At 53.5% G+C, this 57,273-nt stretch carries 54 protein-coding genes (2 of these 54 running past the window's edge); 21 read left to right on the top strand and 33 right to left on the bottom strand.

Annotation, left to right across the window (positions count from 1 at the left end; all coding sequences use genetic code 11):
- Positions 1-560, top strand: the end of a protein-coding gene (locus ACR0JR_RS19150; protein WP_480457521.1) for a hypothetical protein. It extends 565 nt beyond the left edge of the window; only the last 560 of its 1,125 coding nucleotides appear in the window; the start codon falls outside the window, past its left edge; its stop codon occupies positions 558-560.
- Between the two features lie 82 nt (positions 561-642).
- Here the strand turns inward: ACR0JR_RS19150 and ACR0JR_RS19145 are convergent, their stop codons facing one another.
- Both ACR0JR_RS19145 and ACR0JR_RS19140 read right to left on the bottom strand, forming a co-directional pair.
- Positions 643-822 (bottom strand): hypothetical protein, encoded by a 180-nt coding sequence (locus ACR0JR_RS19145; RefSeq protein ID WP_480457519.1) that lies wholly within the window; start codon positions 820-822, stop codon positions 643-645.
- A gap of 54 nt (positions 823-876) precedes the next feature.
- Positions 877-1,683: a class I SAM-dependent methyltransferase gene (locus ACR0JR_RS19140; protein WP_480457517.1), complete on the bottom strand. Its 807-nt coding sequence runs from the start codon at positions 1,681-1,683 to the stop codon at positions 877-879.
- 142 nt (positions 1,684-1,825) lie between these two features.
- Here ACR0JR_RS19140 and ACR0JR_RS19135 point away from each other — a divergent pair, with 142 nt between their 5' ends.
- The gene (locus ACR0JR_RS19135; protein WP_480457516.1) at positions 1,826-2,533 is read left to right on the top strand and encodes a winged helix-turn-helix transcriptional regulator; all 708 of its coding nucleotides are present in this window, start codon (positions 1,826-1,828) and stop codon (positions 2,531-2,533) included.
- 83 nt (positions 2,534-2,616) lie between these two features.
- On the opposite strand, the gene ACR0JR_RS19130 is transcribed toward ACR0JR_RS19135, so the two are convergent.
- From ACR0JR_RS19130 to ACR0JR_RS19105, 6 genes are all read right to left on the bottom strand, one after another.
- Complete coding sequence (locus tag ACR0JR_RS19130; protein WP_480457515.1) at positions 2,617-3,423, bottom strand: class I SAM-dependent methyltransferase; 807 nt, start codon at positions 3,421-3,423, stop codon at positions 2,617-2,619.
- 333 nt (positions 3,424-3,756) lie between these two features.
- The gene (locus ACR0JR_RS19125) at positions 3,757-4,680 is read right to left on the bottom strand and encodes a LysR substrate-binding domain-containing protein (protein ID WP_480457513.1); all 924 of its coding nucleotides are present in this window, start codon (positions 4,678-4,680) and stop codon (positions 3,757-3,759) included.
- A 218-nt stretch (positions 4,681-4,898) separates the two neighbouring features.
- Positions 4,899-5,153, bottom strand: a complete 255-nt coding sequence (locus ACR0JR_RS19120) for a hypothetical protein (RefSeq protein ID WP_480457512.1) — start codon at positions 5,151-5,153, stop codon at positions 4,899-4,901.
- 182 nt (positions 5,154-5,335) lie between these two features.
- Entirely contained in the window at positions 5,336-5,908 is a 573-nt protein-coding gene (locus ACR0JR_RS19115; protein WP_480457510.1) for a carboxymuconolactone decarboxylase family protein, read from the bottom strand.
- 265 nt (positions 5,909-6,173) lie between these two features.
- Entirely contained in the window at positions 6,174-7,358 is a 1,185-nt protein-coding gene (locus ACR0JR_RS19110; RefSeq protein WP_480457509.1) for an alpha/beta hydrolase, read from the bottom strand.
- A gap of 580 nt (positions 7,359-7,938) precedes the next feature.
- Positions 7,939-9,138: a M20 aminoacylase family protein gene (locus ACR0JR_RS19105; protein ID WP_480457508.1), complete on the bottom strand. Its 1,200-nt coding sequence runs from the start codon at positions 9,136-9,138 to the stop codon at positions 7,939-7,941.
- Between the two features lie 314 nt (positions 9,139-9,452).
- On the opposite strand from ACR0JR_RS19105, the gene ACR0JR_RS19100 reads away from it, so the two are divergent.
- The 4 genes from ACR0JR_RS19100 (at position 9,453) to ACR0JR_RS19085 (ending at position 12,876) form a co-directional block, all read left to right on the top strand.
- Positions 9,453-10,346 (top strand): helix-turn-helix domain-containing GNAT family N-acetyltransferase, encoded by an 894-nt coding sequence (locus tag ACR0JR_RS19100; protein WP_170727899.1) that lies wholly within the window; start codon positions 9,453-9,455, stop codon positions 10,344-10,346.
- A gap of 364 nt (positions 10,347-10,710) precedes the next feature.
- Positions 10,711-11,427: a hypothetical protein gene (locus tag ACR0JR_RS19095; protein ID WP_480457506.1), complete on the top strand. Its 717-nt coding sequence runs from the start codon at positions 10,711-10,713 to the stop codon at positions 11,425-11,427.
- Between the two features lie 31 nt (positions 11,428-11,458).
- The gene (locus ACR0JR_RS19090) at positions 11,459-12,667 is read left to right on the top strand and encodes an XRE family transcriptional regulator (protein WP_480457504.1); all 1,209 of its coding nucleotides are present in this window, start codon (positions 11,459-11,461) and stop codon (positions 12,665-12,667) included.
- Positions 12,668-12,681: 14 nt separating this feature from the next.
- Positions 12,682-12,876, top strand: a complete 195-nt coding sequence (locus ACR0JR_RS19085; RefSeq protein WP_480457502.1) for a hypothetical protein — start codon at positions 12,682-12,684, stop codon at positions 12,874-12,876.
- Between the two features lie 168 nt (positions 12,877-13,044).
- Here ACR0JR_RS19085 and ACR0JR_RS19080 read toward each other — a convergent pair whose 3' ends face one another.
- From ACR0JR_RS19080 to ACR0JR_RS19065, 4 genes are all read right to left on the bottom strand, one after another.
- Positions 13,045-14,544: an anti-phage dCTP deaminase gene (locus ACR0JR_RS19080; RefSeq protein ID WP_480457501.1), complete on the bottom strand. Its 1,500-nt coding sequence runs from the start codon at positions 14,542-14,544 to the stop codon at positions 13,045-13,047.
- Positions 14,545-14,896: 352 nt separating this feature from the next.
- Entirely contained in the window at positions 14,897-15,685 is a 789-nt protein-coding gene (locus ACR0JR_RS19075) for an ImmA/IrrE family metallo-endopeptidase (protein ID WP_480457500.1), read from the bottom strand.
- Complete coding sequence (locus ACR0JR_RS19070; RefSeq protein ID WP_480457498.1) at positions 15,682-16,095, bottom strand: hypothetical protein; 414 nt, start codon at positions 16,093-16,095, stop codon at positions 15,682-15,684. Before ACR0JR_RS19070 ends, ACR0JR_RS19075 begins: the two co-directional genes overlap by 4 nt.
- On the bottom strand, positions 16,082-16,681 hold the full coding sequence (locus ACR0JR_RS19065) for a hypothetical protein (protein WP_480457497.1): 600 nt from the start codon (positions 16,679-16,681) through the stop codon (positions 16,082-16,084). The genes ACR0JR_RS19070 and ACR0JR_RS19065 overlap by 14 nt, the downstream gene beginning before the upstream one ends.
- Here ACR0JR_RS19065 and ACR0JR_RS19060 point away from each other — a divergent pair.
- The 6 genes from ACR0JR_RS19060 to ACR0JR_RS19035 all read left to right on the top strand — a co-directional run bounded on the left by ACR0JR_RS19060 (position 16,680) and on the right by ACR0JR_RS19035 (position 21,561).
- A complete protein-coding gene (locus ACR0JR_RS19060) occupies positions 16,680-17,396 on the top strand; it encodes a multiubiquitin domain-containing protein (protein ID WP_480457495.1) in 717 nt (238 codons plus the stop codon). The genes ACR0JR_RS19065 and ACR0JR_RS19060 overlap by 2 nt on opposite strands.
- A complete protein-coding gene (locus ACR0JR_RS19055; RefSeq protein ID WP_480457493.1) occupies positions 17,393-17,773 on the top strand; it encodes an E2/UBC family protein in 381 nt (126 codons plus the stop codon). The genes ACR0JR_RS19060 and ACR0JR_RS19055 overlap by 4 nt, the downstream gene beginning before the upstream one ends.
- Entirely contained in the window at positions 17,770-19,179 is a 1,410-nt protein-coding gene (locus ACR0JR_RS19050; protein WP_480457492.1) for a ThiF family adenylyltransferase, read from the top strand. The genes ACR0JR_RS19055 and ACR0JR_RS19050 overlap by 4 nt, the downstream gene beginning before the upstream one ends.
- 5 nt (positions 19,180-19,184) lie before the next feature.
- The gene (locus tag ACR0JR_RS19045) at positions 19,185-19,538 is read left to right on the top strand and encodes a ubiquitination-like system serine protease family protein (protein ID WP_480457562.1); all 354 of its coding nucleotides are present in this window, start codon (positions 19,185-19,187) and stop codon (positions 19,536-19,538) included.
- A gap of 282 nt (positions 19,539-19,820) precedes the next feature.
- A complete protein-coding gene (locus tag ACR0JR_RS19040) occupies positions 19,821-20,642 on the top strand; it encodes a type IV toxin-antitoxin system AbiEi family antitoxin domain-containing protein (protein ID WP_480457490.1) in 822 nt (273 codons plus the stop codon).
- Entirely contained in the window at positions 20,632-21,561 is a 930-nt protein-coding gene (locus tag ACR0JR_RS19035; RefSeq protein WP_480457488.1) for a nucleotidyl transferase AbiEii/AbiGii toxin family protein, read from the top strand. Before ACR0JR_RS19040 ends, ACR0JR_RS19035 begins: the two co-directional genes overlap by 11 nt.
- 182 nt (positions 21,562-21,743) lie before the next feature.
- On the opposite strand, the gene ACR0JR_RS19030 is transcribed toward ACR0JR_RS19035, so the two are convergent.
- Positions 21,744-22,694, bottom strand: coding sequence for a RepB family plasmid replication initiator protein (locus ACR0JR_RS19030; protein ID WP_480457487.1), 951 nt, complete (start codon positions 22,692-22,694; stop codon positions 21,744-21,746).
- Between the two features lie 689 nt (positions 22,695-23,383).
- Here ACR0JR_RS19030 and ACR0JR_RS19025 point away from each other — a divergent pair.
- Both ACR0JR_RS19025 and ACR0JR_RS19020 read left to right on the top strand, forming a co-directional pair.
- Entirely contained in the window at positions 23,384-24,586 is a 1,203-nt protein-coding gene (locus ACR0JR_RS19025; protein WP_170637909.1) for an AAA family ATPase, read from the top strand.
- Positions 24,583-25,557: a ParB/RepB/Spo0J family partition protein gene (locus tag ACR0JR_RS19020; protein ID WP_480457485.1), complete on the top strand. Its 975-nt coding sequence runs from the start codon at positions 24,583-24,585 to the stop codon at positions 25,555-25,557. The genes ACR0JR_RS19025 and ACR0JR_RS19020 overlap by 4 nt, the downstream gene beginning before the upstream one ends.
- A gap of 377 nt (positions 25,558-25,934) precedes the next feature.
- Here ACR0JR_RS19020 and ACR0JR_RS19015 read toward each other — a convergent pair whose 3' ends face one another.
- Entirely contained in the window at positions 25,935-26,990 is a 1,056-nt protein-coding gene (locus ACR0JR_RS19015; protein WP_480457483.1) for a tyrosine-type recombinase/integrase, read from the bottom strand.
- A 616-nt stretch (positions 26,991-27,606) separates the two neighbouring features.
- Between ACR0JR_RS19015 and ACR0JR_RS19010 the strand changes: the two genes are divergently transcribed.
- The 3 genes from ACR0JR_RS19010 (at position 27,607) to ACR0JR_RS19000 (ending at position 31,554) form a co-directional block, all read left to right on the top strand.
- Positions 27,607-28,221, top strand: coding sequence for a FecR domain-containing protein (locus tag ACR0JR_RS19010; protein WP_152459962.1), 615 nt, complete (start codon positions 27,607-27,609; stop codon positions 28,219-28,221).
- Positions 28,215-30,071, top strand: a complete 1,857-nt coding sequence (locus tag ACR0JR_RS19005) for a CHASE2 domain-containing protein (protein ID WP_480457481.1) — start codon at positions 28,215-28,217, stop codon at positions 30,069-30,071. The genes ACR0JR_RS19010 and ACR0JR_RS19005 overlap by 7 nt, the downstream gene beginning before the upstream one ends.
- 415 nt (positions 30,072-30,486) lie before the next feature.
- Positions 30,487-31,554 (top strand): LysR family transcriptional regulator, encoded by a 1,068-nt coding sequence (locus tag ACR0JR_RS19000; protein WP_480457479.1) that lies wholly within the window; start codon positions 30,487-30,489, stop codon positions 31,552-31,554.
- A gap of 58 nt (positions 31,555-31,612) precedes the next feature.
- Here the strand turns inward: ACR0JR_RS19000 and ACR0JR_RS18995 are convergent, their stop codons facing one another.
- The 5 genes from ACR0JR_RS18995 to ACR0JR_RS18975 form a co-directional block, all read right to left on the bottom strand.
- A complete protein-coding gene (locus tag ACR0JR_RS18995) occupies positions 31,613-32,080 on the bottom strand; it encodes a RidA family protein (protein ID WP_480457477.1) in 468 nt (155 codons plus the stop codon).
- 20 nt (positions 32,081-32,100) lie between these two features.
- On the bottom strand, positions 32,101-33,330 hold the full coding sequence (locus ACR0JR_RS18990; protein WP_480457475.1) for a MalY/PatB family protein: 1,230 nt from the start codon (positions 33,328-33,330) through the stop codon (positions 32,101-32,103).
- Between the two features lie 46 nt (positions 33,331-33,376).
- Complete coding sequence (locus ACR0JR_RS18985; protein ID WP_480457473.1) at positions 33,377-34,180, bottom strand: amino acid ABC transporter ATP-binding protein; 804 nt, start codon at positions 34,178-34,180, stop codon at positions 33,377-33,379.
- Positions 34,181-34,182: 2 nt separating this feature from the next.
- Positions 34,183-35,103: an amino acid ABC transporter permease gene (locus tag ACR0JR_RS18980; protein ID WP_170425029.1), complete on the bottom strand. Its 921-nt coding sequence runs from the start codon at positions 35,101-35,103 to the stop codon at positions 34,183-34,185.
- A 117-nt stretch (positions 35,104-35,220) separates the two neighbouring features.
- On the bottom strand, positions 35,221-36,069 hold the full coding sequence (locus tag ACR0JR_RS18975; RefSeq protein ID WP_480457472.1) for an ABC transporter substrate-binding protein: 849 nt from the start codon (positions 36,067-36,069) through the stop codon (positions 35,221-35,223).
- An 884-nt stretch (positions 36,070-36,953) separates the two neighbouring features.
- Between ACR0JR_RS18975 and ACR0JR_RS18970 the strand changes: the two genes are divergently transcribed.
- Positions 36,954-37,502 carry a hypothetical protein gene (locus ACR0JR_RS18970; protein WP_170425035.1) on the top strand — a complete coding sequence of 183 codons (549 nt, stop codon included), beginning with the start codon at positions 36,954-36,956 and terminating at the stop codon, positions 37,500-37,502.
- A gap of 147 nt (positions 37,503-37,649) precedes the next feature.
- Here ACR0JR_RS18970 and ACR0JR_RS18965 read toward each other — a convergent pair whose 3' ends face one another.
- The 8 genes from ACR0JR_RS18965 to gntH form a co-directional block, all read right to left on the bottom strand.
- Positions 37,650-38,402, bottom strand: a complete 753-nt coding sequence (locus ACR0JR_RS18965) for a porin family protein (RefSeq protein WP_480457560.1) — start codon at positions 38,400-38,402, stop codon at positions 37,650-37,652.
- Positions 38,403-38,418: 16 nt separating this feature from the next.
- Complete coding sequence (locus tag ACR0JR_RS18960; protein WP_170425038.1) at positions 38,419-39,528, bottom strand: HlyD family secretion protein; 1,110 nt, start codon at positions 39,526-39,528, stop codon at positions 38,419-38,421.
- Positions 39,529-39,569: 41 nt separating this feature from the next.
- On the bottom strand, positions 39,570-40,271 hold the full coding sequence (locus ACR0JR_RS18955; RefSeq protein WP_480457471.1) for a hypothetical protein: 702 nt from the start codon (positions 40,269-40,271) through the stop codon (positions 39,570-39,572).
- A complete protein-coding gene (locus ACR0JR_RS18950; RefSeq protein ID WP_480457469.1) occupies positions 40,268-41,161 on the bottom strand; it encodes a bile acid:sodium symporter family protein in 894 nt (297 codons plus the stop codon). Before ACR0JR_RS18950 ends, ACR0JR_RS18955 begins: the two co-directional genes overlap by 4 nt.
- Positions 41,161-41,586 carry a YidH family protein gene (locus ACR0JR_RS18945; RefSeq protein WP_170425047.1) on the bottom strand — a complete coding sequence of 142 codons (426 nt, stop codon included), beginning with the start codon at positions 41,584-41,586 and terminating at the stop codon, positions 41,161-41,163. Before ACR0JR_RS18945 ends, ACR0JR_RS18950 begins: the two co-directional genes overlap by 1 nt.
- A 20-nt stretch (positions 41,587-41,606) precedes the next feature.
- A complete protein-coding gene (locus ACR0JR_RS18940) occupies positions 41,607-41,954 on the bottom strand; it encodes a DUF1622 domain-containing protein (RefSeq protein WP_170425050.1) in 348 nt (115 codons plus the stop codon).
- A gap of 5 nt (positions 41,955-41,959) precedes the next feature.
- Positions 41,960-42,982, bottom strand: coding sequence for a CobW family GTP-binding protein (locus ACR0JR_RS18935; RefSeq protein WP_480457467.1), 1,023 nt, complete (start codon positions 42,980-42,982; stop codon positions 41,960-41,962).
- 77 nt (positions 42,983-43,059) lie between these two features.
- Positions 43,060-44,355 (bottom strand): guanitoxin biosynthesis MBL fold metallo-hydrolase GntH, encoded by a 1,296-nt coding sequence (gntH, locus tag ACR0JR_RS18930; RefSeq protein ID WP_170425056.1) that lies wholly within the window; start codon positions 44,353-44,355, stop codon positions 43,060-43,062.
- 496 nt (positions 44,356-44,851) lie between these two features.
- Here gntH and ACR0JR_RS18925 point away from each other — a divergent pair, with 496 nt between their 5' ends.
- Complete coding sequence (locus ACR0JR_RS18925) at positions 44,852-46,159, top strand: tetratricopeptide repeat protein (RefSeq protein WP_480457465.1); 1,308 nt, start codon at positions 44,852-44,854, stop codon at positions 46,157-46,159.
- A 109-nt stretch (positions 46,160-46,268) separates the two neighbouring features.
- On the top strand, positions 46,269-47,945 hold the full coding sequence (locus ACR0JR_RS18920) for a phospholipase D family protein (RefSeq protein WP_480457463.1): 1,677 nt from the start codon (positions 46,269-46,271) through the stop codon (positions 47,943-47,945).
- A gap of 223 nt (positions 47,946-48,168) precedes the next feature.
- Here the strand turns inward: ACR0JR_RS18920 and ACR0JR_RS18915 are convergent, their stop codons facing one another.
- The 6 genes from ACR0JR_RS18915 to ACR0JR_RS18890 all read right to left on the bottom strand — a co-directional run bounded on the left by ACR0JR_RS18915 (position 48,169) and on the right by ACR0JR_RS18890 (position 56,675).
- On the bottom strand, positions 48,169-49,377 hold the full coding sequence (locus ACR0JR_RS18915) for an aminopeptidase P family protein (RefSeq protein ID WP_480457461.1): 1,209 nt from the start codon (positions 49,375-49,377) through the stop codon (positions 48,169-48,171).
- 472 nt (positions 49,378-49,849) lie between these two features.
- Entirely contained in the window at positions 49,850-51,286 is a 1,437-nt protein-coding gene (locus ACR0JR_RS18910; protein ID WP_170753556.1) for an ammonium transporter family protein, read from the bottom strand.
- A 184-nt stretch (positions 51,287-51,470) separates the two neighbouring features.
- Positions 51,471-53,837: a xanthine dehydrogenase family protein molybdopterin-binding subunit gene (locus ACR0JR_RS18905; RefSeq protein WP_480457460.1), complete on the bottom strand. Its 2,367-nt coding sequence runs from the start codon at positions 53,835-53,837 to the stop codon at positions 51,471-51,473.
- Positions 53,838-53,901: 64 nt separating this feature from the next.
- Complete coding sequence (locus ACR0JR_RS18900) at positions 53,902-54,378, bottom strand: (2Fe-2S)-binding protein (RefSeq protein WP_480457459.1); 477 nt, start codon at positions 54,376-54,378, stop codon at positions 53,902-53,904.
- Complete coding sequence (locus tag ACR0JR_RS18895) at positions 54,375-55,256, bottom strand: FAD binding domain-containing protein (protein WP_480457457.1); 882 nt, start codon at positions 55,254-55,256, stop codon at positions 54,375-54,377. The genes ACR0JR_RS18900 and ACR0JR_RS18895 overlap by 4 nt, the downstream gene beginning before the upstream one ends.
- A 510-nt stretch (positions 55,257-55,766) precedes the next feature.
- Positions 55,767-56,675, bottom strand: coding sequence for a LysR substrate-binding domain-containing protein (locus ACR0JR_RS18890; protein WP_368040194.1), 909 nt, complete (start codon positions 56,673-56,675; stop codon positions 55,767-55,769).
- A gap of 103 nt (positions 56,676-56,778) precedes the next feature.
- On the opposite strand from ACR0JR_RS18890, the gene ACR0JR_RS18885 reads away from it, so the two are divergent.
- Positions 56,779-57,273 carry the 5' portion of a BtpA/SgcQ family protein gene (locus tag ACR0JR_RS18885; RefSeq protein ID WP_480457456.1) on the top strand. The gene runs 243 nt beyond the window's last position, so only the first 495 of its 738 coding nucleotides appear in the window; its start codon is at positions 56,779-56,781; its stop codon lies beyond the right edge, outside the window.

Here is a 57,273-nt window from a genome sequence, read left to right as displayed (position 1 = left end):
CCCTGATCGAAATTGATCGCGCACCTTACGGCAGTATTCAGATGTTACGCAACACGGTTGCCGCCGACGAGCTATTGCGTGAGTTTGACAGCCGCGCGCGGATAAGCTTCGTGCCGGTTGCGATCCGACTGCTGGGCCTGCAGGACGAGGATGACAAAGCCAGACAAATTGTCCGATCAAGATATCCCAGGTCGGTTCTTCAAAGCTCGGGATATGCGTATGATTGGGCTCTGGCTGGGATTTCTGTCGATGGGCCAGACGCGGTCATAGTTATCGACGCCGCGTTAGGGTCGGCAAACCTCAGAAAGGAACATAAGCGATCCCTCATTCTTGCCCTGGCTGACTCAGGTACGGTGTCGCCTGCACTCAGAGATCAAATCATCAGGATTTTTTGCCGCGAGTTGGAGCACGATAGCTCGTCGGCTTTGAATATTGCGATTGCTATGCGCAATTGGAATGATAGGCGCTTGGACAACCAGCTTGCGAATTTGCTTCAAAACGAACGCTTGGACCCAGTGACGCAGTTTGTCATCCAAACCAAAATCGCTTCAAAAGACTGAAGGGTGCAAAGAAGCTGTATTGAACTCAGTTGCCGCTTAACATTTCGTTTGCATCGAGAATGATTGCCTTCGGCGGCAGACATCAGCTGTTCGTAATTGCTGTAAACGACGGTTTCGCCCATTCCCACGCGTATCGAACGGCCCAAACCTGCCATTGAGCAAAATCCGAGATCGCTGCAATGCGCCCGCCAAAGCCGCCATTCGCCGCAGCTGCAAACATGGGTGTCTGGCGAACCAACGGTCTGCGGGACAAAGCGGTCATTGCTCCGGAGTTCTGCAACGGCCGCTTTTGAGGGTTAGGTTTTTCGCGCCAAGCCTATGCGTTTAGTGACTTGGCCAGAACCACCTTAAAGGTGGCACCGAATTCAATCCGACCATCTGCTTTTCGGAATGGCGCAATAGCCGAACGATGCGCTTCATCCACCGCATCCTTACCCACCAAGCTAATTGCTTTGGCTGCAACGCCAGACGCAGCAAGACCCGCGAGTGCCGCCGGTTCATCGGGATACGACCAGGGGCTGTCGATATCGAATACATCGTGTGCTTCAAACCCACCTTTCTTGACGAACCGACGGAGAACATTGTCATCAGACAAAGCAAATGGGCCTGGTGCGTTGGGTGGCGGCGGCGGCAAGAGCGGCTTCAAAACTGTCACTACCTCAGCTGCTTCCATGCCTTCCGGGTCACCCCAAGTCGCGATGGCTATTGTGCCACCTGGTGCAAGGACGCGTTTCACCTCTGACAAAGCTTCGGCGACATCCCCGGCATATTGGATTGCGTTGAAACTTGTCACCAGATCAAAGCTCCCATCTGGAAATGGGAGCCGCTGCAAATCTCCTACGTTAAAGTCCGCTGCCGGTAACCGAGACTGGGCAATATCGATCAAGGCACTTGATGCATCGAGCCCGGTCACAACCGCGCCCAGTGCGCTTGCCTTTGCTGCCGCCATTCCTGCCCCGCAGCCGATATCAAGATATCTGGTCCCCTCGCTCACGCCAGTTCGCTCAAGAACCGCATCAAATACAGGAGCGATTGAGGCTTCCTGGTACTTTGCCCAATCTTGCGCCCGGTGGCCCCACAACTCTCCGTTTGTGACCCCTGTCATGGTATTGTTCTGTGTCATCGTTTTCTCCTCACCTTGCGATGACCAACACAACCATGGCGCAGTTCTGCTAGCGTAGTGCGTGGAAAGTACTGATGCTGGTACTTCAGACGTACTAGCCCAAGTGCCTTCGTCGGGTATGATGGGTGGTGAGGAGTTTCTTATGAACGTCAAACCATACGGCCTTCTGTGTCCGATTTCCCGTGCCAGCCAATTGCTGGAACCTCGATGGACTATTCCAATTTTGACGGAGATTTGGGCTGGAGCGACCAGATTCAACACATTGCGACGACGCCTCGGCAGCATCTCCCCCGGCGTACTTTCACGGCGACTTTCGGAGATGGAGCACAATGGTCTGGTTGAGCGTGTCGAAGACAAAGCAACGGGTGCCGTGGACTATTTCCGTACGCCGAAGTCCGAAGCGTTGGAACCTGTCATCAAAGCGCTCGGGGTCTGGGCACAGCAGAACATTGAGGCAGAGGTTGCGCTCGCTGGAACACTTGCCTCACCTATGATGTGGAAGTGTCAAAGCGTGCTTCAGGTAGATGCTCTGCCTGACAAGCGATCCGTGATCCGATTTCATTTCAGGGATGAGCCAACGGACTACGACACATTTTGGTTTCTGGCCCAGCGAGGAGCGCCTCCTGAACTTTGCGTTCACGATCCTGATCTGGATGTTGACCTGTATGTGGAAACTACGTTGGTCGCGATGGGCGGCATCATCATGGGGCGAACGACGTTGGCAAAGGAGACGGAACTGGGTTCCTTCTTTCTGAGTGGTGATCCGCGACTGGCGAGGACATTTCAAAACTGGCTGCCCCCCGCACCTTACGCGAAGGTTCCTGACATCCTCCCACTGCGACTGGAGTGAGAAAACCGGACATTCGCTGAGCCCGCCGCACTTGGCAGGTTTGGGCTCATTGCTGCCAATCAAACGAAACCAGTATGTTCCAGCTAAACTGACTTACGAGCAGTCATAATGTAAGCGGTTGTTGGGAATACGGCAGTTCCATTAGGCGTAGCGTATTTTCCTAGTTTAGGTTCGGCCTCAATCAACACTTCCGAAACCTTCTCCTCGCTAAGATGTATATCGAACAGCGGTAACCATCCGCGAAGCTCAACTTCCACCATGGTTCGAGTGCTGGGAAAATTTGCGCATTCGGTTTTTGTTTCAAAATCAATATCTTCAAAGCCGGAAAGTGATAATAGTTCAGCAACCTGATCCGGGTTTCCTAAACAGAACGGCAACCTGACAGCATCCCCTGCTGCAGAAGATACGTGTTCATCCAATACCGAAACAATGTCGCCATACGCGGGGTTCTGATCAATGGAATGCCAGGCCGCTATGGCCAGTCTCCCACCCGGTTTGATCACCCGAAACATTTCATTGGCTGCTTTCTGGCGGTCCTGAAAGAACATGACGCCAAACTGAGAAACAACACACTCGAATGAATCATTATCAAATGGCAGTTCCTCAGCAGTGCCCAAAACCCATTCGATTTTGGATTCAACTTCTCCTGCAGCAGCAATCATTCCGGGAGCTGGATCAAGACCAACCACGCGCCCTTTCTGGCCAGCACGCGCGAGTGCATCTCTTGTAAGCGCACCCGAGCCGCAGGCAATGTCCAAAACATGGTCGCCGTCATTGACACCTACTCCATTTACTAGGTGCTTGGTCCAAGGGGCAAAAAGAGCTGGGACGAAAAGAGTTTCATATCCGCGGCCAGCCTCAAGTTGTTCTTGGGTTGCTTCAACCGCCATTGGTTTGCCTCCATACTAGAGTTTTCCTGCCCTATTATATCACGATGTTTTTCCTGCTTTGATAAATCCTTCGGGTGGACACAAATGATATCCGCTTCGGGCTCCGAGCGGACCTCGGAGCAGACGCTGTATTTGCCCCTTCCCCGCTTGTCACGACCTAACCATCGGCCCTTTCCTGCCGTTCATCGTGTCAGACTACGCCGCAGTGCAGCTTCACCGAACCCAACATTCGCTGCGTCCGCGAAAATGCTGTGTTGCCCGAGGCGAGGAGTGCGGACGAAAGCCGCATTTGAGGGCCATCGGTTAAATGACTGCTTTCGGTTTGCATGAGCACTACCCATGCAAGAATTGTTCAGCAGCAAACCGGTCCGCCTCTGCAATCTCGTAGGCCCATGATCGAAAAGCCTCAACCTTGGGAGAGTGCCATTTGTGACGTCCGGCAAGGAGGCAGATGTCACCGTCAGACGATTTGCACACCATGTCCGGAAACGGGGCAACCAACGTTCCCGATTGCAATTCTTCGCGACACAGTACGAGGTCGGCCATCACAACTCCAACACCCATGACCGCCGCTTTGGTTGCGATGTCAATGTTGGGAAAATCCTGACCTTTAGCCGGGTCTACGCCTACGTCCCGGAAAGCACCGACCCATGTCTTCCAGTCGGAGTGACTTCTTGTTTCGTGCAGCAATTCACAGTCGGCAAGCGCCTCAGGAGATTTCAGCGACTTATTGCGACGATAGTCCGGCGTACAGGCCGGGGTGAGAATGATCGGAAAAAGCGTCTGCACCTCAAGATCATGCGAGCGGTTCGACAAGTTGGATATAGAGAAACCTATATCAGCATTGATTGGGTCGAAGCCGCCATCTGGATAAAAATCCGTTGTCAGACTCACATTGAACTCTGGATGAGCTTCTCTGAAGCCTTCCAATTTTGGCAGCAGCCACCTGATTGACGTCCCCGGCGGGCAAACGATGCGCAACTCATTAGCATCCGCGGAAACTTCTTCCGCTGCGCGCCCGATCATGCCAAAAGCTTCCGATATAGTGGGCAGAAACGCGGTGCCCGCTGGCGTCAACCGGACGCCCTGAGCCAGCCGCTCAAAGAGCTGAACGCCCATATGGTCTTCCAATAGCTTGACGTGCCGACTGATCGCGCCTCGCGTCACATTGAGCTCTTCGCTTGCACCCACAAAACCGCGGTGACGTGCTGCGGCTTCAAAGGCCCTGAGGGCGTTAAGTGGTGGTAGTCTTGTCATCTATAAGGCTCATTTTTTTTAATCCTTTGGATGCAAAAGCTTGGTTTGCTTGAAAGTCTCCACTCGCGGTATCCCTCAGTCAAGCTAGAAAGCATGAGGAAAATTATATGTTAACCGGTCTGCTCGGGAATGGTTCGTCGATTAGGAAAGTCACGGATATTTTGGCTGCGTGCAAAAAATTTATGCCTATGTCACGGGTAGAAACACCTGACGCGCGGCTACAAAAGCAACTGGAGCATCTTGCCCTGAGCGCCCCGCACATGCTGGCGGACATAGGGTTTGAGCGCGACGTCGAAGCGAGTTCCAGCGAAAAGGCAGTGTGGCGCCGGGGCGCTCACAGCGTGATCATCTTTAGCCCCATACATGCCTCCGCCTTCATTTGAAGTCTTTTCAAGCAAACGAACAGAAAGTTTTGCGCCAATGCCATCTCTTGGATGACGTAAAGAACCAGACATTCGAACCGGTTGCAGCATTCAGTAGTTCGGGCTCATCTCGGACCCCGGTGCCGATGCAGCAAAAGCCCCTACTCTGCTACGACTTAACCGAGGGTGCCGACTGGCACCCACCAATTGGTTAACCTCGGGAGGTGAGGACGCTTCTGCCGCGATATCGGACCAGCCTTTCGGAGCGGTTCGAGAGTTCGAACAACATCAATTCAAGGGATGTCGAGGCCATTCTCCCGTCCGAAATCGGTATAGAAGCTGTCACTGCGGTATCGGTTCAATGTGGCTTCGTCCGCCTGCCTTGGATCGTTGCCAGGGCTTTGAACACCTGTACCTTCTATGAAACGGTTCACAAGATTGAAGACACCGCACACTTGAATAGCATCGAACAGCGCGCTCTCTGACCAGCCTGCCGCGTAGACCGCATTTGCGTCGGCTTCTGTCATTCGGGATGGCGAGACAGTGAGCTTTTCAATGTATGCCAGCAATGGTTTGAGACGATCTTCGACTGGCGCCGTATCGCGGTCTTCCATCAGTGCCTCGATGGTCTCGACCTCAATGCCGTAGGCTTTGGCGAAAACGATGTGCGCCCCATGACAATACGCACATGCATTCAAGCCAGAGACATAGGCTGCGATTAGTTCACGTTCAGCAACCGAGAGATCGCTCTCGCCCCTCATCACAAGGCTTTCGTACGCGCAAAGCGGAGAAAGCTTGTCTGGAAAGGCTTGATAGACACTTCCCAGTGTTGCGTTCTCCGGCAGAGATGGAAACAGGCGTTTCATTTAATTCTCTTTCAATCTTGCCATGGATAACTTTGTCTCAAAGTGAGGAAGCAACGATGTTTACGCAACCTTAAAGCAATTCAGGGTTTCGCGCAGAGATTCTGTTGGAGTACTGCGAACGGCAGGTTTGCCTTACGACACTCCAGCATGTTCGTCGTTTGGTTAAAGGCAATTTCATTTGAGCCATTCTCGTAAATTTGCAAAGTCCGGGTTAGCCCCCAACCGGAGCTTCAAATCCGAGCGTGGCGATTTCCGTGTTGCGGACCTAAGCCGACCTTAGGAAATCGAGCGATTCATGCATAATCGTTTCCCATGCATCTGTTCCTGGCAGAGGCACGTGATTTCTACCTTCAACGATTCTCAACTGTGCATCTCGCAGCAACGATGCCAGCAAGCTAGATTGGCTTATTGGATTGACGGAATCTTCAGTTGTGTGAATCACGAGAACCGGCACCCGTACTTGGTCGAGGATGCTTGATACGTCGAAAGTGTCTATCGAACGCCTTAGTGCGATCGCTGTGTCTGGTGATGCAGAGGCCAACTGCATCCTGCACATGTCATCAATCTGCGCCGCCGATGCATCGGGCATAAATAACGTTGCATAAGCCTTGCCAAATGCACCGCCTGGCTTGCCCCAACCTTCTGATATGAGGTCAAGGAAGGTATCCGCCTGAACAGAATTGGGTTCGGGCTCACGGATGGTGCGGCCCTGAAAAAAACCACCGTACAAGACCATTCGGCTGACGCGATCAGGAAAGGCAGCCGCGAATGCCAGTGACACAGGTACTCCTTGTGACGACGCCCAGATTGGAAAGCGTTCGAGTTCGGCGTCGTCGGCCACTGCAAGCATGTCCTCGACCAGCCGTTCAAGCGCGAAGTCCGTCGCGGAGATTCCCGAAAGCCCGGTCCCCCTCTGATCGTATCGCGTCAGAGAAAAATGTGCGCCAAGGCGATCAAGCGTCGGTCGCCTGACTTCACTCTCCCAATCCATATTCAGATGCGTCAGGAATTGCCCGGCCCTCATCAAAGGCGGACCTTCGCCGCTGGTAGCGTAGGCGATGACAGTGCCATCTGCGGATCGAGCAGCTTTGGTGATCTGGCGATCAGAGCGTGTTGTAGGCGCATCAGGGCCTGTCCACGCGTCGCTGGTGACTTCAACAGAGAACCGATAACCCCGCTTACTCAGCGTTTCGAGCATGCGGTTCGCACGATCGTTGTCGCCAATGGCCCGTCTGACCGCATTGATCCTGGTTGAAATAGTTGAATCTGAGACGATCCTGGCATCCCAGACATATTCAATAAGGTCGTCGCGCGAGACCACTATTCCTGGATTCCGCAAGAAGTAAGCCAACAGGTCGAAAACCTGCGGCTCAAGACGTACGGATTTACCTGACTTCCAAAACATCTGCCGACCAGTATCGACAGCGCAATCTCCGAAAGTGACTTTCATAGACAAAGCATGACTCAATGTGGGCAACCCGGGAAGGAAGAAAAATTTCTCAAGAAAATCTGGATGCTCTCTTCATGTATTCGCCCACCTGTGAAGGCACAGTGTTCACGTCGCAAAAGGAGCAAACACATGCCAATCCCTAATTCTCAAATGCCTGACCTTTGCCAAATCGGCGCAGATTGTGCATTCGGTCGCAGCCAGCAATGCAATTACATATCTACCGCTGTCCGTTCAGTGTTCATTCGACTTCGCCATTTTGCCACAAACACGCAAGACAACAGAACGCAAAAATAGTTTCCGAAATCTCCTTCGCCGCGTCAGCACCAGTGTCTTTTTTGGACTCTCTCCAGACCTCGATGCCATTGCAGCACAGTTCCCTGCTCCGCCGTCAGCTCATTGCGTAGACGGCCCTTACCAGCCATTCGACCAAGGTGGACGTCTCTGCGATGCAGCCCGTCAGATGAGCTATTCGGTGCGACGGCAAATTCTACCTGAGCTTGGAGGTCGGAATCGCGGGACAAAGCTTCAATTCGCGGCGGCGGCACCAATGTCAATTCCGGCAATCGGACTTCCGTGCGGGTCAGATCGCTAACTGTTGCTCAACAATTGTAGCAAAGTACGCGCAGCCATAAGCGAGTGCGTCATCATTGAAATCGAAGGCTGGGTTGTGCAATGCCGCGCTATCTCCGTTGCCGATAAACATGAAATTGCCCGGACGTTGCTCAAGCATGAAAGAAAAATCCTCTCCACCCATGGTTGGCGTTCGGTTGCCGTCAACTGACTCGGAGCCCACCAGTTTGGAGGCTGCATCAATAGCAATGTCGGTTTGTTTCGGGTCGTTTTCCGTCACCGGCAAATCGTCAATGTAATTGAAATCGATATCCGTACCCGTCATGGACGCTACACCCGCGCAAATGTCGTACATCCTTTGTTTGCCCAAAGCACGTGCCTTGCTGGATAGGCTGCGCACGGTCCCTCTGATCTCCGCTGTCTCAGCGATGATGTTATCTGCATTCCCCATGTGGATTTGCGTGATTGAAACGACGTGTTGTGCCGACGCATTTATTGAACGCGACACAATCGTCTGGAAACCTTGGATGATCTGAGCAACGGCAATGGCCGGGTCGTGACCCTCGTGTGGAAAAGCTGCATGGCAGCCTTTTCCAGTTATTTGCACTTCAAATAGGTCCGCAGACCCCATTATGCCACCCGGGCGAGTAGAGAAATGGCCGATGGGCAGACCAGGAGACGTATGAAGCGCAAAAACGCTTTGAATACCAAAACGATTCATCAGACCATCCTGAACCATGGCGAGGCCACCGCCTTCCGCCTCTTCCGCAGGTTGGAAAATTAAAACCGCAGTTCCATTGAAATTACGGGTCTCGCTCAGATAACGAGCAGCGCCCAGCAGCATCGTTGTGTGCCCATCATGTCCGCAGGCATGCATTCGGCCTTCTATTTTTGACGCGTAAGGGAGATTTGTCTGCTCTTGCATGGGCAAAGCGTCCATGTCCGCGCGTAAGCCAATCACTTTGTTGCTTGCTGTACTTTCGCCTTTTATCACGGCAACGACGCCTGTTTTCCCAATACCAGTATAAACTTCGTCGACACCCATCTCATGCAAGCGCTCAGCAACCAAACCGGCGGTTCTATGAACGTCGAATGTGATTTCCGGATGTGCATGAAAGTCGCGACGCCATTCAAATAGTTCAGTTAGTTGCGTGTCAAAAACTTCAGTGTGAACCATTGGTCTGCCCCCAGAAATGACTTTAAACGACATGATGCTACACAAAAGCGATCATGATCAATTGGCGGTTCTTCGTTAGCCTTGGGGCTCACAGCGGTCATGCGGCGGTGCGGCGGGCCAAAATCAGTCTACTTGTACATGCCTTGGTAGGCTGAGCGGGACTGAGCCGACACCGAATGAATGCCGGTTGCGGCCAGCACTAGTTTTGAACTTGGCCTTCACACGAGCTTAACCATTGTACTCTCGGGGACACAGAAATTGCGCTGGCACTACGGTATTGCGCTTTTACTTGACATAATCAAGTAATTCTATTTTGCTTGAATTTATCAAGTAAATGGAATTGCAGAATGGATCACATCTCGACAATTCGCGCCTTCAATCGGTTCTACACACAGAGAATGGGTTTGTTCTCCCCCGACTACGGCGGTAGTGGAATGAACCTCACAGAACTGCGGGTTTTCTATGAGATCGGAGTGCAAAATGGCTCAACTGCCCGGTTGATCGCCAATGCCCTGGACCTCGACGAAGGCTATGTCAGTCGTATCTTGAAGAACTTTGAGCGATCCGGATGGATTCTAAGAAAACCTTCTGAACATGATGCACGGCAAAAGGAACTTCATCTTACTGAATCTGGGCACCAGAAGTTTAGCGAGCTTGTCGACCGGATGGCGCTTGAGGTCCACAAGCGATTGGATGGGGCAGATGCAGGGCGCGTCGCCCGGGCTTTGGAGCAGGCGGTGAGATCATTTGACCTGCCGGGTCCAGTCGAATTTCGCGATTTAACCCCAGGCGACGCCGGATGGGTCGTCAATCGGCACGCCGAGACCTATTACACAGATTATAAATTTGATTACCGCATGGAGATGCTCGTCATGCAGATCCTTGCGGCTTTTTTGCCGATCCAAGGCATTGATGGAAACCGCGCCTTTATTGCTCATAGCGGCGAGACGCGGCTTGGATCAATTTTTTGCATGAATACAGAAGAACCCGGCGTCGCGAAACTGCGATTATTCTTTCTGGAACCCGAGGCCCGCGGAATGGGCTTGGGCAAGCGTTTAATGACGATCTGTCTGAATCACGCGCGTGCATCAGGGTTCAAACGCATGACGTTAATGACCCACGAGACACAGGTAGTCGCACGCGCGCTCTACGCTAGATTCGGATTTACTTTGACAGAGCGCATTTCCGGGTATCACTTTGGCAGTGAGAGCGTGCAAGAAACCTGGGACCTCACACTTTGATCTCACAACTGGGCTTTGCGCTAAGTGCGGCCGCGCATAGACAACCAGACATTCGCTGCACGGCGTCGCTTGAGCAAAATGGGCTCTTCGAGGCCATCGGATGCATTGCAGCATCAGCCGAAAGTTCAGTCTGAGGGATTGTTGCGGACGGCCCATACCCGCCGTTCGTCATCATCAAGACGCTGCATTGCCGCGTTGCCAAAAGCAGACCTTGGTTCCAAAGGCACCCACGAATAGGACAAATGCGGCTTACCCATCGGGTTGATCCACTAAATGTGCCTCGTCGAACTACTGCCCTGTTGACATAACGCAACTCTGAACGCAAAAATCCTTAAAAACGCAATATCGCAGAATCGGAGCAGTCATGGGGGATTTTGTGAAAACCCGCTTTCCAGTCGCCATTTATCGCGGCCTTGTCATTGACCTTGAAGACCGTCTGCGCGGTGAGGCGCTCAAAGCGCACCGGATGATCCAGGATCATTCTGGCCTCGATTCCCGACGCGCACGGGCGCTGGAAGGCCTCTCTCGATTTCACATGATGGAAAAGGGATTTCAGGAAGTCTGCGAGCTTCATGGCGGTTCGCTTCTTGATGGCGGCATCATCCCCGGCACTGATTTCAAGGTTTACCAACCGTTCATGCGCTTCGAACATGGAGGGCAAGGATTCATCCTTGGCCTCGCCGCCATGCCGGAACCCAACAAGCTGCCGGTGAAGAACAAATCTCGGAAGGCTGGCGTTACACTGAACTATCGTCTCTCGCCGCACTTCGACTTTGACGGAACTGCACCCAAAGTCGGAGATATCTGCATTCTGTTTCTTTTTGCCCGTGATCCCGAACAGGCGGGCAAGATCAAAGAACTGGCCATCGGGGTCATTGATTCAGATTATGAACAGTACCTGTTTTACGAACGGATCGACCAGTACCTCGCGGATGATGGGGATGTGTCGGAACCTAGCTCGCCGTTTCCCACACCTCCTGCGTCGCCTGCCAGCGGTGCTGTCCGCTTGAAACGCACAATAAAGACCTTTGTGCCACCAGAAGCGCCATCTACGGATGACGAAAAGGACGGTAAGGCGTAAAGGGTGCCATCGGCACTGACAGGAGGGAAAAATGCGTGTGGGAACACCCGGCTTCGTGCCGGAACGCCTCGTTGAGGCCCGCGCAGCTCGGCGCGTTCAAAGTATGAAAGAATTGGCCCGCATGTTGGGCGTAAGCCCTAGCTCGGTATCGCGTTGGGAAACCGGCAAACAAGCGCCCGAAGCGGATGCCTTGGCAGAGCTTGCTAAGGCTTTGCGCGTTCGGCGCGAATTCTTTTTGCGCCCTGTATTCGATAGCCCGCGCCCGATGTTTTACCGCAAGCTGGTCAGCACACTAAAACGCGACCGCGAATATCAGGCATCCCAGGTGAACTGGTTGCATGAGATTAGCGATGTCTTGCAGCACTATGTGGATTTTCCGGAACTCGATGTCCCTGACGTTTTGGACGGAGCCAGCTACAGCCAGCTCCGGGATGAGGATATTGAAGACATTGCGGGTGAGCTGCGTGCCCATTGGCAGTTGGGGGAAGGCCCCTGCACCAATGTTGTTGCCGTGCTAGAAAAGATCGGTTGTGTTGTCGGCTCTATCGAGATGGGCACCTCAAAGCTGGACGGAGTATGCAGTTGGTCGAAATCGGAAGACCGGCCTCACATATTGCTTTCTTCAGACAAGATGAATTTACCTCGGCGCCAGATGGATGCGGCGCATGAACTGGGCCATGCTGTTTTGCATAGGAGCGTCAGCGCCGAAGCGTTGCGCGACGATCTGAAGGAGATCGAGCGTCAGGCTTTCCGGTTCGCCAGCGCATTTTTGATGCCTCAGACCACCTATGTCCCGGAGGTTCCGAATTATTCACTGGCCGGGCTGCTGTCGCTGAAAGAACGCTGGCGGGTATCTGTAAAGGCCCAAATCAAGCGCCTAGTCGATCTGGAAATCATCCCTCAGGACCACGCAACGCAGCTCTATAAAACCTATTCTGCCAAAGGCTGGAACCGGCAGGAACCTATGGACAAGGAATGGGCGGTGCCAAAGCCGCGTGTGCTGCGTGATGCTTTGTGCCTTATCGTGGATTCCGGCACGCGTACCAAAGAAGATTTGTTGTCCGTCGAGTTCACCATGCACCCCGGTGATATCGAGAACCTGGTCAATCTCCCGTCTGGCTGGTTTAGCAAGAAGACCGGTGATGTGGTGTCTCTGACCCTGAAATCCGATGCTTCGCGCGAAACCAGTTCCCCTGCAGGGGGATCGGTCATCCAGTTTTCAAGACGTGAATCGTCGTAACAGAAAGCCAGGTCATGCGTGTACCCATCGACATTTCAGAAGAGGATTTGGATGGCGACTACGGGACAGTACCAGGGCTGGTCATCACCTGCACCCGCTGTCGCCACTCGGTGGAAGTATTTGGGACAGAAGATAACTCGGTGAAGCGGGGTGCCGTCATGTTACGGGAAGAATGCCCGTTCGAAGAAGACAATTTTTATACCGCATGACGTCGAGCCAATCTGGAACTTCCGCAATGTTGCGGTTGCCTCCGTTTTCGACACATTAGCCGCGTGTACATGCTCAATTTCCATAAGCTGCAAATGTCATGAAAAATGCCAAATCGCGCCCTGTTTGCGCTGAGCAAATGCGACGCAAGACAGTGACTGATGGCAGAACTAACTGTAGAGGTTTTCAATTATCGCGAAGAGCTCTCGCGGAGTGCCCCCAACTTCTATGTTGCCTAGGCGAGGAGCGGCGCACCCTTCGTACCATTTTTCGACCTCTCCCTCGTCAGTCTGTCGGCTCCCCTTCTCAAAAATGTCGCGGTAACGTCGCGGAGAGATGCCATAGAAATGTTCGATCGAAACTGTGGCTGCATCGGGCGTGTCCGGCACGATGATATCCTCAAACAGGCTCTCAGTTTTGCTCTTTGGGTACGGCTCGATAAAAACAATTCGTTCGACACCTGATGCCACGAGATGCTTTGCGCAGTTATGGCACGGATATGTCGTCACAAAGATGGTCGAACCTTTGACAGACCTACCAAGACGCGCAGCGTCCGCAAGTGCATTCATCTCAGCATGAACCATACGCCCGTACTCAGTGACACCTGAAACAAGCGACTTCTTGATAGCCTTTCGATGATCCGGGTCGTTCAAGATCTCTTCAACTGTACGGTCTTCGGTTATTAGCCCTTGCTTCTTCAGGATGCCCAGGAAATCAAAGATCATGCGGTTGATCTCATTCTTGTTGGCTTCACCCCCAAGATCAATGTCGCGTCGCTTGTTTTCCTCTTCGTCCCAGTAATTGCCTCCGCCGTACTTTGGAACTTCATTGCATCCAATAGAAATAAGATCGCCCGACGGGGTGCAGATAGCCGCACCGACCTGTCTCGACAAATCAACTGACTTCAGCGAAGCAGCCTTGGCCATGTAGCTACCGAACTCATCTGAAGTTGGCGCCACGTTATTTCTTCCGAAGAATGCTTTGATGAATCGTTGGCTGGAGTGCTCAATTGATGCTTCAGAGGTTCCATCGAAGAAAACATCTCCGAGATGGAAGATTTTTGAAATCCGCTGACCTCGGTCTTCGGCTTTTTCGTTTTGATCGATGGCGATCAACTGATCCGCATGCTGCTCACATCTTTCATTGTCCCAACCATGTTGTTCAGTCCGAATTCTTCCGATCAACGAACGTCTTCGTTGTTCCAAAGGGGTGACAACTGAGACCTGCACAAAGCGTTTTCCGAACGCCTTTGTGAGAAGCTCAATCTCTTCGGGCAACTTAAGTTGGTCGATGATGAATGCATGCTCATCAAGCGGTACAACGGCTTGCTCATCCAGTCTTGCCTCATCTGTTTCGCCGCTTGCCGAAGCGGCGGAGCGCCTAAAATCGACAATTTGCCTGATAGCCTCGGATGCAAGAACGGCATTATTGCCAAACGCCTCCCGAACCGCATTGCCCTTCTTGATCTTTTTGTGGAGTACGGATGTGGGAGCTTCCGCAAAGCCTGTGCCCTTGGCAGTCAGTAGTCGATCCATCTCCTTGCTGAGAGAAATCGTTGTCGGGGTGTAGTCCATCTTCTTCAGCGTTGCTGCAAGGCTTTCGCTCGCTTCGTGGATCGGGCATCCGATTGGACCAACCAAACCAAAAACTAGCTCGACACGGCTTCGCATGAAGGAAACTTTCCATAGTTATCAACACAATATTTTGCCTATTATTACGTTCCGTCAAGGCAAGTCTTGATTTGAACGGGCCATTGCATCAAAGTGATCATGCTTGGTGGGGAGGCAACGATGGACCATGAAATGGATCAAAATGTGATGCAGAGCAACCAACCAAAGGCCCAAGCACAAGACGATCAGACGCGTGATCTAGAAAAGGAGCGCCGAGTCTACGAACGTATGCTAGAACGGCAATCCGAGGCATCACGTCAGTATAGTATGGGAAAATTTAGATCTGCGTGAGGCTGGTCTAGGTACACGCTGAATCCTACTCAAGTGGCTAATCCATTGAGTTCTATATCTTTTAGCGCGCCATCATATACTCACTCTTGAGAACCAACAGCGTCATGATCTCGTCATCTCCTACGCGGAATGACTGCTCACATAACTCATGTCGGTCGGCGCCCTCGGTATCGAACCAAGTATCCGCGTCCATAAGTGAAAGCGAGATGTCGTCTCGGGCACCCTTATGCAGAATATCGTAGGCATTGCTTTGCGGATCGAGGGTCCGCCGCAGAAACCACCGCTCCCCGACACTCTTTGATCGCTTGAACCAGTTTAGGCCCCCGCGGCTGTAAGAAGCCAGAAGGCTCGGTTCGAAGTCAAGATCCACCAATCTATATGCCATGGCCGTCTTGCTGACAGAAAAGGCGTCTGAAAGAAGACGCACGGTGCGCATGTCGAGTTTCTTGAAGTCGCTCAGTGCGCTCTTGAGCATGAACTCTGGCATCAACAGCTCTGAGGCGAACCGGTTCGCACCCTTCTCCCGAGACAACCCTCGTTCCCGCCCCTTACTACCCCCGATATCCTCTTTGGCACAAAACAGATGTTCTCCCCTATGCCATTCCCAGTGCCCCAGTTCGTGTGCAAGGGAGAACCTCTGGCGCCGAAGATTTCCGTGAGCGTCGTTCACCGCGATTATCGCGCGGCCGACGTCGGCTCGGCCATGGATGCAAGCTTCACATCCATCCATTTCCCGATAGTCGACCTTGGCACCTTGAAGCCAGGCAATGGCTTCAAGGTTAATGTCTTCAGGTCGCTTCAAGCGCAGCGCCTGGAGGATCTCCTCAGCACGACGCGGAGAATGGGTCATTCATCGTCGCCCTTTTTATCCGGCCACGCATCATCGTCGAACAGATCTTCCAAGTCTTTCTCAATCCCTTTTCGGTCTCTCTCGGACAGCTTCTTTCCATGCCGCGCGGCTATCGTATCCGGCATAAAGCTGTCGGGTCTGCTCCCTGGCGTACGCCAGGTCATGGAGACGACATTCTGGTCGCGCATCGCACGATCCTTGTCAGCGGCGACCTTCGCTTCCTTCATTGCCATTTCGGCGACCTCGTCTTTCGCGTTCTCCAGCCAAGCTCTCATGCGATCACCGAAAGCGGCAATATCTTCCCCGGCCTCTTCAGCCTCCTTCCGAACATCCTCGTCTGACGCCACGGAGATTGCTTTGTCGATTTCCTCCGCCAGGCGATCTTGAAAAGTTCTTTTATCTTTCGCCATGAAGCATCTCTTTCATTTCCGGGTGGGCGTTTCGTGTCCTTCTAATCCGCTGCACCACAGTGTTGTATTTCCTTTCGTCCCATTCAAAGCCCGTCATGATCTCAGACTTCGACTGCCCTTCTTCCAGAGCAAGGAGGTATAGCTGTGCATCCTCGTCCTTCTCAAAAAGCGCTATGAAGCGCTCGAAGAGCGCCATAAAACGTGCCATGTATTCCTTCTCGAGAAGCTCACTTTCTTGATTGCTGGACGAAGGCATGTCCTCCAAAGCATCCATGTCTTTGTCGGTGTTCTTGCGAAACCCGATTTTGGGGCGTTCCGACGCAATGCTACGCGTCACACCGGAAAGAAAGTCCATAAGCGCAACACCTTTGGGCCACCGGCGCGTCCCGGTGATCTCGCTCTTCATCACCCTTAGGACGGCCTCTTGGAGGACCTCTTCTTCGTCACCGTCCCGGTTGTTCCGAATGCACCAGTTCCGTGACTTCTGGAGGAGCTTTCTCAGCGCGACGTCATCGCGGAAAAGAAGGTCCAGCTCGTCATTGAATTCTTTGAGGGTGTGGAATTCCTCGGGTGTGTCTTTCGCCATGCCGATCGCCGTCGTCGCTGCTCTTCAAAGTTATATGCGCACCAAGCGAAACTCCGCAGTCAAGAAAATCAAAAAAACTTCTAAAGGCTGCGAACGCGAACCCTCTTTTGCCGCGCATACACCTTTGAAGGCGCCGACAACCGGCGTCGAGCAGACAAAAAGAGGATTTGCTGCCATGACTGCAGAAAACACCGAAATCGAAGACCTGCTAGCTGCGCTGAAGGCAGGCTGCAAACCCCGCGATCACGGACCCTACAAAGTCGAAGTCGGGGATCACGACTTGAAGTTCACTGACGCCGTCATTGAGGATCCGACGCCTACAGGCCGCCAGATCATCGAAGAAGCAAGCTTTCGCAAGGCCGAAGAGCACCTCGTGTTCCAGGTGCTGCGCAACGGTGAACTCGAGGAACTGCGCCTCGAGGAAACCACGGATCTGCGTCCCGGCCAGGTTGAGCGCTTCCTGGTCTTCCCGAGCGCGGAATCCTTCCGCTTCGACATCGATGGCAAGCGTCTCGAGTGGGGCCACAAGGTCATCAGCGGGCGCGTGCTCAAGAAGCTGGCCGGGGTCGATCCCGCCAAGTTCGCCGTCTGGCAGGTGATCCCCGGCAAGGATGACATCTTGGTTGGCGATACAGATCTGATCTGCCTCGCGGATGCGGGCCTGGAGCACTTCTTCACCGGCGTGCCCCAGACCACGGAAGGGGGTGCGGCATGAGCCTCCTCCCCCGTCAGGATCGCCGCTACCTTGAGGCGCGCGGCATCAACGTTCGCGAGGTCATCGAAGGCGGAAAGAAGGGCGTGATCCTTACTGGGATCACGCTGCCAGAAGGCAAGTATCAGGTCGCCCTGGCGGATATCCTAATCCTGCTGCCGCCCTCATATCCCGAGGTCGCGCCCGACATGTTCTACGCCGTGCCGCATCTCAAGCTCCTTGCCGGCCAGCGTGAGCCCCGTTGCACGCAGGTGCGGGAGACTCATGCTGGCCAGACTTGGCAGCGCTGGTCTCGCCACAACAACCAGTGGCGTCCCGGCATTGACGGCATCTGGACCATGCTGAAGCGGGTCGAAGAGGCCCTGGAGGTGGCGGCATGAAACGCAGCGATATCACTCTCCATGCCCGTCACCGCGACAAGCTGCAGGCGCTGCTTGCGCACCCCCGTGGGCACGAAGGCGCCGCCTACATGCTGCTCGGCAAGAGCGAGATCGCACAGGATCCCTGGGATCTCGAGCCACGGACCCGTTACACGTCCTACGAGGTCATCGCGATCCCGCAGGAGGACCGCGTCGATGCCAGCGACAAGCATGTCACCTGGAACACGAACTCCTTCGCTCAGCTGTGTCGCCGCGCCAAGGAGGAAGGCTTGGTGCCGGCAATCGTTCATAGTCACCCAGGAGGCTTCGATGGTTTCTCGGAACAAGACGATCGCAACGAGTGCGACCTTTTCACCATGGCCCGGAACCGGAACGGTGAGGGGACACGTCTGGTGAGCGTCGTGCAGGTCGGTGACAGCCTGTACCGGGCGCGGGTCTGGGAAGACGACATGACACCTCTGCCCTGTCATCGCATGACTACCATCGGCACCCGGATAGAGATCCAGTCTACCGACGTGCCGCCCCCGTCGGAAACTTTGGCCCGACAGGCACTGGCATTCGGCCCGGAGATCAACGGCCTCCTCAAACAGCTCTCCGTTGCCGTGGTTGGCTGCGGCGGCACCGGAAGCCCGGTGGTCCAACTCCTCGCTCGCCTCGGCGTGGGGCGCATTGTGGTCATCGATGATGACGTGGTCGAGCATTCCAACCTGAACCGCCTGTACGGCGCGACCCGGAAGGATGCCGACCACGCGGTGCCCAAGGTCGACGTCATGGCGCGCGAGGTGACGATGATGGGTCTCGACATCGAGATCCGGTCGATGAGCGGCTGGGTGGATGCGCCGGACATCCGTGACGCGCTGAAATCCTGCGACGTCATCTTCGGGTGTACGGACGATCACGCCGGGCGCCTCTACCTGAACCGCGTAGCGCATTTCTACCTGATCCCGGTCATCGATGTCGGGCTAGTCCTGATGCCCCGTGACGACGGTGAGCCAGGCCTCCTCGAGATGGCCGCGCGGGTCAGCGTGCTGTTTCCCACGTCTGCGTGCCACGGTTGCCGCGGCACAGTCGATCGCGTCAGGGCCCGCGAAGAGGATCTTGAGCGATCGGACCCCGCCGAATATGAACGGCAGAAGACCGAGGCCTACGTCCGCGGCGCGGGCAATCCGGCACCGGCCGTCGTGACCTTCACCTCCGAGGCTGCCACCATGGCGGTGAACGAACTTCTTGCTGGTCTCGTCGACTTCCGCGGTAGCGGTGGATGGACATGGCAACGCTATCGCAAGCTCGACAAAGGCTTCGAGCGTTCTCAAGCGGCGCAGCCCCGGTCCGACTGTCCGGTTTGCGGCAGCGAGGAATACTGGGGGCTCGGCGACGTCGACCCGTTCCTGGATCGCATCGGGTGAGTGCCATGATGATCGACATTCTGCGGAAGAGCCTCGAGCTCTTCCGTCTGATACCGCGAAGTGACCTCGTCGCCAAAGTAACACCCACACACCCGACACCGGATCAGATCGTGCCAGGAGAGATGACTATTGTTCGGGATGGCGTCGACAAATGGGCCTGTTTCCGCTGCCCTGGAGGGTGCGGCGAGACCGTCAAGCTTTCTCTCAGTAAGAACCGCAGGCCCAAGTGGACGGCCATGTCAGACTGGCTGAAGCGACCGACAATCTCACCGTCGGTTCGGCAGACTAATGAGTGCCGGTGTCACTTCTGGATCCAGCAAGGGCGGATCGACTGGTGTAAGGACAGTCCTCGCCGTTAGCTTCACGGCACATTCATTGCGCAACTTGAGTTCAGAAAAATGGATGATGGTTCTGAATGACTGCTTTTCTGAATTGCCAGAGTTTGTCGCGCGAATGCAGCGAACTTCCGCTTTCCGCCCTTGGCACCGGAATCTTCCATTTATCCCAGGTATTCCGATGGGTTTCCGCGTGGCGCTGTGTTTTTAATAATGTGTTATTCTCAGCGCTATAGACGCTTTAAAGATGTAGTTTTCAAAGAGATCCTCTTGCCTTTTCTTTGAAATTATATGATTTAGGGCGTCATGAACGCTGGAAGATCGCAAAATCTGAAGAAAGTTCTCGACTCAGTGCCCGCGGGATATCTCGTCGATGCCAAATGGCTCACCGCCCATGGCATAGCCTACGAAACCTTTCGCGACTATGTGAAACGGGGCTGGCTCGAACGCGTTCACCGCGGCGTTTTCCGCCGACCTGTTCCCAATCCGCCCGCATCAAACACCGTTGACTGGAAGGCCTGCCTGATCTCGATGCAACATATCATGGGCTATGATATTCATGTCGGTGGCAAAACCGCTCTCTCACAACTGGGCTACGACCACTACCTGCGTTTGGGCAACAACGCCCCCGTCTGGATCTATGGCTTCAAAATACCCAACTGGCTCACGAAGCTGCCACTCAATGCGCCTATAGAAACGCGCAATACGTCGCTGTTCGCTGACCAGGCACTTGGTGTGACAATTAACGACATAAAATCTGAAAATTCCCTCCCGTGGGACTGGCAACTGCGCATGTCGACCCCCGAGCGGGCGGTTATGGAAGCCATTGACGAATTGCCGGACCATGAGAGTTTTCACAACCTCGACATGGTGTTCGAGGGCTTGACGACGCTACGACCTAAGTTGCTCTCGGCACTCTTGCTGAGCTGCAAAAAAATAAAGGTCAGGCGCCTCTTCTTCGTTTTTGCGGATCGCCACAATCACCCTTGGCGCAAACGACTTGATGCTGACGCCTTCAATCTCGGGAAGGGGGATCGAGCATTGGTCGAAGGGGGTCGGATACATCCGCGATATCGCATCATGGTACCCGAAGAGTTCGTCACGACAGGGGCAGAAAATGGCGCGTAGGAATTATGAATCCCAGGTCGCCCTTCTCGTGCGTGTATTGCCTTACGTCGCGAAGGAAGAGATATTCGCGCTCAAGGGCGGGACAGCAATCAACCTATTCTATCGCGAACTACCGCGGCTCTCGGTTGATATCGACCTGACATATCTGCCGATCAAAGAGCGTGAACAGAGCCTCGCCGAGATCAACGAAGCCATGGATCGTATCGCTAAGTCGATCGAACAGGGCATCAATGGGGCCAAGGCTCAAAGAATAACGGGAGGTGGCGGCGGGGCCACCCGCGTACTTGCGCGTCTGGAAGGTGCAGAAGTCAAAATCGAGACCTCGCCAGTCACGCGCGGCGTTGTTCACGACCCCGAAACCCGGGCGGTCTCCGACGCTGTAGCAGATGCGTTCGGCTATGCAGAAATGCAGATCGTCTCATTCGAAGATTTGTTCGGCGGCAAGCTTCACGCAGCCGTGGATCGCCAGCATCCACGCGATCTTTATGACGTAAAGCTTCTCTACGAACACGAAGGACTAACGGATGATCTGTTCCGGACTTTCCTGATCTACATTGCCTGTTCGGCACGTCCGGCACACGAATTGCTGAATCCCAACCTGATTGCCCTAGATCAACCTTATGTGCGTGAGTTCGCGGGCATGACTAAGTCAGCCGTCGGCCTGGATGACCTACTGACGACGCGCAACCAACTGATTGCGGATATCCAATCTCGCTTCGACAAACCCACCAGCCAATTCTTGCTCAGTCTGCAGGATGGCGCGCCGGATTTCGCCGTAATAGATCGACCGCAGGCCGCCAATCTTCCCGCCGTGCGTTGGAAGCTTCTCAATCTGGAGCGCCTAATCCGGGACAACCCGAAAAAGCACGCCGAGCAGAGGGAAGAACTCGAAAAACTCCTAGGTCGCCTCTTCGACTGATTGAAATTCAGAGTTCGACCAATTGAAAGCGCGGGCACATTTCCGCACCGCTTATTGTCACTGCGTACAATGCCGAGAAATTCGAACATCTGCTTACGATTCCGGGGCGCATTCTTCTCCGTCTTGGGAGACACCTGTCATCAGGTCAAGAATCGTCAATCGGTAGGTAAGCCGTAAGGCCGTCAAATTGGGTTGGCTTCAGCGAATTTCCGAATGTAGGCGAGAAATGCACGGTCAGGGTCTTTGGGTGGTTCCATTCCTGCTGACCAATCACGCCATTGGCCCTCAATGTAGTAGATGTCATACCCCGGATGGCGCAGACGAGCAGTTTCGTAGGTTTCGGTCTTTAAGGCGTCACCTCTTTTTTCTAGCCAGGCCGGACGCGGTTTGATGCTTGGAGCAACAGGCACATGAACGTTTTCTTCCTGTTCTTGAGCTTTTGCCTTACGTCCAACGGACGAAAACTTTAGAGCGCGTTCCGCAGCCCCCTGCCCTTCTCCGTCCTTTTTCCACCAGCGCAATTCGACGTGAGTCACACGGCGCCCGGTCTTTATTGGATCGATCGCCACCATGTAATCCGACAGCGCATTGACTTCAGCAACTGCAGGTTCGATCGCGCGTAGCTTCAAGTTACTCCAGTTGGTTAGCTTCCCCTTTGGTACACCTAGAATCCCGCGCAGGTCATCGACGGAAAACTTCTCGGATGAGCGCCAGCGCAGATTGCCGCGCTTCTGTACGATCTCATATAACGTTAGCGCATACTTCGAACTCAGCGCGAACATGATCTCGCGCTGTAATCGGGCAAAAACTGTCGAATTGGAAATAATTTTGCGCAACCGAGCCGGGATCTCGTATTCAATTAGCCCATCGCTTCGCACTGTTTCCACGTTACCACCCAGCAACTGGACCCGCTCGACCGCAGGTTCGCCATCCCATACAACTTCCACTTTCACAATGGCGGACATCAATCGCTCAATAGACTCCCCTACCCTGTCGTTCGAATTATGCGACCCACGCAGCATGGATTTCTGGATAACATGGCTGACAGGCTTGTCGATCGCATCCCAAGCGTTTTCCAAAAGCTGATTGTAGATCCGCCGATCGTTAAGCGTCAGCGGTGTTACCTCAATCACGTCTACAAGCTCACCAGGCTTGACCAAGCTTTCAGAATTTGGCCGTGCGTCCAAAGTGCGGTATGGTTTTTTTGACATGTACTGCCCAACACCTAATTATTACTTTTGTATGGCGTATGATGTAAGCATAGACATCACTGTTGTCTCGGTCCAGCACCCAATCTGTAATTTTTCGAATCAGCATCGAGTCTCGCGCGATTCGAAGGAAGTCTCACAAACCCCAATAAAACAAGGGTTTTTCGAATCACCTCACCCGTCCCCAAAAGTAGGATTTAGGCCCTTCCCGAAATGTAAGCTTTAACCATCCGAAACGTAAGGTAAAGCACCCCAATCTGTAAGGATTTGCGCCCGATATGTAAGGGAAACATATCATAAAGCATTGATTTTAAATCAATAACACTCCTACGAACAATTGAACCCAGGAATCTTGAACAAGATTGTTTTTTATATTTGGATTTTTTGGGGGATTGGTACCAGGCAACATCGTCAGACATCAACTTCACCCGTATTAGATGTTCTGAGTTAGAATGTTGTTACTATTGACCTCCGGTTACCCCCAATTTCCGATCCTGTGGCCTTTGCCTTCGAATTTCCCATTTTTTACATGATCTGCCTCAAAAACCACACTTGAGCCGATTCACCATTCCGGGCATGATTCACGAAAGGCAGATTTCTACAGGACAAAACCTATGACTACCTCCCCCTTGCCCCCTGTTGGGTTGGAAGAGATTGAGCAACTATCTGATCGTGCCAGTACCGTTATGGAGCGATTGCGCGATCGAGTATTCTCCCCTGACACTGAGAAAACGCTAAATCTAAATTTTAATGTTCGCTCCGCAGCCGAGATGGTAGGTCGATCAGAGAAGTTAATCCGTGATGCTGAAGCGGACGGCCGCTTGCCTGAGCCGGAAAAAGACCCAGTCACTGGAAGAAGGACCGGGTACTCACTGTCTGACATAAACCGGATGCGGGAAGTGTTCGGTACACTACCTCATCGTGCAACAGATGATCCAACACTGGTTTTGTCAGTTCAGTCATTCAAAGGTGGCGTTGGAAAGTCGACGGTAACGACCCATCTTGCCCAATTCCTCGCGCTCAAAGGCTATAGAGTTTGCGTTATCGATTGCGACAGCCAAGCTTCAACGACATCGATCTTTGGCCTTAATCCTGACATTGATGTGGATGAAACTGAAGATACGCTTTACCCATTCTTTCAGCATGGTGGGCCGCAGACGCTTCATTATGCTTTACGCGCTACGTATTGGCCTGGCATTGCGCTCATCCCTGCAAACCTCGGTCTCTATGACGCTGAGTATGAATTCGCAGCTCGGATGGCCAGGGATCAAGTTTTTGTGTTGGACCGTTTGCGAGATGGGATCAGCACCATAGCCGATCAATTCGACGTAATCCTTCTAGACCCCCCGCCTGCGTTGGGAATGATTTCTCTTTCAGTGCTTCGAGCAGCAAACGCGATGGTGATCCCTGCCCCGCCGAACAATATCGACTTTGGATCTACTGCCCATTTCTTGAAGATGATGGGCGCAACGTTGAATGAACTAGCTCAACATGGCGGAGCTCGTGACTATTCGTTTGTCAAGATTCTGGCTACCAAGATGAACGACAACAAATCTGCGCATGCAGCCATCAAACGAATGATGGACGCGGTTTTTCCCCAAGACATGTTGGCCAGTGTTCTAAAAGACAGCGCCGAGATTGATAACGCCACAGCGAATTTGGGCACAGTGTACGAGATTACGGGACCAGCAGCTCGTACAGAAACCCACAAACGCTGTCGGGCATATCTGGACGCGGTGGGACGCGAGGTTGAAGTTTTGATGCGCAAAACCTGGCCCAGTCACCATGCTGCATTGCGCAAGGAGGGAGTGTTATGAGCAAGAAACATGACGCAATTTTCGATGACGTACTAAGCGGTCTCGATAGCGGCCCTGCCCCCAAAGCCGAACGCGCTGGCGCTCGCTTTCTAAACCGCTCTAACAGGGTTGCGGAACGGATGTCGGGGGATATCGAGGAGAAGTCCCTGAGGTGGGTTGATCCCGGAGAATGCCGTATGTGGGAACGACATAACCGGGCGTATGACCTACTATCGGAGGACAACTGTCGAGATTTGATTGACGGAATCCGCAGTCAGGGTCGGCAAGAGTTTCCAGCTATCGTGCGCAAGACAAGCGATCCAAATCAGCCGTATGAAGTGATTTGCGGTGCACGGCGGCATTTTGCAATCAACTGGCTACGCGCAAATAACTATCCACAGTTTCGCTACTTGGTGGATGTTCGAGAGTTGACCGATGAAGAAGCTTTTCGATTGGGCGATATCGAGAACCGCGACAGAGAAGATATCTCCGACTATGAGCGTGCTCGTGACTATGCAGACGCTGTGACTCGCTACTACGGTGGTAAGCAAAAGGCGATGGCCGTACGGCTAGAGGTCAGTGAGGCTTGGCTTTCACGTTATCTGCAACTGGCCAAGTTGCCGAACGAGATCGTTGAGGCATTCCCTTCGATCCGAGAGATCAAAGAACTGCACGCCCGTACGCTAAAACCGTTTCTGGGTCGGCCCGAGGATCGTGAGAAACTGTTAGAAACTGCGAGGCAGATGGCAACGGATGGGGTCAGCCGTGACGGCGTGCAAGTCATGAATGTCTTCAAGGCAGCGTTGAAACCTCCCGCTTCGACAAAAGCAGATCCAGTGACTCTTCAATCGTCACCCGAAAAGCCTGCGATGACTTACAAGCGCAAAGGCAAAAAGATCGTGTTAGAGTTTCCGACCGACGTACGCAAAGATGAACTGCAAGAGGTATTTTCGATCTTCTTGGACAGGCATTTTGACACAGATCGAGACTGATCTACTGAAGCGAAACTGGAAATTGCCAATTGGCAATTTCCCTGCAATGTTGGTCTTTCGAAAAAATTGCCAATTGGCAATTTTGGTAATCCCCTCACTCAGAGGTCGTTTTAACCACTCGAACTGGCTGCAAATCTGCCGGCGCAACCGAAACGTTTGCCTCGGCCATTGAAGAGGCTTTCATCCGCGACAAGCCCAATAGCTGAAGATTGGAATTTGATCTGCGTAACTTGAATGGAATCCAGATGAGCGATCACGCTTCAGAAACGAATCCAACAAATGAGCAAACGAATTCTTGCCAGCGAATATTCGGGTTCGGAGCTGTTGGCAGGGAGTAGGGCGGCCTTATGGTGCGAGTTGGTTTTTTTGGCAAACGGTTACCCCAACAGGTCCGTTGCCGGGTTATCCGCGATGTCCACATCGTCGTAATATTTCTGCGCCTGGGCCATGGAGCGGTGCAGCGACAGGCGCATCGCGGCCTGGATCGGGGCGCCGTCCAGCGCGGCTTGTGTCAGAAAGCCGGACCGCAACCCGTGGGGGGAGGCAAAATCCTCAGGCAATCCCGCCAGTGTCAGCCGATGCTTGACGATCTGATAGACAGCGTCCGGTGAAAGCCGACGTTTCAGCACACGATCCGCTTTTGAGACTGGTCTGAACAGAGGCCCGGTCTTAATCTGTCCGATCTCGATCCAATGGACCAGCGCCTGGGCTGCGCGGCCTTTCAGCACCAGCCGCGGCGTTTCACCTTTGGTTGTCGTCTTGGTCTCCAGCAGTGAAATCCAAACCAGGCTTTTCTCGTGGAACTCCTTCAGCGAGACGTCTTCAAACATCAACCCGGTGATCTCCGAGCGCCGCCGTCCACCAGAAGCCCAGCCCAGCATCAGGATCGCCCGGTCTCGGCAATCCCTGCGGGATCCGCGGCAAGTGGCCAGCATCTGTTCGAGCACCTCGCGGGTAATCGGGTGCTGCGATTTTGGGGCAGGGGGCCGGGCGGCAGCGCGGCGGGCCTTGGCACGCGCCTGTTTCACCTGTGGCGCATCAAATGGAGAGGCCAGGTTCTTCATACGGTGAAACGCCAGCCACGAGGCGATGCGACGATCCAGCGTCGAGGGCGCAGGGCAGGCGAGGGACTTGCGCAGGCCTTGGTTGATCAGCGCTTCGGCCGCTTGGCGCGCGACGTCGTCTTGTGGCGCGTCGTCCAGATCGCGCGCATGATCGAGAATGAAGGCCAGCGCCGTGGCTTCGGATTCCGGCCAGCGCAGCGCCAGATCGAATCGGGCCGCTTTCCACGCAGTCACGTAAAGCAGATCCCGTTCATATGCCCGCAGCGTGTTTTCCGGTGTGCCGCGCACATAAAGATCAGTGAGCGCCTCCTGATCTGTGTCCGAGAGGGCAGGGGCGGCGGCGGGGAGGTTTGGGGCAGGGGGCTTCATTGTCGATTTTCCCTAACCTGTAGACTGTTCTTGCTTGTTTTCACCATGTTTCATGGTTGGCCTTGTGCTGGGTTGGTCCTTTAAGTGTAGACTCGGATCTAATTTGTGCCGGTACTTGTTTACAAAATTGCAGGCTTCTGTTCTGCATCGACAAAGATTTGCTGCCGGTGCGGGGCAGGGGTCCAGGGGTTTTGGACCAAACCCGTCGCGAGTCCAGTGGTTAAGGAAAACCGACACATGAGGCACATTCTGCGCGCATTTCCCGGCAAAATCAATCAGTCATGATAAGGGGTACTTATCAGATATAATGTGGATTTGGTGATGTGGCAAAAGTAACGATCATTACTGCCAGATTATGAGCACAAAGTGGGTAGGGTGGTTTCTATTACAGCCGAAATCAAAGAGTCTGCTGTAAACTCTTTCATCAATTCCGACGCGAACGCAGACATTCCCCATTTCGTGAGTTTTGCGTGTCCAATCTGAATCGGGGACGAGGGCGGGCGTTGATTGAAACCAGCAGTTTCCCACCCATGCGACAGAAACGTAAGGCCGACTTTGGTTGACCTCTCGTGTCATACTCTTCAGTCTGGTGAGTATCTTCAGCCGCGAGGCCGCAATGATTCAAAAAAGCTTGCTTATTATCCTTCTTATTTATTCCTGGATCGGGTTGGCCGGTTCGGTCGGCGCTCAAACACAAGGCATCTGTGTCATAATGCAAACGGATGGGCAGGCAGTCGTTTCTGCCCGAGGAGCAGGCGCCCAACCTGCAGTCGTTGGTTTGGGTTTGGGGTTGAATGCCAAGCTGCGCACGGAAGCCGATGCAAGGGTTACCATGGCCTGCTATGATGGGCTTGAAGTTGTTGTAGGCCCGGAAAGCGAGATCGACGTGCTTGGTCTATTGGATCATGAAACGCGCCCCTTTGGACTGCGACTGATCGATGGCATCGCCGGGTTTCTTTTTTCTTCGGAAGACGGAAACGGCGTCCAGGTCAGAACCCCTTCTGCTGTTGCCGCGGTCCGTTCCACCGAGTGGGCGATGCGAGTCGAAAACAGTGCAAGCGCCATCTTCACACGTGAAGGCACGGTGTTTGTTTCTGCAGATGACACCGTTGCGCAACTAAGCCCAGGCAAAGGCATTGATGTATCCTCCTCTGGCGAAGTTGGGGCGGTCACGGATTGGGGATCGGCGCGCATTGAGGAATTCGATGCACTTCTCGGGGCGGAATGGTAGCACGCGACGGGTTTCGACGCGCACGACGCATCACTGGGGTGATCGTGCTGCTGTTGAGCTTGTTGATCGCGATCTGGCACCCCGGAGAACGCAGTGAGTTCTGGCAAGGAGTCGAAGGTCAACTGCTTGACACCAGGTTCTTTTGGCGCGGCCCGGTCACACCCCCGGACGGTGTCGCAATCATTGCGTTTGACGATGCCGTGATGGCACAGCTCGAAACATTTCCGCCGTCTCGATCAGCCTTGGCGGAGGCGGTGACGATTGCCTCAGAGGCGGGTGCCGCAGCAATTGCTTTGGACTTTCTGTTGATTGATCCTCGTGGGGGTGACGAAGGTCTTGCTGAGGCATTGGCAGGTGCCGACGCAGTTCTTGGGGTAGCCGAGGCACCCGCTGATGCGTCTCTGCAAGATCTCCAGAGCGGCGATTTTTCTGTTGTGATTGCCCCTGAGTTGGACAACCCACTGCCCGCGTTGGGACCGGCTGAAACCCTGCGCGGTGTGGCATCGATCGGACATGTGAACCTGCGCCATGATCCCGATGGAGCAGCACGTCGGCTTTTTGCTGCGCAGTATCTGGCAATTAAGGACGGCAACGCATGGTATCCGCCGCTCGCCCTTGCGGTCCTCAAGGCGGCGGATAATGAGCTGGACCTGCAGTTGCGATCATCCCGAACAGGCGGGCACCTGACAGTTGGGGACACCTTGGTCACGCTGGACATGCAGGATGCCATCCCCCTGAACTTTTACGGGCAAGAAGGGACGATCCCGACCTATTCTTTCGCAGAGCTTGGGGAGGCAAACCTGCGGGACAAGATCTTGTTTGTCGGGGCCACGGCGACCGGGTTCGGGGACCGGCACGCTACGTCCTACGATGCCACCTTTCCCGGCGTTGAGCTGCATGCAACTTTGGCTGCAAACGTGATCGAGCAGCGTTTTCTGCGTCGTGACGCGCTGACATGGTCATCGGACATCGCGGTGGCGCTGATCGCAGCCACGCTCGGATTCTTCGCCGCAAGGTTGGACCGGCCCTGGCTAGGGGTTTTGGCGACCGCTACAGTGTTCAGCGTGCTGGCCCTCATGCTGCAGGCTGCATTCGTCGTTGGTTGGTGGCTGGACGGGGTCACAGCAGTCTTCTCGCTGCTGCTCGGAGCTGGTGCCGGCGCCGGGCTGCGGCTCATGGAACATCGTCGGCGTGCTGCTAACCTTGCGCTCTATCAGTCGCCCCTGCTCGTAGAGCGACTGGCAGATGCAACTGATCCCCGCTTCGAAGCCTCGGCAAGACCCGCCGTTGTTTTGTTTGTCGATGTCGCTAACTTCACGACACATTCCGAGAGGCTTGGCCCCGAGGGCACCGCCGATTTTTTGCGGCTGTTCCACGGGCTTGTCGAACAATCCGTGGAGCCGCAGCACGGGATCATCGCACATTTTGCGGGAGATGGCGCGATGGTCGTCTTTGGGCTGCCGGAACCCGGCCCGGACGATGCTATGCGCGCGCTGTGCTTCATCGATGCGCTGTATGTGGCGATTGGCTCAAGCCCGGACTGGCCCGGTCTCGGGATACGGGTCGGTGGGCATGCGGGCCCGGTCCAGACCAGTGTAATCGGCGGCAAGCGCCACAAACAACTCGCAGTGAGCGGTGACGTGGTAAACACAGCCAGTCGCCTGCAGGAGTTCGCCAAATCTCAAAACGCCGCCATTGCCCTGTCCAGCGCACTTCTGGAGCCAGATCCGCGAACGCGCGAACGAGCAGAGAAAATGGGATTGCACCCAGCCGGCCAACATACGCTTCGTGGTCGGGTGGAGCCGATTGACATCTGGACAGGACTGCCTCCAGGTACAATCCAAACCTAGCCCAGCTTTTGCGGTGCCCTTAATTGCTGGACGCTTGCTCAAAAAAGTGAGCAAAATCAGTGAAAGATTGTGCCTTTTTGTTTCTGGAAAATATCATTAGTTACTGGACCATCCCATTAAAACCCGGGCGGTGCGTCCTGTGGATAATTCGCTTGGCGGTTAGACGTGAACGGGGAAATTGATCCAGTAAATCGCTCACGGGGCGTATGTGCGACTGCTTGTTGGTGGCCTGTGGATATCCGAGAATTTAGGGTACAAAAACGAGGTAAAATCATAAGAATGTATCTGCGTCCAGAAATTAAGGGCACAGTGACAGCCTCCCTCGATTAAAATCCGTGATGGCATTAACACCGAGATCTCCTGGCCAAAAGATTGCCACAAAGCCGTGCAGACGCAATGAACTACCTCATTTTCGATGCATGATCGGGATCGACACTCAACTCGAAAAATAGATTCTGTGCATGTAGCGTCATATAGTATTCGTAGAATCTATTACGGTCAGGGCATGACGCATTCCAACGCAGCTTCCGGGTTTTCCCTCAACCAACTGGATCTCAACCTGCTTCGTGTTTTCGATGCAATCATGCGCGAGCGAAGTATAACCAGAGCGGCAATGCGCCTGGGTAGAACGCAACCATCGGTCAGCCACGCGCTGAATAGGTTGCGCGACATCTTGGGCGATGAGCTATTCCTGCGCGTTGACGGGCAAATGGCGCCAACGCCCCGCGCAAAAGATTTATCGGTGACGATCAGCAAAGCACTGTCAGACGTAAACCTCGCGATTGAACAACATCTGCATTTTGAGCCCAAGTACACGACGCGAACCTTTCGGCTGTGCGTGTCAGATTATACCGCTGTTGTGGTTCTGCAGGCCCTAATTCAGAAATTTATTACCCAAGCCCCGAAGGCCAAATTGAACGTCGTGCATGCACAGAACTTCGAAGTGGCCTTGAAGTTGCGTAAGCGCGAGATCGATTGCGCGATCGTCGGGGATTACTCCGGGAACGATCCGTTGATTGAACAGGAGCTTGTGTCCAAGGACCGAATGGTTTGCGCCGCCTGGTCCGGCAACACCAAGCTCAAGGATATGACCCTTCAGCGGTACCTTGATGCACAACATCTCCAGATTTCATCTGATGGTCGCTCATCAGGCATGATGGATCGGGCGTTGAAAGATATCGGATTAAGCCGCACTACGATTGCTGTGACGCCCTATTATATGGGGATACCCTATGTTCTGGCGGGCACAGATATCATGACCGTGTTTGGCGAAGGCACGTTGCTGGCATTGCCGCCCGACAGTGACCTCACAATCTTTCCTCCGCCCGTAGAACTACCTGACCTCAGGGTCGAATTGCTGTACGAAAACTCGGTGTCGCCGGATCCGGGGCGAGAATGGTTAATGAACGTCATTCGCGAAGTCGTGGGGCAACAGGACAGCCGCAAAAAGGCGCTTTACAAAAAGATGCTAACGGTGATTTAGCAAACTAATGTAGCGTTCTGCTGGCATCATCTGGCAAAATGCTAAATCTGAATTGCCATCACTCGATTTCAAAGATTGCCTCGACTTCAACACTGGCCTGAAGCGGCAGCGAGGACACACCCACAGTGGCGCGCGTGTGACGACCGGCATCACCAAAGACGTCGACCATAAGGTCCGATGCCCCGTTCATGATTGGTGCGTGATCCGCAAAATCGGCATGCGCGGCGATGTAGCCACGCAGCTGAGATACACCCGTGACACGATCAAGCGATCCCAGTGCGGCTCTTGCCTGGGCCAATACGTTCATTGCACAAGCTCTCGAGGCCGCAACGGCATCTTCGATAGTTGCCCCTGTACTGACGGCACCTTTCGATACAAGCGTGCCCTCGATATCCAGACACAGTTGACCTGAGATGTACAATTGATTGCCGGAGATCTTGGTGGCCACATAGTTGGCCACAGATTTCGGGGGCTCAGGGAGCATAAGGCCCAATTCCGAGATCCGCGCTTCTGCATTTGTTGTCATTTTTGTGTCCTTGAATATTGTCAGGCGGTTTTCTGATGGTTTTGAAAGGCCGCAACAAACCGGTCCAGCCCGCTTTGAAGCGTTATCCGGGCCGTTGCCAAGTTAAGACGGATATGGCCTTCGCCACCGGGGCCAAGCGGCTTGCCGGGTGTGACCGAGATCCGCGCCTCTTCGATGATGGCATTGATTTGGTCGTCCGAGAGGCCCAGCCCTCGCATATCCAGCCAAGCAAAATAGGTGGCGTCCGAGTCAAAAACCGTGATTTGTGGCAATGCATTCTCGAGCGTGTTGCGCAGAAGGGCGTGATTGCCTTCGATATAGCCCATCAACGCCCTGCGCCACGAGTCCCCGCCGCGTAGGGCGGCCTCGGTCGCGGCCTGCCCAAACATGCACCCTCCGAAATAGAGGTTGTTTTTGGCCAACCCGCGCTCGAATGCCTGGCGGTACTTGGGATTATCGATGATCACCAAGGAATGCTTGGTGCCGGTCAGATTGAAACTCTTGCTGGCCGATGTCAGCGTCGCTGAATTAATTGCCGCGGCCTCGGAAATCGAGGCGAACGGAGTATACTTGTGATCTGCTTTGACGAGGCCAAAGTAAACTTCATCACTGAGAACAAAGATGCCCCTGTTCAGGCAGAACTCGTTCAGCGCACTTAGCTCGTCGTGGGTCCAGGCACGCCCAACGGGATTGTGCGGGTTGCAAAGGAGCAGCATCTTGGTGCGCTCTGTCACTACTTGGGCCAGCCCGTCCAGATCCATGACATAGCGGCCATTTTCTACCTTGAGCGGGTTGGCCAGCGGAACACAGCCGCTTTCCCTGATGATCTCTTCAAAGCAGTGATGCACGGGCGACTGGTATACGACCTCGTCATCCGTCTGGGTCAGTTCCTCAAAGAATGGCTGCATCGACGGATAGATTGCGACGTGGCTGTAGATGGAGTCTCGATCAATCGTCCAGCCGTGGTTGCGTTCAAAGTGTCCGATGATCGCATCGAAATAGCTTTCCCGCTTCTGCGGATATCCAAAATGCCCACCCTGCGCGACGCGGTTGATAGCGTCCTGAACGGCGGGGGCGGCCTTGAAATCCATCTCGGCCGTGCCAAAGCACAGCCAGGAGGGATCGTTCCTCTTGGCTTGTTCAAGCTCCCATTTTTTTGTGCTCAGACCCGTGCGATCGAGCGGAATTTCAAAGCCGAAATTCGTGCTGTCGGTCGTTTCCTGAATGGCCATGGAAGGAGATTGAAGCATGGGGTTTCCTGTTCTTGCTCGTTTTCGTCGTGTGCTGTCTAGTCTTTCATAGAACACGCGCCAGAAACTCTTTGGTTCGCGGCGACTTCGGGTTGGCAATGACTTCCTTTGGGTCGCCTTCTTCTTCAACGATACCGCCATCCATGAAGATCAGCTTGTCAGCCACTTCGCGTGCAAAGCCGATTTCGTGGGTCACAACCACCATCGTGATGCCCTCTTTGACGAGGCCTTTCATCACGTCGAGCACTTCGCCGACCAGTTCGGGATCAAGCGCCGAGGTCGGCTCGTCGAACAACAGGACCTTAGGGCGCATGGCCAACGCCCGGGCAATGGCCACACGCTGTTGCTGGCCACCTGACAACTGTCGCGGGTAGTTGTCCCGCTTGGCCGCCAAGCCCACACGCTCCAACAGCTCTTCGGCATAGGCGATGGCGTCTTTCGAAGATTCTCCGCGCACCCGGATGGGGGCTTCGATCAGGTTTTCCAACACGGTCATGTGGGGGAACAGGTTGAAGTGCTGGAAGACCATTCCGATCTCGGCGCGACGCTGGCAGATGGCCGAGTCAGGCAGCTCGTGCAACTTGTTGCCGTCCAGCCGGTAGCCGACAAAATCACCATCAACCAGCAACAGCCCCGCATTGATCTCTTCGAGGTGATTGATGCAACGCAGGAAGGTGCTCTTGCCCGATCCCGATGGACCAATAATGCAGGTGCAGGTTCCGGCAGGCACCGTCACATTCACGCCCTTCAGTACTTCCAAGTGGCCGTAGGATTTGTGCACTCCTGCGGCGTGGACCATGGCTTCAGACGGAACACCAAACTTCTCACGGTGATTAAGTGGCGCAGCCATGCTTATTTCCTCCGGTTGAATTTAAAGAGAGATTTTAGGAATCCTTCAGCGTCGCCATGGTCTTCCTTGCCATAGTAGCGCTCGAGATAGCCCTGCCCGACCGACATGATCGAAACAACGACGAGGTACCAAAAGGTCACCACAATCAAGAGCGGGATGGTTTCAAACGTCCGGGCATAGATTGCCTGGGCCGAATATAGAAGGTCACCCACGGCAATGATCGAAACCAATGACGTGGTTTTCAAGAGGTTGATGGTTTCGTTGCCGGTTGGTGGGATGATCATGCGCATCGCTTGCGGAATGATGATCCGGCGTGTCAGAAGGCTCGGTTTCATACCGAGGCAGGCAGCGGCCTCGGTCTGGCCCTTGTTCACGGACATCAAGCCACCACGGATGATTTCCGCCATGTAGCCAGACTCATGTAGCGACAGAGCGATCGTGGCCGCCACAAAGGGTGTCATGACATCATTGGTTGGAACCGAGACGAGCATGACAACGCCGGGAATCCCAATGCCGATATTTTTCACCAGGATAGCAAGGTTGTACCATAGGATCAGCTGAACCAACGCCGGTGTTCCTCGGAAAAACCAGACAAACACGCGGGCGGGAATGGCTAGTAGCTTGCTCGTCGACATCATCATGAGCGCAGCAACCATGCCCATCGCCGTAGCTAGAGCCATCACCACAATCGTGAGCCAAATGGTGGTCCAAAGTCCTTTCATGATCAAAGGATGGAACAGGTATTTGCCTACGATGTGCCATTGAAGTGCTTGATTTGTCACTGCTCCATTGACGAGGAATAAGACGCCAATGACTACAAGGGTCGCAGCTATGACGCGACCGGGGTGACGCAAAGGGATAACCTTGAGTTTTTCAGGGTCAAGGTACACGCTAACGGATTGGTTTTCGGCTGATGAACTCATGGCAGAATCCCCCTCATGGGATAGGCGTCCCCTTAGCGCGGGACAAAAGTGGAGAGGTCAAAAGGAACAGGTGATTGCTGGCCCCACCACGGGAGACTATGGCAGGGCCGGGGCCGTTTAGTTCGGCAATTGGGACGCTTCGGTGTATACCGTCGACTCCGATAGTCCGGACGCGTTCAGCTTATACCCTGACAGAATCCGCTCGTAGCTCCCGTCGCTGATCATCGCGTTAAAGACTGCCTGCATCATCTCAGCCGTAGCGGTATCGCCTTTTCGAACGGCTACGCCCAACGGCAACGGAAACATTGGATCACCAACAACAACCTGCGCGCCTTCGCTGGTGACTTGATAATACCCAGCCGAGGTCGAGTCTTCGAGCCGCGCCTCTGAGCGACCTGCCATGATCGCCTGGATTGCGTCTTTTTGCTCGGGGTAGATCTGCTTTTCGACAGCAGGCTTGCCAGCCGCCTCGCAGGCTTCGGTCAGCTTGTCGGCTACAAAGTCACCCGAAGACCCGGTCAGAACAGCGATCTTGCGACCGCAGGCACCGTGTTCACCTTCAAACGACGCCGCTGCGTCTGGTGTTGTCACAATAACCACACCGGTCTGCAAGAATGACACGAAGTCAACTTGCTCGAGGCGTTCTGCCGTCACTGTGAACGTCGACCAGGCGATTTGGAACCGGTCGGCTGCCAGGCCGGGAATCTGCGAGGCAAATGGCACCACGTCGATGTCCAACTCCGCTCCCAAGAGATTGGCGGCCGCAGTAGCCAGTTCAATATCAACACCAGCGGGCTTGCCATTCTCGTCCGTGTATTCGAACGGCGCATAAGAAAGCGAGTTTGCAATAGCAAGTTTGCCACTGCCTTTGACAGCATCGGTGACGGGGATGTCGCCAGCTGAGGCAACGGTTGCGACTACGGCTAGTGCAGCAACTGCAACAGGCTTGTTCAGAGATTTGAGCATGGGTTCCTCCCGAGATAGTACTCAGAGGTAGGCTAGAAATGCACAGTTAATTAATCCAATTCATAGTTAGCATACGCTAAATGCATCACCTGCATAAATGCGCACTCACGAGCTTTGCTAAAACGTCGAAAAAGCCTTTACCTCTTTGACTCAAATAAATCCTTGTAGATTTCGTTAACTGCTTTGCAATTCTCAAGTATCTTGTTCATGTCCGTGTTCTTTTGTTGGGGGCTGCCTAGTGTTCTGCCGAATGACAGCCTGCGGTACGCCGTCAAGAGCGCGATGTCGTCGTTGGCGCCACAAAAGATCCGACTATGTCATGTCGGAATAACTGGAACCAGAGGTATCCCGACTATCAATGGTGTGCGCTGGCCATCCCACCAAAGGCGGCTCATCACACAATGAGAACAATCTTTCGATCGTGACGTTGTGTTTCGGCACGTGTAGTTGGGTTTCACTAGCCGAACGGCCGATTGGATGGAGCACGACCGATCTTTCCAAACATGCGGCGAAGGCCTGAAATTCACCCATCTGCGGATTGCTTTACTCCAAGGAGGTGTTCTTTTGAGACCGTCGCGAATTCATCCTTTGTCCCACACACGGTATTGTCTACTAGTGTTGGCTGGTAGTCCACACCGGGATAAAGCAAACACATGACTTCTCAATAAGTTACCAATGACGACAGGCTTCTACTCCTACAGAATTCGTATGGTTTCCGCACAAATCACTGTTGCGGATCCGACCGGAATTGCGGCAAAAGACACTACCTTGGCGAGCGCAGTTCTGGTTGATTGGTCGACCAACAATTTGTAGCGCCTGAACTTCTTGGATGTTCTAACCGTTCTCGGCGAGCGTGACTTGTCGCTGGGATTTTGGAGGGCACAATGAAAGCCTATCTCGTTGCGCATATTCTATTGCTGCCATTTCTCACCTTCACTGTCCTCGCACCGTTTGGTTTTCCACTCGCTGGTGCGGTCTTAGGTGCAGTTATCGGTATTGTTGGCTGTGCCGTGCGGTATGGCGCTCAATTTCCTCCGGCATTTATGGCCGCCCAGGTTCTGGGAGTTCTGACCGTGACGCTGGTTCTTCTGCTCGGGCCAGGGATTCGGGAGACCGACTCGCTCGCCATTGTATTCTCGTTTCTCGCAGTTGGGGCATTCGTGAGTATCCGCCAAGGCAGGCCGTGGACAGCAGAACTATCTGCGGCCGACGTCGGTGAATTTGCTCAGCATCCGGCCTTCATCAAGTCCAACATGATGTTCTCAGTTATGTGGATGCTAATCTTTGCTTGGTTCGCTTTTGCAAACTGGCAAGAGCTCTCGGCCATATATCGGTGGGTTCCGATGATCCTTGGTGGTGTCATTACGGTTATTGGGCCGAAACTTCTGATGAGAATTGGCGTCAAACGCGGCGTTGTTCCTCCGCAAAAATAGAATGATGCAGCGATGCCGGACTCATTGAAGGACGGAGAGACGAAAATCTAACGGTTTCAAAACCTTCGTTTCTCCAATGGCCTTCGTTTACGAGACAACCCCTTGGATATTGATGCTCCGTTTCTCGATGAACCGGTCACCTCTTCGTCAAAACCGATAAGTTGCCCCAATGAGCGGCCCGGACTGACTGAACGTGTAGTCGCTTCCATCAATCTCGTGATCGAATGAGATGTATCGGTAGCCTCCCCTGATAAGCCATCTGTCGCTAATAGCGTAGTCTGCGGTCATCAGAACCTGCCAGGTTTCGCTTCCGCTTCTAAAGCCTCCATAATCAAAAAAACCGGTACCAGACCATTTATCCGAAAAGGCAATACGTGCTCTTGCGGCGACAACCGGATCGGTCCAGCTTTCATCGGCAATACTCGATCTCCCGGGCATCATTCCCGGCGTAAATTGCAGGTCTGTTTTAGTTCTGTACCATCTAAACCCGCCGGCCAAGTCCAATTTGACGGATGGGTCCTCATAAACCCTGTATCCCAGATAACCACTGAAAAATTGGGTTTTGACCGAAGTATCCAGATCGGCATTTGCAGGACCTGACAATGTGTTGCTGAAGCTTAAATCGACGTAGTTGTAGTCCGCTAGAATGCTCCAACGACCATTGGTTGCGGCAAACGCCCCCATGAATGCTAGATTCAGATTCTCAAGCGCATCTGAAAAACTCAGCGTACCCTCAATAGTACCTATGGGTGTTGCTTGAGAGGTTTTGGTCTCTGGCGTGAACAAATAGATCGAAGCCTCGTAGGACCAGTCATTTTGCTGCGCTGAGACCGCATTCGCCGCAAGCATATACACTGCGACCAGTGGTGCGAGGTCTTTCAGTAGTCTATTGAAAATCATATCTTCCACCTGCCGATCAAATGTAGTTGAGCTTCTTGCTTATCCAAAAAAGGATTTCCGCCAGCGCTGAGATCGCACCGGCCTCTTCCGTGATTATCAGGGCTGTTCCAGACGTACCAAGCTGTGCGCTATCTGCAGGAAGGCCTTCTGGGATATCCATAGTGACGATGTAGCTGGACGCACCAGTTAGTTCGCGCAGGCTTGGCAACCCGCCTCTCGCATCCACCGCGCCTTCTCGCGTTCCCGGCGGAATTGCGCGGATTGTTGTCTCAAACTCGCGGCCCGGCATTGTTCCCAAAGCAATCCGGATCGTATCGCCTACTGACACGTTGGGATAACTACTTTGCGGCAACTGCGCGATGAGCAACCGGTCTGCAGGAAGCGAAAAGTTCATGGCACCTTGAAGAGTCGTTACGCGATTTCCGGGACGCAGCGAGAGGGCAGTGACGATACCGTTATCAGGCGCGCGCACAACTGTCTGTTGCAAAGCCCACTCAGCCTGTGCCAGTGCCTCCTGAACTTCGACAACTCCAACATCAACGCCGTCCACTTGGGCCGCAATTCGTCGTTCAAGACTACGCTTGCGTGCCTGTGCAGCGCGCAGTCCGGCTTCGAGTTGTTCAATCGTGGAAACTGCTTCCTGAAGTTGGAATTCAGCGGCAGCACCGCGTCCGGTAAGTTGGACTATGTCGTTGCGGCGCTGCACACCGAAAGCAAGTTGCGCTTCGAGAGATTCAATCTCTGCAAGCGCCGCCTGATGATCTGTTTTCAACTGATCTGCGGCTGACTGTGCGGATGCAAGTGATGCTTGAAGCCGGGCTACTTCAGCCGCATAGGTGGTATCATCGATACGAAACAACACATCACCCTTTGCGACCGGTTGGTTTGCTTCAACGGCCACTTCGGTGACGGGACCAGACACGTTGGGTGCAATATTGATGACAGCACCTTGCACAGACACTGACCCGGAAGGTGTCGTGTGGTTCAAAGCTCCGATTACAACCAGCGCTATGACCAATGCTCCACCATATACGACTGTCTTGAAGAACCCGTTCCAAGGCAGGACTTTGAGCTTCGCAAAAACCAGCCAGACAATGCCGAAATAAAGACCAAGAATAATGAGCATCGTTAATAGCCCTCACTGTGTTTCTTTTACATCCGCTGCCGTCAAAACTCGCGCGTATAGCTGATGCCAAGTAGGTTACGTTGTCCGAACGTGTTGTCGATGTAGCTACCAAACACACTGATGCTGTCGTCTGGCGACGCATTGAAGGTAACACCTGCACCGATGCTGAACCCTGAGTAGTCGTTTGAGCCGGCGGATAGGACACCCGCGGTCTTTATCGTCCAGCGTTCAGAAATAGGTTTGAGACCCAACAATCCGACATATCCACCTTTGCTGGCGATTTCGGTGGGAAAGGCATCGGCGAACTCGAAATCGCTATTGCTGATCCGACCATCGGTGTAGTTTGCACCGAGAGCCGGGAACAAAAGCCACCCTTTCGGTCGGATGCCAAATGCAGCAAGAGGTACGAACGTTCCGATGGCGTATTGCGTTTGCATGACACCGCCTTCGAGTTCCTGCTCTGAGGCCGAGATATTCACGATGCCAAAATCGAAGAGGTAAGATCCGCCTATGCGCCACTGATCGTCCTCCGAGATTGATACGTTGATCTTAGTGACAGGTCCGAATGCTACTGACCCGAATAGGGTGCCAAAATCGCTGTACCGGACGCCGATTTTTGTAACAATTTTTGTCGGATCATCCGAGAGTTTTTCATCTGGAACGGTCTGCGCCCAAGACGTGGAAGCCGCCACAGCGAAGAATGCCCCTGAAAAAGCACGGGATATCATTCGCCATCTGGTCATGCTCCGGTATCCTCACCATCTTTCGTGGCTTGGTTTTGCCGTTTCCGCGCTACCGCGCAGATAATGGTGAATACCAGGTTGATTGGAACCATCAGCGCCATGAATGCCAAGACACTTGCCGAATAGGCCGGGTTGAAGCAGCACGCATCCACAAGAAGGTATACGAGGCCGACATTGCGTAGGTTTGTACAGATGGCCAGTACCTGCCTATATTCCCGATTGCTGCCGCCTAAAAACCAACCGACCGCCATGAGCGAGAGAATGAAGATCAACATGGCGATCAGGCTCATCGGCCCAAGACCTACAGCCGCTTCTTGCCTGGTCCCGAGACTCGCTACGACAGATGCAATAAAAGAAACTGTCGATATGAGCATCGCCGGTTTGTAAATGTGCTCGGCCACTGTTGGGAAGAAACGACGGATCAACATACCCAACAACAGTGGAATCCCAATGACAGCCACGATACGGATTAGCAATTGATCCCAGGCGACGCGTTCAAGCGCATCGGTTGGAAGGACAATCTGTGCTGCCGCAGGGGCGAGTATTAAGCCAATGATTGACAGCAAGAACAGCAACGCTCCAGCAGCACCGACTTGTCCCGGTGCTTTGGTTGAAAACTGGACTGCGTTGATACCGCCAGGAGCTACCGCCAACAAAAACAACACGACGTTCACTGGTCGTGGGAGGGGAAAGAAACCGATGATGAGAATCGCGATGATAGGCGGAACGAACACATTCGCGGCAAGTACTCGCGCAAGTTTTTTTCGTTCGAGAATGGAGGAGCCCATTTCGCGGAAAGTTGCACTCATCCCGATGCAGAGCATCGCGAGGCAGAGAAAAATATGGATAAATAGCGTGACGGATTCTTCGAAGGGAAGGGGGGAGTCCATCACAGTGGTTCCACATTCCAAAGGATGCTAATTGTAGCGTAAATCGCGACCGCGAAAACCAACCCGGCTGAGATCAAGGCAGGTGAAATCGGAAAAGGCTTTCCGGAGATATCAGACAGTCGCTTAAGAAAAGTTATCTGTTGTATGATAGCAACTGACAGCATCAGCACCGCCAGTACCAGCATGAACAAACCAACAAAACGTGCGCGTTCCACCGGTGCGTCTTCTAACCCAGGCACGTCAGTTAGAATTCGGAAAAGTGCTGGTATGGAGAAGCCGAACCCAATGAGTGACGTGGCCGTTCTCATATATCCCATCGTCGTCCTGTCCGATGCAAGCCGGGAACGCTCGAATGCAAGATCCGTGCGCTCTCCAGCCAACTGATTGGTAGAACGCTGCGGTTCATCCTCATCGTCAAAATCCATGGTATGCCTCAGTGATAATTCTAGGTCTCATTTGGTTTGTCTGCGACCCGCTCTTCACGAATTTCCCGAACAAGAAAATAATCGAGAAAAGTTCGGACAAAGGCGATCGCCGTCAGCTTCGCGAGTTCTTCAATTGTCGGGTCTGTCGCAGTTGCGATAATGTCCGCGCCTAACTGCAATTCGAGCGCAACAATCAGGTACTTTCCGAGGATGCGCCGCGCGATTGGCTCTGCATCGGAGTTTCTGTGCAATATGAGCGCTCTAACGAAGGCAACACCTCCTGCTGCAACAACAATGACGCTCGCCGCTTCGAAAAGGATCTGGATATAGCTTGCCGCTTGAACGATCAGTATTTCCAACGCATGCATGGTAACTATCCTGTTGCGACAGGTTCATCTTGACTTTCAGTTCGACCGACAGACGACACTGCGCAAGCATTGAACAACTCACCCAAGTGATGTGGATCGAGCGTTGATTTATGGGCGATGGCAACGATGCGGTTGGCCCGATTCTCAGCACCCCAAGCACGGTCCTTTGTCAGCTCAACGCGCCGTCCAACAACTTGCAGCACATATCGGTAATCCCGATCGTCATCCAAGTGCACAAAGCCTTTGCAGCGATAGATATTAGAAGGCAGTTCTCTCTTGATCATTCGTTCCAGTGCTTTGCGCTGTAACGGAGCATTGTGCGTATAGCTCCATGTACTGAAGAATGAACCGTGATTGTGCCTATGATCATGGTCATGGCTGTGTTCTTGATCAGCCATCGCGCGAGAAACATCGAACCGCCCAACGGACAGCAGGATTTCGAGGGGAACGCCACACTTGACCGCAGGCACAATGCGGACCCTCGAGAAGAAGCCGTCTATCCACCTCTTTACCTTTGCAGTTTCCTCGACACCCGCCAGATCAACTTTGTTTAGGATTACAAGATCCGCAAATCCGATCTGCTGCAGCTTGAGCTTGGCAAGGTCCGGGTCGTCATAAGTGAAGACTTGATCGGCGTCGACGACACACGTCACACTGTCAAGCCGTATCAGGTCGCGATAGGCTGAATCAACGAAGGTCATATAAATGCTTGCTGGGTCTGCCACCCCGCTGGCTTCAAGCAGTATGTATTCGATGGGATCATCACGTTCGATCAATGCGGCGACAGACTCAACGAGATCATCTCGGATTTGACAGCAGACGCAGCCGTTCGCGAGGCTGATCATCCCATCTTCGACGTCAACAACCAATTCTGCATCGACATTGATCGAACCGAAATCATTCACGAGAATGCCGACTTTCAACCCATGATCACCCTCCAAAATCCGGTTCAGCAGAGTGGTTTTTCCCGCACCCAGAAACCCTGTTAGGATCGTCAGCGGGACAGGTTCTTTTGGGGCATTATTCATGGCTGCATCCTTGGCAAGAACTGTGATCGCGCCGCGTGGCTCAGAAACGCGGCGCGTATTTTTAGTCAACAATCAGATCAATCCGTATGATCGCGTGCAGCAATCAGGGCGTGGAGGTCGAAGCGGAACGTTTCTTCGTCGTAGTGCTGCGTCAGTGGACGGAGTACGTCCTCAGGCATGTAGAGGGCCGGATCTAGTTCCCGTTCCCGGAGGAAGGCATCCTGTTGTTCCTCACGCGGCAAACGCGGTTTCGGGATCTGAATGTAATCCGGCATCTCGCCATCCGGGAACGGTATCGTTCTGGGATCTGGTGGCTGCATCGCCGGCATTTCCGGACGCAGGGCCATGCGTTCCCAGATACGATCCTTGGTGACGTTGATTACCTTGGTGTCTGGTCCACCAAAGAGGAATAGACCATCCCAATGCGCGCGAATTTCCGCGATGGCTTCGCCCGCCGATTCCTCAGTGTAGTGGCAGATCACACCGGCCCGAGGTTGAATTTCATTCATCAGATATCCCGCCGCATAGTAAGGCGTGTGGTAGGTATCCAGAGTGAATTCCAGAACTTCTTTGGGCGTGCCGTATTTGTAATTGAGCAGTTGCGGTAGATCGGCTTGTCCTTCGGTCACGAAAATGTCGCAGCCTTTCGCAAACTCGATCGTGCTTTCATCAGGGCGCCCGTCGCCTGTCCAGACAAAGGACAATCCGGCTTCTTCCCAATCCACGCGATATGCTGACGCACCGCTTTTCACGTGGCTTCGCGCCCAATGCGTGACTTTCAATCCGGGTTCTTCCAGAACCACACCGCCTTCGTCTTTGTAGTCGAACTCGACAACTTCGGTGTCGTAGCCTGCGCCAATCGGGCAGTGGTCAAAGTTTTCAAGATGCCATGTCATCATCTCATGCATCTTGTCGACCATATATTGAGTGCCCGTCTCTGGCCGGTCACCCGATGGGCCGAAAATGCGCAAACCGTTACGCCAGCCACCCGACCATGCGCGGAACGGCATAAAGTAGGGCAGGTCTGCATAGTGGTCGACGTGCAAGTGGCTGATGAAGATGTCGCGCACCATCGGCGGCAAAATGCCAAGCTGAATAATATTCCTTACGCAGCCATTGCCGAAATCAAAGAACAGGCGGCGCGGGAATGGAGTACCATTCCCCAACTCCAAGATAATGCATGTGCCGGACTGTACCATCGTCGGAGGCCAAGGCGTGCTACCCGGAAAACAAATCCGCATCTCGCCTTTTGGCAAAAGCTCGTTGGGCGGGAAAAAGTTGTTGCTTGTACAGCCGGGTGTTGGCCGGAAATATTCCGGCAGCGTAATGCCACCGCCGGGGCGTTGCCCGTAAGGGTTGCGTGGTTGGCTCATTCTAGATTCCTCCGGATTTGGTTTTGGTGCTCAGTGTTTTGACTTCTTCTTGGTTCCTGAAGATCAGGCCCCGCAGTTCGGTGACATCGTCGAGGTCAATCGACATTGGTGAGCCTCTGAGTGTGCCTTCGTATTTCAGACAGCAGCTCGTCTCGAACAGTCTCCCATTCTCTTCGAACAGGAGACTTTTCTGGTGAGAGGGCTAAATACTTAAGGGCTTCATCAAGGTCTTCCACCGCTTCACGTACGTTTTCGTTCCTTAGCGCTCGGGACAGAGCTGCCTCGGAATACTCGGGTATGAGGGTGTGGAGTTCCCTGCAGTTCATGGCAGAATGTGACCCTTTTGTATTCACTTTAGCCAATATGTTAGAAGGTGGATGAAGCGAAAGGAAAGTGAGTTACAGTGAGCTAGGGGTAAGTTCAGCTTAAATTCAGAGGAGCAGGATGGTTATTAATATATTGAAAAAACTTCTTAAATCAGGTTCTTTCTAAGAAAATGGTAACGGCTGAAGAAATTAGACAAGCACTTGAGCGCGTCCTGACATCTGCAGAGTTTGCTGGTTCACCCAGACTACAGTCCTTCCTGAGATACATTGTCGAGCAGGAACTTGACGGTCATGGGAGTTCTATAAAGGGCAAAGTTATTGCGACCGATGTCTACGATAAGGAACTTGACGAGAACGGAGGGGCACTAAACCTCGTGCGGGTTGAAGCCCGTCGCCTACGGCGTGGTTTGGAGGATTATTACAGTGGCGCGGGCAGATCGGACCCTTTGCGCATAAATATGCAAACCGGAGGGTATCGACCACAGTTTGAACGATTCATCGCGACGAAGCCAAGTGTCGGACAAAGCCAGTCGGAATCTTCGCATTCTGACGATTTATGGCGTCATAAACTCCTGCTGCCCCTGATCGGAACAACGCTTTTGTTGATATTTGTTCTGTGGTATTTTGGTCTACGCGGTTCCCAATCGAAAACGGAGTTCGCAACCGTTAAAAGCTCCGCAGAACTGGCCGCACTTCGGGAGAGGTCAATTACCAGTGTTCAGGCTGTAAACTTAGCCGAGCAAACACGGGGATTGTTTTTTCCTTTGTTCGACCTCCGACGGCAAGCCATTAACCTGGAAACGTTTCGGTATGTGATTGAACTCGATCCGAACCTTGCTGCAGGCTATGCGGGTTCGGCCCAGGTACTCACACTTAAGTCACTGCTTACAAGCAATGCCGACGCATCTACCGCTTTAATTGGTGAAGCTTTGGAAATGGCAGAGCACGCTACCACGCTAGACCCTTTGGATGGTTGGTCCCAAGCCGCTCATGGTTGGACCCTTGCCGTGACGGGAGACATTGAAGGAGCGCTTAGCCGTGCCAGAATTGCCTTGGACCTTAGCCCTCAAGACGGCCACACTTTGGATCTAATAGGCATCACGGCCCTAGTGGTAGATGATCCAGTGTTTATGGCCGAAGTGTCTCACCCACAACGGTCTCGACTGGGCGTCGGCCGTTTCGCATACAACAATATCTACGGCGCTTCACAACTAATGCTGGAAAACTATGACGAAGTCATTGAGGCCTTCTCCAAAGCAGCAGAGCGAGGCCATCCCGTAAGTCCTCCAAGCCTCTTTTTGCTCGCGACCGCCTTTCACGAAACAGGTAATCCTGCAGGGGCGGAGAAGGCAATCGTCGAAATGTTGGACACTTGGCCGGACTTTCCTGCCCATGAAGTTATAGCTCGGTTTTTCGTGAATGACTCTGCAACTCGTTCGCGCGTTCTTTCGGTGCTTGATCTGTATTCACCAAGTTGAGTCAGCAGACGTTCAGCTAGTCGAAGGAGTCCGCGCGACCAACTCGCCACCTTCCAGTCCGTTAGAGCTTCCTGACTCAGGCTGTTCGCCTCGGCCAACATACACATGATTGAAGATAATCGTACACGCTTCGGTTCGAATTCGAAGATCCGTAGCGACCCAATCTAATCGCATGAATAAAAGGAGGTTGATAAGCCAAGCATATCTGCAAAGCTCTTATTATCTGCCAGACACGAGGCCTCAAGTGCGACTGATCAGGATTTGTTTAATTGTAGCAGCGATGATCGTAATGGCCGTCGTCGGACTAAGGCTGGCGTTTCCACTCCCGCGAGAAAACTTCGCCGAACAGACTGTGATGCAAGGTTCCGATTGGACTGGACCACTTGGGACGACCATCAAGAGCGCCTTGGAGAGCAATCCCGGATTCGACGGGGTGCGCCCGTTAGGAAGCGGTCGCGCGGCATTTGCAGCCCGCGCCATCCTCGCGAGGGAAGCGACATCTTCAATCGATGCTCAGTATTACATCTGGCAGGATGACGTGACCGGCCTGATGCTACTTGACGAGCTTAGGGCAGCCGCCGAGCGTGGTGTGCGGGTTAGGTTGCTGGTCGACGATAACGGCATCTCAGGATTGGATGGTTTGCTTGCCGAACTGGATGCTTTGCCCACTGCAAATGTTCGCATTTTTAATCCGTTCACACTGAGAAGTCCCAAACTATTGTCGTACGCCTTTGACTTCAGCCGCCTGAACCGGCGGATGCACAACAAGTCAATGACAGTGGATGGGGTGGCCACAATTGTCGGTGGCCGCAATATCGGCGACATATATTTCGACTACGGGGCAGGAACTCACTATCTTGACGTAGACGCGATAGCCATCGGTCCTATTGTGGAAGAGGTTTCGCAGTCCTTCGATACATATTGGAATAGCGCTTCTTCGTATGATGCCGTTCTCTTCTTAGACCTTCCCGCAGAAAAAAGCCTACAGGCTAAAGCTGATGCGGCGCGCCAGACTGCCATCGGCGCAGGTTATCAGAAAGCAATCGAGGAAAGCGAACTACCCGACCGGATTGAGGGACATGATTTGAAGTTCGACTGGAGTGAGGTCACTCTTTTTGTCGACGACCCTGCCAAAGGCTTGGGTAGCGTCGCAAGTAAAGACTTGATCGTCGAACAACTGATCGAATTCGCCGAAGCCTCTCAAACATCACTGGATCTTGTCTCTGCTTATTTCATTCCCGGTGAACGAGGTGCCGAGGTCTTGAATGGGTTAGCGAAGTCCGGAGTAAAAGTTCGTGTCCTGACCAACTCCATGGACGCAACCGACGTGATGCCAGTTCACGCGGCTTACATGCGGTACAGGGATGACTTGACGAACAGCGGTGTAGAACTTTTAGAGCTGCGCGCTTTGCGGCAGGAACATCGAGACCGGAGCCTACCAGAGATACTGACCGGATCGGCATCGGGCCTGCACGCAAAGGTATTTGGGTCAGATGGTAAGCGGATTTTTATTGGCTCATACAACCTCGATCCCAGGTCTGCGAGTCTTAACACCGAAATGGGACTGTTGATCGAAAGTCCGACGATTGCTGGGTCGCTCGCTGATCAATTGAACAAACCTGAGCTATTCTACCGTCTTGAGCATGACACCAAGGGGGAGATGATCTGGGTTCAAGAAGAAAAGGATGGGACCGTCACTGTTCATACGACAGATCCAGAAACCAATGGTTTTCAGCGCGCCCTAACGGCCGTGGTCCGGTGGCTACCGGTAGAATGGATGCTTTGATGAATCCAGTGCAGTGTATTGACCAGTAGTACGACTTCAGTTTCTTTTTCAGAAGGCACAAATTTTCTATACTAAAATAGCAAGTTAGCGCAGCAGGTATGCTACACCAACTTGCCCAAGGTTAAAGTTATGCACAATGACATCTGCTTCAGTTTTTGCTCGATCCAATTGGATCGAGCATGACCGGATCGAATGCCACCGAACAGGCTTTTAATGGCTAGGCTTATCCTACGACGTTGAACTCAGGACCGTAAGGATAACCGGTAATATTCTCATTGCCGTCTTCGGTGATAACCAGGATGTCGTGCTCGCGGTAGCCACCCGCACCCGGCTCTCCATCAGCAATGGTCAGCATCGGCTCCATCGAGATCACCATGCCCGGTTCCAGCACCGTGTCGATGTCTTCGCGCAATTCCAATCCAGCTTCGCGACCATAGTAGTGCGACAGCACACCAAAAGAATGGCCATAGCCAAACGTGCGGTATTGTAGTAGGTCGCGTTCAGCAAAGAAGTCATTGATCTTGTGTGTAACTTCGGCACAGGACGCGCCGGGCTTCAGCAGGGAAATCCCCAGCTCATGCGCGCCCACATTAGCCTCCCAGATCTTCAGGCTTGCCTCGTCCACTTCGCCTACGAACATGGTCCGTTCAAGTGCCGTGTAGTAACCCGAGATCATCGGAAAAGTGTTCAGCGACAGGATATCACCGCGTTGCAGACGGCGACCCGTCACAGGGTTGTGTGCCCCATCGGTGTTGATGCCCGACTGGAACCAGACCCACGTGTCGCGGTATTCGGCATCAGGGAAGCGCTTGGCGATTTCCAGTTCCATCGCGTCTCGCCCTGCCATCGCCACGTCAATCTCGCGCACGCCTTCTTTTACGGCATCGCGGATCGCATATCCTCCGACGTCAGCTACGGCAGCACCGGCGCGGATCATTTCAATCTCGGCGGGCGATTTGTGCATGCGCTGGCGCATCGTTGCTTCGTAGAGATCAACAGTCTTGGACGGTGAAAGGAAGCTATTCAACTTGCTCTGCTGCAACAGGGTCAGATGGTCGCCCTCAAAACCGATGACTTTTCCCGAACCGGTGACGGAAAGGATCGCGCGCCAATAGTTGTCGCGCTGCCAGTCGGTGTAGGTGATGTTGTCCCCGTAGCATCGGCGCCACGGCTGGCCTGCGTCGATGCCCGCCGAAATAGTGACGCATTCCGTGTGTGTTACGACCAGTGCATAGGGTCGACCAAACGCGCAATAGGTAAAGCCCGAGTAGTATGAAATGTTGTGCATGGACGTGAACACGGCGGCATCCGTGCCCGTGTCGGACAGGATTTTGCGAAGACCGCCTACGCGGGCAGCGTATTCGCTTTGGGCGAATTGCAAGTCGGCTTTTTCGCCATTGTGGAAACGATAGAATTCAGGACGTGCAGTCATAGCGACCTCCGTTTAAGAAGGTCCCGGCGTTCAGGACTGTTAGAAACACGCGCCTCCCGGTGGCGACGCCATCGCCATTTGCGTAAGTTCTATTTTGCCAGAATTATGGTTCGAATCCAATCTTTTTCGTCCCTCGACACGAACTTTTCCAGAGAGACCGCCAACCATTACAACATTGTTTCAATTGGCTAATTCAAGCTCAGAACGCAGCGAGAATTAGTGGGGTCGACAACCATTGTTATTGACCTCAGCGTGCCGAAAAAGTTGGATGAGCGTCGGCGACCAACTTCGATTTTTGCGACAGGTCTGCTCATTTTGCCGAGGTTCGACCGGAGTATTGGCTTTCAAACGTTGCGCCATTCCTGGATGAAGACAGATATCTGTCCATCTTCCGAGACTTTAGAAACGATGCCCTTCGCCGCAATCAAAAAACTCCGGCCGAGGCCGGAGTTTTTTCTTCGCCAACAAATACTCAAGAAGTCGTTTCGTTTAGTTGCCCAACGCTTTTTTGCTGAGGCTGCGATTCAGATGGGCTGAGATTTGGCACGACATCACTTGTCACTCCCCATTTGATCAGATCTACTCCATCAGCTTGATCATCTTCGGATACACGAAGACCTGTCGTCGCTTTCAGGATTGGCGTCAGTACCAAGGCCGTTACAATTCCCAGCCCGAGTGAAACAACAATACCCAAAGCCTGCATTCCCAGCGAGACTTGGGCATGCTGGAAAGCATAGTCGCCTTCCAAGCCAACAAACCCACCGTGAGGAGTGCCGGAATGCAGGACGCCAATCATCAGAAGACCATATGAACCACACCCGGCCATCAACGGGATAAGTTTGTGCTCATCGATCTTCATCTTCAAAGTCGCTTCGTAAATGAAGTAGGCGACGAAGGGTGCTCCTGCACAAACAAGGAACATTTGCCAAGGGACATAGATATCAAAACCGCTCGCGCCGGCGATATGTCCTGCAAACGGGCCAAGCAGCAAATAAGCGTACTTCCTGGTTTTGTAAGCAATCAGTGCACCCGAGAGCGAACCACCTGCCCAGGCCGCGCCAAAGTTGTTCAGTGCGATGCCGACGGACGTATCCGCCATCGTAATGCTCACTCCGAGAGCACCAGGATCGAAGAAGAACATGCATGCGATAATGACCAAGGGCATGCCTGCAAAGACCATTACGACACAAGTTGTAGCAAGTCCTAGATTTGGTACAACATATGAAGGAACTTTGGGATGCTCAGAGAACATACCCGGACGATGACCCAGAGCCTTGGCAAACACAATCGCCATCCCGCCGGGGAACAAATAGACGAAACCGGCTCCGAAGTAGTCGTGATATCCGGCGTTTGTCAGCCAACCAACCGAACCCCAAGTCCACTGGCTCAGAATCGCGGATACGATTGTCGAAACCACACAGGTCACATAGAACGCTGATGCCTTCATTCGCTCGCCAACCGCTAGGTGCAGCAGAAGGTTTATGAGACCTGTAAAGGCTGCAAGGAAGAAGGCGAAGATCTGAAAGGTATTCAGTCCTGGGAATATCGCCGGATCAATGTGTTGAGCAAGCGAGTTCATCATATCGCCGCCAATCCACCAGGCCTTGATGGCATCCCAGAATGCCACGTTCGCGGGATAGTCCGGTCCTTGAAACATGATGTAGTACTGGGAGACCCAGATGGCGAAGCCGATCACATAGTAGACGGCAAAGCTTATGAAGAAGCCGACCAGCTTTTCTATGGTCGCGTTGAAGTTGTTGCCGCGACGGATGCCTCCTGCATCACCCAGGATGAGTCCGGCGATAATCAAAAGCCCGCCAGCACAGCCCGATGCGTAGACAACGTTTTGTAGCAACTGTCCAGTACTGACCTGGTCAGCGAAGATTTGTGGCGCATTCTCTAGTGCCATTTTTGGTCTCCTTCCCCCAAGTTGTTCTTCTCTTGTTTCAATTTCGGAATGTCGCTCGTAGACGCAAACTTCCCGTGTCTTGTGCCGGGTACATCCGGCACAAGTTTCTCATTTCAGTTGCTTGCCAACTGAGACCACTTAGACCGCGGTCTGAATAGGTCGTCAGACCGCCGCCGATACGCGGTTAGGCCGCTTCCTCTTTATCCTTTAGTGCACGGATCACAGCTTCCGGTGTCATGGGCACGTCGACCCAAACACCTATTGCGTTATACACGGCCTGACAGATTGCCGGAGCGGCTGCGGCCGCAGGGCTTTCCCCCGCGCCGCGAGCGCCAAATGGTCCGACCGGATCTTCGCTTTCGACAAAAAACACTTCTGCGTCCGGTGGAAAGTCCCCAGTACGCAGCAGTTTGTAATCGAGCAATCCGTCGTTCAACACCCTGCCGTCGGTGGGATCGAACTCAATGCCCTCATAGAGAGCAAAGCCCGCGCCGCAAATCGCGCCACCAATTACTTGGTTTTTCAGAACCTTTGGGTTCATGACTGTACCGCTGTCCTGACCTGCAAGGTAATCGGTTATCTGGATGATGCCGGTTTCGACATCCACTTCGACCTCGCAGAATTGCGCGGCCCACTGACGGGCAAAGGCTATTGTGGGTGGCATTGCCTTGTCGGGACGACCAGTAATGACCGTAGTCTGGGCAAGGCTGTCCGAACATAGGACGTTCATCATCTCTTCCAGCGCAACCCTTCGGTTGTCTTCGGGACGGTTCTTAAGGCAAATGAAAGCGTCATCGATGGTCAGCTCTTCAGGATCGATATTGTCAAAGAACTCACGCGATGCGATCTTCAGAACCTGCCGCTTGGCGTCTTTGGCCGCTTCACGGGTGGCCCAGCCGACGCGGAACATAGTTGTCGAAGCGGACGAACCAGAGGCGAAGGGCACGGCTGAGGTATCGCCGGTTTCGATATTGACCATTTCAATTGGCACACCGAATTCTTCCGCGGCGACTTGCGACAGGGTCGTTTCACTGCCTTGCCCCTGACGGCCGCAGGCGGAGAAAACGTTGATCGAACCATCAAGGTTCACCCGAACAACCGAGCTGACGTTGCCGCCGAACTCCACACCGCAACAATGTGCACCGGTACCGACGCCGACTCCGCGACGTTTGCTGCCTTCTACGGACGAGGGAACACCCCAGCCCTTGAACCGCTCTTTCCAGCGGAACTTTTCAGCGCCCTGGACAAGCAGCGCCTCGGTGTCGCCAGCCGACAAATGGAACATCTCGGGCCACTCGCCTTGCTGTTCGTCAGTCAGCCCGTCTACATACTCGGTCAGCGTGCCTTTCATATGCTGACGTGGCTCCTGCATCCGCAAGGATTGCCCGGCCTTAATTTGATTCTTGATGCGGAATTCGACCGGGTCGACATCAACGGAAATCGCCGCCTTGTCTGCTAGGCGCTCAACGGCAAGGCCCATCGTAATGTCGCCCACTGCACGCATGCAGCCCGACGTTACCAGGTTGGTGCTGGCACCGCGAACACCGTAGTAGCCGTTCTTGGCTCCGCCCCAAAGGTCGCAGCAAAAGAAGTAAACGTCTGTTTTGAATCCGTAGGCACCGTTATCCATCAAGTGATTGAAGTTGGCGGCAGTCAGTGAGCCGTCCTTCTTTACCCCCATACGACCCTTGGTGATCTCGATATGGCGGCGTTTGACTGTTGCCATGCATTCTTCGCTGGTGAGTTCGATCTTTACCGGGCGTCGAATCTTCTGGGCAAGAAGCGCGGTTACCATCATGAAGTTGTTGGACCACCAAAGCCCGAAAGACGCGCCGGACGGTAAGGCTACGACCCGCACGTTTGCCATCGGAATACCAAACGCCTGATGAATACCTTGTTGCAGTTCGGACGGTGTTTGAGATGACGTCCACATTGTTACCTTGTCACCGTCCCAGTCGCAGATACAGGCGTTGCGCCCGATCCCCGCGTAGTTTTGGGCCTTGAACCGCATTTCGATTTCAACGACTTCATCTGCTTCGGCCAGGCCTTCATCAATATCACCCCAAACTACGCGATACTCATCGCGCACGTTGCCTTCTTCACGAACTTGTGGGGCTTCGTCCTTTAGCGCTTCTTCAACGTCTAAAAGTGCCGGCAATAAGTCATACTCGACCTCAATCAGCTCCAATGCCTGCTCGGCAATCTCTTCTGACGTCGCCGCGATAGCACCAATCTCGTCTCCGACGAATCGAGCCGTGCCGTCGAGAATCTTTCCGCGATAATTGTCCCAAACACCGTCCCAGTTCAGGTCCGGCGCATCTACGTGCGAAACGACCCCTAGGACACCAGGAAGTTCGAGCGCCTTGGAGGCGTCGATTTTCTTAACTTTGGCGTGCGGAACAGTCGAACGAATGATCTTCCCGTGCACCATGCGTGGCATCTCAAAATCAACGCCGAACTCCAGTTCGCCAGTTACCTTGTCCTTGGCGTCTAGTACAGGAATGCCCTTGCCGGCGATTTTGAACTTCTTGGGGGTGTGTTGTTCGCCCATCATGTCCTCCGAATGTCGATACCCGTGCTTCCGGGTCGGCGCGAAGCTGCGCCATTATTAATATCTACGTGGATTTCTGTGCCTGAATCTTCTTAGCGGCGTTCATCACTGCATTGACGATGTAGGGGTGTGCCCCACAGCGGCAGATGTTTCCGCTCATTGCTGTGGCGGCCTCTTCCTTGGTTGGGTTCGGGTTTTCTTCAAGGAAGTGTTTGGCAGCCAGAATGAATCCAGGTGTGCAGAAACCACATTGAAACCCCTGTTCTTCGATGAACGCTTCCTGAACAGGATCGAGAGCGTCTCGGGTCCCAATCCCTTCAATCGTGACAATCTCACGCCCCAAAGCCTGACTTCCCAACATCAGGCAGGATGTGACAGGTTGACCGTCAACCAGCACGGTACAAGAGCCGCATTCGCCTTCACCGCATGACACTTTAACACCAAATAGGCCTAAATCGTCGCGCAACACATCAGACAGTGCTTTGTGCGGATTGATTTCCACAGCATAGGACTGACCATTCACTTTCAACGTCTCAGTCATGACAAGCCTTTCAGGTTTTCGACACATTTCTGGACACCACGCGCTGTCAGAACGGCAGTCATGTCCGTGCGGTATTCTTTGCTTGCGCGGATGTCGCTAATGGCGCGGGCTGCACTTGCGGATTCGGCACCGGCCTTCTGCGCCAGCCCGTTGGCTGCTTGCTCAAGTGTGGCACCGCTCAGCACGCCTTCCGCACCACTGACACGCACCACGTTGGGGGCTACCGCACCCAGAGCAACGCCAGCACTTTCAATATTATCGCCATCGTCCAGTCGGAGACACACCGCTGAGCTAACCAAAGCAATATCGACTACGGTCCGTGCGACACGATTATAAGAGGCTGCAATACGTCCGCTGGCCTTGGGAATGAAGATTTCCTTGAGTAACTCACCATCGCCCAGATCGGTCTGGTTTACACCTTTGTGGAATTGCTCCAGTGGCAGGCTGCGCTCACCACTTGGACCTTGAATCACAGCCTTTGCACCAAGTGCTGTCAGTGGCGGCGAGAGGTCGGCCGATGGAGAAGCGTGGCACATGTTGCCACCTACGGTCGCTATGGTGCGCGACTGTTTGGTGCACATCATGCGAGAGGTTTCCCCCAATGCAGCAGTGGCCGCATTTATGCCGCTGGCGCGGTCGAGATCATCCAATGTGGCCATGGCACCTATACGCAGGGCCCCATCTTCCTCGTCGATGTAACGCAGATCAGCGATGTGCGACAGGTCGATGCAAAAATCCAGATCAAGCTTTTTGCGCTTAAACAGCAGCATCATATCCGTGCCTCCGGCCCAGAACCGCGCGCGGTCCCCGTATTCGGCCTTCATAGCAACGGCTTCCTCAATGCTGTCCGGGCGAAGATATTCGAAAGAGCGTGTCAACGCGGTTCTCCTACCAGTTATTGCGAACAACGGCACATTGCCGCCATTCTCAGATGCAAGTTCCTGCGCGCGGCGCCTAGACGGGGAGGGACACGTCACGCCGCGCGCTTAGTGCTTGTTAAGGTTGCGGCGCTCACCGCGTTACAAGCATTCGAGCAAGGCCCCAGACTCGGCCTTAGTTTCTCCCAAGTAAAGCTGCTGGAAGTATGCCGGCTCATTCTGGTGTACGGCTGTAAGTGCAGCATCCCAAAGCAAATTGGCGAAACGCAATTTCATAGCACCCCTCCCTGTCAGCTATTCTTGCAATACAGTAAGCTTTAAACGGTGCATTTTCATAATTTATTAAGAAAATGTTCTCATAAGGAATGCTAATGCATACTCCGGAGCGCTGATCCTAAAGAGGATTCTACGATTCTGAAGTGAGGTCACGGCCAAGAGGAAATCCAAGATAGAATTCAGCCATCTGCACAAGGTCGCCAGCCTTACGCACCGTGATCTGGTCTATTTGAGTTAGGAAGGTGGCGACGGGTGAGCGGCAGCCTTGAAGTGCTGATCTGTGTTGCGATCCAGGCAATCTATCAACCGGTTTGAGAGTTCGAGCCCGGCCGCACTCATATTCGGAAGTTTGTAAAACAGACCTATGCGAATCGGTTTCAGAGGAGGAAAACCCTCATCCTCACTAAGTATTCGCATCTCATCGTCCAACGTCGCATTGGTCATGGCACTAACGCCCAACCCAGCTCCGACAGCGTATTGCAATCCAGATACATCCGGGCTGGTGTACACGAAGCGCCAATCGCGGTTAACAGAGCCAAGGGCGTCGGTCATGCGATTGCGATATTCGCATCCAGTAGGGTGGCCTACAATAGGAACTACAACGTCGGGGCTCAGTAGGAAGTCATTCTTGGCCACCCAGATCGGCTGATCCTCCCAGACCCGCACCAAGTATTGCTGGGTCTTTTCGCCTATCAAAGCGATAATCAGATCAAGCTCGCCTTTATGTAAGTCCTCAAACAGTGCCAAAGACAGTCCACAATTAACTTCCAGATCAACGTCCGGGTGCTCATCCACATACGCGGCAACCGTGGCTTGCAACTTCGACACTGCAAAGTCGGTTGGAAGCCCGATCCTCAGCACCCCTTGTCGCTCTGGACTTTTGAACCGCGCCACCGCTTCGTCATTAAGATGCAGGATTTGGCGAGCGAATGCGGCCAAAGCACTGCCTGCCTCAGTCAACTCCAGTGACCTTCCTTTCTGTTCCAGAAGCTTGGTTTCCAGTAAATCCTGCAGCCTGTTCATTTGCAGGCTAATTGCGGGCTGAGTACGGCCAAGAGCATCACCGGCCCGCGTATAACCGCCCAAGTCGATGACCGTCACGAAGGTCCTTAGCAAATCCGTTGGAAGGTTAATCGTCGACACTAATCATTTCCGATCTTTATTTAATCATTATAACTATAAATTGTATTAATCCCTTTGCAAGCTCTAACGTCACCTCATTCCAGAAACCCGACGGAGAGTGAGGATGAACCGCAGCGACTTTCACACTGAATTTGGTAATGCGGGACCAGTCGTTCTGCCTGTTATCCATGTGCTCGACGAGGCCCAGGCGGAGAAAAATGTCCAGATCGCAATCGACTGTGGTTGCCCCGGCGTTTTTTTAATCAATCACGACTTCGAAAAGGAAAAGTTGGTCCCTATTATTAGGTCTATCCGGGGCAAGTTCCCGGATTACTGGATCGGCGTAAACTTCCTCGCAGTAACGGGAAAAATCGCGTTCCCGATCCTTGGCGACCTGCAGCGTGAAGGTGTCCGCGTAGACAGTTACTGGGCGGATGATGGCTGTATCGACGAGCGCCGAGGAGAGAACGATCAGGTCGAAGCTTTTGAAATAGACCTCATTCGTCAGCAAAGCGGTTGGACTGGTCTCTATATCGGCGGAACGTGCTTCAAGAAACAGCGCGAAGTCGATCCTTTCCAATATGGATATAGTGCCCGATTGGCCTGCAATCATATGGAT

The sequence above is a fragment of the Ruegeria sp. AA3 genome (assembly GCF_056542905.1).
The sequence above is the reverse complement of the archived record's forward strand: the minus strand, read 5'-3'. Positions and strand labels throughout refer to the sequence as shown.

Coding starts and splice junctions, on each gene's coding strand:
- ACR0JR_RS18950 (WP_480457469.1), bottom strand. CDS start 41,161: ATGGACTCCCCCCTTCCCTTCGAAGAATCCGTCACGCTATTTATCCAT.
- ACR0JR_RS19055 (WP_480457493.1), top strand. CDS start 17,393: ATGAGCCTCCTCCCCCGTCAGGATCGCCGCTACCTTGAGGCGCGCGGC.
- ACR0JR_RS18915 (WP_480457461.1), bottom strand. CDS start 49,377: ATGACTGCACGTCCTGAATTCTATCGTTTCCACAATGGCGAAAAAGCC.
- ACR0JR_RS18910 (WP_170753556.1), bottom strand. CDS start 51,286: ATGGCACTAGAGAATGCGCCACAAATCTTCGCTGACCAGGTCAGTACT.
- ACR0JR_RS19145 (WP_480457519.1), bottom strand. CDS start 822: ATGACCGCTTTGTCCCGCAGACCGTTGGTTCGCCAGACACCCATGTTT.
- ACR0JR_RS19085 (WP_480457502.1), top strand. CDS start 12,682: ATGCGTGTACCCATCGACATTTCAGAAGAGGATTTGGATGGCGACTAC.
- ACR0JR_RS18940 (WP_170425050.1), bottom strand. CDS start 41,954: ATGCATGCGTTGGAAATACTGATCGTTCAAGCGGCAAGCTATATCCAG.
- ACR0JR_RS18925 (WP_480457465.1), top strand. CDS start 44,852: ATGGTAACGGCTGAAGAAATTAGACAAGCACTTGAGCGCGTCCTGACA.
- ACR0JR_RS18980 (WP_170425029.1), bottom strand. CDS start 35,103: ATGAGTTCATCAGCCGAAAACCAATCCGTTAGCGTGTACCTTGACCCT.
- ACR0JR_RS18955 (WP_480457471.1), bottom strand. CDS start 40,271: ATGACCAGATGGCGAATGATATCCCGTGCTTTTTCAGGGGCATTCTTC.
- ACR0JR_RS18970 (WP_170425035.1), top strand. CDS start 36,954: ATGAAAGCCTATCTCGTTGCGCATATTCTATTGCTGCCATTTCTCACC.
- ACR0JR_RS19090 (WP_480457504.1), top strand. CDS start 11,459: ATGCGTGTGGGAACACCCGGCTTCGTGCCGGAACGCCTCGTTGAGGCC.
- ACR0JR_RS18965 (WP_480457560.1), bottom strand. CDS start 38,402: ATGATTTTCAATAGACTACTGAAAGACCTCGCACCACTGGTCGCAGTG.
- ACR0JR_RS18960 (WP_170425038.1), bottom strand. CDS start 39,528: ATGCTCATTATTCTTGGTCTTTATTTCGGCATTGTCTGGCTGGTTTTT.
- ACR0JR_RS19040 (WP_480457490.1), top strand. CDS start 19,821: ATGAACGCTGGAAGATCGCAAAATCTGAAGAAAGTTCTCGACTCAGTG.
- ACR0JR_RS18990 (WP_480457475.1), bottom strand. CDS start 33,330: ATGCTTCAATCTCCTTCCATGGCCATTCAGGAAACGACCGACAGCACG.
- ACR0JR_RS19000 (WP_480457479.1), top strand. CDS start 30,487: ATGCATGATCGGGATCGACACTCAACTCGAAAAATAGATTCTGTGCAT.
- ACR0JR_RS18985 (WP_480457473.1), bottom strand. CDS start 34,180: ATGGCTGCGCCACTTAATCACCGTGAGAAGTTTGGTGTTCCGTCTGAA.
- ACR0JR_RS18945 (WP_170425047.1), bottom strand. CDS start 41,586: ATGGATTTTGACGATGAGGATGAACCGCAGCGTTCTACCAATCAGTTG.
- ACR0JR_RS19140 (WP_480457517.1), bottom strand. CDS start 1,683: ATGACACAGAACAATACCATGACAGGGGTCACAAACGGAGAGTTGTGG.
- ACR0JR_RS19075 (WP_480457500.1), bottom strand. CDS start 15,685: ATGACCCATTCTCCGCGTCGTGCTGAGGAGATCCTCCAGGCGCTGCGC.
- ACR0JR_RS18935 (WP_480457467.1), bottom strand. CDS start 42,982: ATGAATAATGCCCCAAAAGAACCTGTCCCGCTGACGATCCTAACAGGG.
- ACR0JR_RS19100 (WP_170727899.1), top strand. CDS start 9,453: ATGGATCACATCTCGACAATTCGCGCCTTCAATCGGTTCTACACACAG.
- ACR0JR_RS19050 (WP_480457492.1), top strand. CDS start 17,770: ATGAAACGCAGCGATATCACTCTCCATGCCCGTCACCGCGACAAGCTG.
- ACR0JR_RS19120 (WP_480457512.1), bottom strand. CDS start 5,153: ATGCTGCAACCGGTTCGAATGTCTGGTTCTTTACGTCATCCAAGAGAT.
- ACR0JR_RS19115 (WP_480457510.1), bottom strand. CDS start 5,908: ATGAAACGCCTGTTTCCATCTCTGCCGGAGAACGCAACACTGGGAAGT.
- ACR0JR_RS19025 (WP_170637909.1), top strand. CDS start 23,384: ATGACTACCTCCCCCTTGCCCCCTGTTGGGTTGGAAGAGATTGAGCAA.
- ACR0JR_RS19135 (WP_480457516.1), top strand. CDS start 1,826: ATGAACGTCAAACCATACGGCCTTCTGTGTCCGATTTCCCGTGCCAGC.
- ACR0JR_RS19130 (WP_480457515.1), bottom strand. CDS start 3,423: ATGGCGGTTGAAGCAACCCAAGAACAACTTGAGGCTGGCCGCGGATAT.
- ACR0JR_RS18995 (WP_480457477.1), bottom strand. CDS start 32,080: ATGACAACAAATGCAGAAGCGCGGATCTCGGAATTGGGCCTTATGCTC.
- ACR0JR_RS19045 (WP_480457562.1), top strand. CDS start 19,185: ATGATGATCGACATTCTGCGGAAGAGCCTCGAGCTCTTCCGTCTGATA.
- ACR0JR_RS18905 (WP_480457460.1), bottom strand. CDS start 53,837: ATGGGCGAACAACACACCCCCAAGAAGTTCAAAATCGCCGGCAAGGGC.
- ACR0JR_RS19070 (WP_480457498.1), bottom strand. CDS start 16,095: ATGGCGAAAGATAAAAGAACTTTTCAAGATCGCCTGGCGGAGGAAATC.
- ACR0JR_RS19065 (WP_480457497.1), bottom strand. CDS start 16,681: ATGGCGAAAGACACACCCGAGGAATTCCACACCCTCAAAGAATTCAAT.
- ACR0JR_RS19010 (WP_152459962.1), top strand. CDS start 27,607: ATGATTCAAAAAAGCTTGCTTATTATCCTTCTTATTTATTCCTGGATC.
- ACR0JR_RS18975 (WP_480457472.1), bottom strand. CDS start 36,069: ATGCTCAAATCTCTGAACAAGCCTGTTGCAGTTGCTGCACTAGCCGTA.
- ACR0JR_RS18900 (WP_480457459.1), bottom strand. CDS start 54,378: ATGACTGAGACGTTGAAAGTGAATGGTCAGTCCTATGCTGTGGAAATC.
- ACR0JR_RS19080 (WP_480457501.1), bottom strand. CDS start 14,544: ATGCGAAGCCGTGTCGAGCTAGTTTTTGGTTTGGTTGGTCCAATCGGA.
- ACR0JR_RS19060 (WP_480457495.1), top strand. CDS start 16,680: ATGCCGATCGCCGTCGTCGCTGCTCTTCAAAGTTATATGCGCACCAAG.
- ACR0JR_RS19020 (WP_480457485.1), top strand. CDS start 24,583: ATGAGCAAGAAACATGACGCAATTTTCGATGACGTACTAAGCGGTCTC.
- ACR0JR_RS19125 (WP_480457513.1), bottom strand. CDS start 4,680: ATGACAAGACTACCACCACTTAACGCCCTCAGGGCCTTTGAAGCCGCA.
- ACR0JR_RS19095 (WP_480457506.1), top strand. CDS start 10,711: ATGGGGGATTTTGTGAAAACCCGCTTTCCAGTCGCCATTTATCGCGGC.
- ACR0JR_RS19110 (WP_480457509.1), bottom strand. CDS start 7,358: ATGAAAGTCACTTTCGGAGATTGCGCTGTCGATACTGGTCGGCAGATG.
- ACR0JR_RS19105 (WP_480457508.1), bottom strand. CDS start 9,138: ATGTCGTTTAAAGTCATTTCTGGGGGCAGACCAATGGTTCACACTGAA.
- ACR0JR_RS19005 (WP_480457481.1), top strand. CDS start 28,215: ATGGTAGCACGCGACGGGTTTCGACGCGCACGACGCATCACTGGGGTG.
- gntH (WP_170425056.1), bottom strand. CDS start 44,355: ATGAGCCAACCACGCAACCCTTACGGGCAACGCCCCGGCGGTGGCATT.
- ACR0JR_RS19035 (WP_480457488.1), top strand. CDS start 20,632: ATGGCGCGTAGGAATTATGAATCCCAGGTCGCCCTTCTCGTGCGTGTA.
- ACR0JR_RS19015 (WP_480457483.1), bottom strand. CDS start 26,990: ATGAAGCCCCCTGCCCCAAACCTCCCCGCCGCCGCCCCTGCCCTCTCG.